This window comes from Rhizobium laguerreae, from assembly GCF_002008165.1.
Classification (GTDB): Bacteria; Pseudomonadota; Alphaproteobacteria; order Rhizobiales; family Rhizobiaceae; genus Rhizobium; species Rhizobium laguerreae.
On record NZ_MRDM01000015.1, the window covers coordinates 112,135 to 169,805 of the forward strand.

Genomic DNA, 57,671 nt, shown 5'->3' on the forward strand with positions numbered 1-57,671 from the left:
ACGCGAGAAATGCGATGCATTCTCGAACCCGACTTCAAGGGCAACTTCGATCAAGGATGCCTTGGTCTTGATGAGCAGTTGCTTGGCGCGTTCCATCCGCACCCGCCGGTAGACGAGGGCGGGGGAGCTTTTGGTTTCGCCCATGAACAGGCGCTCGAGCTGCCGCCTGGAGAGCCCGACCGATGCGGCGGGTTCCTCGATCGGCAGCCGTCCCTCGATATGCTGCTCCATCATGATCAGCACGGCCCTGATTCTCGGATCCTTGCATTCGATGGAGAGCGGTTTGCGGGTCTGGATGGCAAGCGCGGTTCGCGCTTTTTCGATGTGGAGAACCTCGAGCGCATTGCGCTCGGCTTCCTTGCTGATGTGACGCCGCACGATCAGCGCCGCCATGTCGGCGGCGCTGCTGCCGCCGGCGCAGGATCTGCGTGTCCGGTCGAGGTTGAAAATTCGGTCGGAGCGAACCTGGTGGTCGGGGAAGCGCTCGCGAAACGCGTTGTAATGTAACCAGCTGACGCAGGTCCGGTGTTCCTTCATCAGTGATCAGGTGCTGCGGCCCGGCTCCGTTCATGGCGGCGTCACGCACGATTTCCGCCGACCTCGGCGTGCCGCCCGAAAATTACATCGAAGAGAGTTTTGACGCCGCCGTGATCGACGACGCTCCGCCTCCGATGACGGCCGAGGCAGTGCTCGCACCCTTCAAGGTCGAGTTTGCCAAGCAGGGTCGTACGATTGACGTCACATCCGATCAGACCGTGCTGTCCTGCGCAAAGAAAGCCGGCATTAAAATCCCGTCATCCTGCTCGAACGGCCTCTGCGGCACCTGCAAATCGAAACTCGTCAGCGGCACCATCAACATGCACCACAACGGCGGCATCCGCCAACGCGAAATCGACGCCGGATTTTTCCTGCCCTGCTGTTCAAAACCGCTCACCGATCTGGTTATTGAGCGATAAGGCTTAAGCTAGATATTAGCTGGCCACGCGAAAATTGAGCATTTTATGTGGCTGTCGCGGCTGTATTTTAGTAGCTAAATGACGTTCTGGAGTTCGTGTCCCTTCAAGGCGCTCGCGCGACGTGGACGATTCCGAATCGGGCATGAGGCAAGCCAGAGCAGCAGTTTGCTTTAACAGCAGTTCGCTTTGTTTGCTGCGCAGAACATATAGACATTTTTGCGGATATGCGGCATAGAGGCTATATTTGCTGCGCAGGGAATATCGTGGAAGATTTCATCGCTATCGATATGTTGGGTGAATTGACGGCCAGCCTCACGGAGGCAGGCGGGGAAATCACGTCCGAGCCCATGTTTGAGCCGCAGACGGGAAACTCTCACGCAGATTTCCTTATAGATGCGCGTTTTTTTGATGCGCCCCTCAAACTTGTCGTCGAAGTCAAAAGATCGGCTTTTCCAAGAGACGTCAGGGAAGCAATCTGGCAGCTGAAGAAATTCATTGCCGCCATGCCGCCATGCAATTCCAGAGTTCTCCCCCTATTGATGGCCGATACCATTTCCCCAGGTGCACGTGCACTCCTGCGCGATGAGAAGATCGGTTATTTCGATCGTAGCGGCAGTCTCTATCTTTCGGCCGACAATCTCTTTGTTCTCGTCGAAAAGCCAGCCTCGAAGCAGCAGGCTCGATCGCTCAACAATCTGTTCGTTGGGAGTCGCGCGCAGGCCCTCCATGCCGTCTGGACATTTAAGGACCAATGGTTCGGTGTGCATGAACTGGCCGAGCGGGCATCCGTATCTCCGACAACTGCATCCCAGGTTCTTATCGAACTAGAGCGCCGCGAATGGGCGAGCTCCAAGGGTGCCGGTCCATCGAAGCAAAGGATACTCTCCAGTCCCCGCGCGCTGCTTGACGAGTGGTCTTCCTATGTCGCTTCGCTCAAGCCAAAGCCGCTCCGCTCGTTCTATATGCGGATGGCCAATATCGATGAGGCAATCCATGAGATTGACCGCACCTGCGATGAGAGGGGAATTCGCTACGAAATTTCCGGGCTCATGGCCGGCCAGATCCATGCACCGCACCTCTCGAAGATATCCCAGCTCCATTGCCGCATCGATCATGGCGGCGAAAGCCTTCTCCGAAAACTGGGAGCAAAGGCTGTCAAAGAGGGCTGGAATCTGGGAGTTATAGACTCTAATCCACGCCACGACTTTCTGTTTCGCCAACGGGTCGGTCATGTCTGGGTCACAGATCCACTTCAAACCTACCTCGATCTCCTGCAGCTTGACAGCGGTCGCTCAAAGGAACTGGCCGACCATCTTCGGCTGACAAAACTCGCGGTACCCGAATGACAAAGCCCCAGATACTGACTGAATACAGTGCCGATGTTACCCGCGACTGCGAGCGCGTCCTGGTTACGCTCTTCAGCGGCCTCGGCCCCTGGCGTGATTCCGTCTTTCTGGTCGGTGGGCTTGCACCGCGCTACATCGTCACCAAGAGGCCGCCTGACGTCCCGCCTCATGCAGGAACCGGTGATATCGATGTCGTCGTCGATCTGTCGATCCTCGCCGACACAGAGGCATACCGGACGCTCGAGCAGAACCTCAAAAAAATGGGTTTCGAGCGTGCGCAAAATGACAAGGGCAATAAGGTCAACTGGCGTTGGCAGACCATGACCGAGCACGGCATTCTCGTCATTCTGGAGTTCTTGGCAGACGATCCGAAGCTCCGGGGTGGCGCATTGCAGGAACTGCCGACGGAAGGAAATGTTTCTGCAGTGAATATCCCTCACGCGTCGCTCGTGTTCGGGCACCACGATCGGATGGAAGTCACCGCTGATCTGTTGGGGGAAAAAGGCCGCTCGACAGAATCCATCCCCCTACGCCGATATCGTGGCATTCACATGCCTCAAGGCGTTTGCCTTTGATCACCGGCGTGAGCGCAAAGATGCGCACGATCTCGTCTACTGCCTCGAACACGGAGAAGGCGGGCTCGCCGGCGCAATCGCCAAATTCCAAGAGGCTCTGAAAGGCAACGATCGGGAGGTCATCGAACGTGCCCTGACGCTTTTGCTCCAGACGAAGGCTACTTGCGCGAAGGCAACGTTGCCGTGGCGCAGTTCGAAATTGAAGGTGCTGCCAGACGACACGGAAATCAGAGAAGCCCGGATTTTGCGCCAGCGTGCCGTCAATGACATCATGCTCGAGTTTTTAAGCGCGCTTGGTATTGCGTTCAAGTGATGCTCGGAGCGCGGGCCGCAGGCGGTGAACTCGACGTCGAGCATCATCGCCCTCCGGCCAACGCGGCCAGAAAGCGCAGGATTTTTCCGCACCACAAATGGCCGAACACGGCCAAGACGACGAGGCAAGTGCCATTATATGTGCGGCTACCGCGCGACTCCATCAAGCAAGAAAGCATCAGTTGCCCGAGCTGCTTCCACTGGCGCAATGGTTTAACGCAATCTTGGATCGACCGCGTCAGGGTAGGCGCGTCTTTGAACGGAGGCACCGTAGTCGGTAGTCAATATGGTCGCTGCTCCGCTGGCCTATGCGAGTATTCCGACTGTTGCGACTTGCCACAAAGCATCGCGAAAGGCGCACCTAAACATACCACTTACTGGATCAGGCGCACGTCACTTGTAACCGGCAGCGTCCCCGGGGTAACGCTGAGCGCAATAAGCTGGGCGAGGATCGAAAAGACTTGATTGGTGTTTTCGGCGCCCCTCTCTGGGACGCAATAAGCCGAGCCACGGTAGACTGTGGCGGCAAAGCAGTTGTGCGATCGTCCCCGAGTAACTTTGATAATCGATGTGTCGGTCGCCCGCCGAAGGGCCTCCTCCGTCTGGAGCCTGAAGGCATTGGGGGTGGATCGCATCAATGCTCCAAGATAACGAAAGACAGCAAAAGGCGAGCGCAGGGAAATGGAGAAGGTGAAGGAAGCTTCACCTTCTATATCGTTGTGAAACCTTACTACGAGGTCCTTCGGCGTCGCGCCCGTACCCGACCAGTTCGCGCTGCAGATCTGGCCAGGGCCCTGACGGACTAGGTTGCGCTTGAAGGCGTCGTCGCTGTGTTCGGGTCGGTCCCTGATTTCATGATCACGATCGATGCCAACTTCTGGATGTCTGCAAGCGACGCTCAGGCCCGCGCCCTCATGGAGCATGAGCTATCGCACTGTGCGCAGGAGCTCGACGACTTCGGAGCCCCGAAGTTCCGCAAGCGTCGGATTCACCCGAAGCCGCGCACAACGCCAGGGTCGCAGAAGCCCAAAACAGCCTATTTTTGCGCCATCACGATGACCCGCTGGCAATAAATTTCATTTTTTTATGGACATCGAGCGTATATCCACCTACATAACGTTCAATGCCTCCGCCGAAGCGCTGGTTTCGAATGGAACATGAAGCGCCGAACGCAGACGTTACTATCGATGATTGCCATTATGGCAAAGCCATACTTGGATGGCCAGATACGTGATTAAATCAATAGCGCTTTTCTACATTGGAAACACACCCGACACTTGGAAATTCACAGTAAATACTGCCGTCTCGACAAGCATCGGCTAAAAAAGGAGAATGCCTAGCCTCTTGAGCTCGGCGCCCAAATTATATGAATTCTGCAACTGGAAAAGACGCGCCGACACAATCGGCAACGACCAAGATCAGCCTCAAGAACATCTACAAAGTCTTCGGCGAGCATCCGAAAAAAGCCTTCGCACTACTGCGGGCCGGAAAGACCAAGTCTGAAATTCATGCAGCAACGGGCTGCTCGATCGGCGTCAACGACGCCAGTTTCGATATTCGTGCCGGCGAGATATTCGTGATCATGGGCCTGTCGGGCTCCGGCAAATCAACGCTGCTGCGCCTTCTCAACCGACTGATCGAACCGAGTTCCGGATCGATCGAGATCGATGGCCGCGACATCACCGGCATGTCGCGCAGCGAGCTGATCGCGCTTCGCCGCCGCGACATCAGCATGGTCTTCCAATCCGTTGCACTGCTGCCGAACCGCACGGTCCTCAACAACGCCGCCTTCGGTCTCGAAGTCGCCGGTGTCGGCGAGGCCGGCCGCAAGCAGAAGGCACTGGCGGCGCTGAAGGCCGTTGGCCTAGATGGCTATGCCGACAGCCGCCCGGACCAGCTCTCCGGTGGCATGAAGCAGCGCGTCGGCCTTGCCCGCGCACTGGCCAGCGAGCCGACGATCCTGCTGATGGACGAAGCCTTCTCGGCCCTCGACCCGCTGATCCGCACGGAAATGCAGGACGAACTGGTTCGCCTGCAGTCGGAACACAGCCGCACCATCGTTTTCGTCAGCCACGATCTCGACGAGGCGATGCGCATCGGCGACCGGATCTGCATCATGCAGAACGGCAATGTCGTGCAGGTCGGCGCGCCCGATGAAATCGTCACCCAGCCGGCCAACGACTATGTTCGCTCGTTCTTCCGCAATGTCGATGTCGCCCATGTCTTCAAGGCCGGCGATGTTGCCCGCAAGTCGCAGGTGACGATCATCGAGCGCGAAGGCGTGTCCGCTGCCGCAGCGCTCGAGCGAATGAAGAACTACGATCGTGAATACGCGATCATCCTCGGCCGCGACAAGACCTATCACGGCATGATCAGCCAAACTTCGCTGATCGAGAAGATGCGGGCCAAGGCAGCCGACCCCTATCGCGGTGCTTTCCTGACCGAGATCCAGGCCATTCCGGCTTCCGAGCCTTTGTCGAACGTGCTCGGCAAGGTCGCCGCCAGCCCATGGCCGGTACCCGTCGTCTGCGATCGCAACCGCTATATCGGCTCCATCAGCAAGTCGGCGCTGCTCGAAACGCTCGATCGCGCCAGCTGACCCCAAACACATCGGATATACTATGAACTTCGATATCGGAAACGGCATCGACGCTGCCGTCAATTACGTCCTCGACAATTTCTCACCGCTGCTGGACGCCATCGCCGCGACCATCGGCTTCGTCACGGATGGTATCCAGAATGCCCTGCTGGCTATCCCCATGCCTGTCGGCATCGCGATCTTCGTGATCCTGTCGCTCTGGCGTGTCGGCATCGGCTTTGCGGTGTTCACCGCGCTCGGCCTGCTGCTCGTCAATCACATCGCCCTCTGGGGCCCGATGATGGAGACGCTATCGCTGGTGATCGCCTCGACGCTGATCGCCATGCTGGTCGGCCTGCCGCTCGGCATCTCCATGGCGCGCAAGGATTCCGTCGCCGCCTTCGTGCGCCCTGTTCTGGACCTGATGCAGACCATGCCGGCCTTCGTCTACCTGATCCCGGCCGCGATGTTCTTCGGCCTCGGTGCCGTACCCGGCGCGATCGCCACGGTGATCTTCTCAATGCCACCGGTGGCCCGCCTCACCAATCTCGGCATCCGCCAGGTGGATGGCGAATTCATCGAGGCCGGCAATGCCTTCGGCTGCACCGCTACGCAGTTGCTCTTCAAGGTGCAGTTGCCGAATGCCCTGCCCTCGATCATGGCCGGCATCAACCAGACGATCATGTTGTCGCTGTCGATGGTGGTGATCGCCTCGATGATCGGTGCCGGTGGCATCGGCAACACGGTACTGACGGGCATCCAGCGTCTCGATGTCGGCACCGGCTTCGAAGGCGGTATCGCCGTTGTCATCCTGGCCGTCATTCTCGACCGGATCACCCAGAGCCTCGGAAAACCCCGCGCCGCCTTCTGGCTGGGACTGTTCCGCAAGACCGAGCGCGAGGAACTGGCGACCGCTACTGCCTGACCCCCGCGTCAGACCAATGCGGGCAACGACCCGTCTAATGCGGACCTTCACAAAAGGAGCACATATGTTCAAAACACTCGCAACCCTCGGCCTCGCCGCCGCCCTTCTCGTTGGCACCGTCACAGCGACCATGGCTGCGGATGCCAAGCCGGTGAAGATCGGCTGGGCCGCATGGTCCGACGCCGAATTCGTCACTAAGCTCGCTGCCAGGCTGATCGAGACCAAGCTCAACCAGAAGGTCGAGCTTGTGCAGGCAGACGTGGCGCCGCTCTACCAGGGTGTCGGCCGCGGCGATCTCGATGCGATGATGATGGCCTGGCTGCCGCAGACCCATGCGGACTATTATGCCAAGGTCAAGGAGAAGGTCGAGACGCTCGGCACCGTCTATGACGGCGCCAAGCTCGGCTGGGTCGTCCCGGACTACATTCCCGCAGACCAGATCGGCTCGATCGAGGATCTCAAGAAGGAAGACGTCCAGAAGAAGCTCTCCGGCACCATCCAGGGCATCGACCCCGGCGCCGGCCTAACGCGCCTGTCGGAGAAGGCCGAGAAGGATTACGGGCTGGGCAGCTACAAGCTGCAGATCTCCAGCGAAGCCGGCATGCTGACCACCGTCGATCGCGCCGTGCGCGGCGAAAAGTGGTTCGTGGCCACCGCCTGGAGCCCGCACTGGATGTTCGGCAAGCACCAGCTGCGCTACCTCGACGACCCGAAAAAATCGTTGGGTGAAGCCGAGCACGTCGACATTCTGGCGCGCAAGGACTTCAAGTCGGAATATCCCAAGGTTGCCGACTTCCTGTCGCGCATGAAGCTGCCGATTCCCGATCTGGAAGCGGCGATGTTTACCGCGCAGCAGAGCTCCTATGATCAAGCAGTCGACAAGTACATTGCCGACCACCCCGACCAGGTGAAGAGCTGGATCGGCGAGGAAGGCTGATCTCCGACATCATGCTCCCCAGCACCATCGTGCTGGTGAGCATCTTCGCAAGATTGAGCAGGAGCGGCAGTTGTATATCGACAGCCCGGACACGTTCTACACGACTGACGACACCATCGGCGGCCGGATATCGCTGGCGCGCGACGCGAACGGCCTGTCGGTCGAAGCCGCCGCCCTCGCAATCGGCATCGCGGCAGGCACCTGGATCGACTGGGAAAACGATCGTGACGCTCCCTTCCCCGACCGCCTCGTGATGATTGCCGAAGCGCTCGGGGTCAGCCTGGCGTGGCTCGTCAGCGGACGTGGCGAAGGGCCAACCTGGATCACCAGTGACAACGCTTCTGCCTTTCGTCCGGACTGACGGCCAACGGCCGCGCCAAACGATTTCAGCAGGACAAGGAACGACATCGATGGATACCAGCACAATCACATCCGAACTGACGCAGAACATACCTGGGGCGCCGGCCCTGGAAGCAGGATCGACAACCGGCCAGCCGATCGATCTCTCTGCCATGCACGCCCTCTATTCGGATATGGGATGGCTGATCGCCGAGCGTTTTTCATCGCTTGAAGACCGCCAGAGGGTATTCGAGCTGATCGAACTCGGCATGCGAAGCGGTGACCCCAAACTGAAGCATGCGGTATCGACCGGCTTGATCGAAGCGATGATTTCCCGCACCGGCGCGCAGCCGGCGAGGTGGCGACAGATCTCGGCGGAGCTCGGGCCGTTGTCCGCTGCCTATATCCACGGATAGCTTTTTCCCCTGCCAAGTTCCGCCCATCTCGGCCGGCATCAGCGTGGATCGCAGATGCCGGCCTGTTCGTCTTCGGCCAGCCCCCTTCCTAGTGGCGTTGTTGCGTGGATCACCCGGCGACTGATATTGAGCGGTTGTTTTCAGTCTCCTGATCGGGATTTCGACGATGCCGCACACGTCCAAAGCCGATCGGCGGGACAAGATTGCCAAGCAGAAATATCAGGTGACGAATTGGCCGGCATATAATGAAAGCCTGCGTCAACGTGGTGATTTGACCATCTGGGTGAAGGATGAGGCCCTGTCTTTATGGACGGCGCGAAGGCGGACATCGCGGGGTGGTCAGCCGAAAACTCGGATCTGGCGATTACGTTGTGCTTGATCCTGCGCGTCGTCTACGGGCTGGCGCTACGCCAGACCCAAGGCTTGATGCGCAGTGTTGCGGCGCTGATGGGGTTCAATATTGCCGTGCCTGACGTCTCCACCCTGTCTCGCCGGAGCAAAGGGCTGGCGTTGCCGTCGACAAAGTCCCGAGCCACAACATCAGGTCCGGTCCATCTGGTTGTCGACAGCACCGGCTTGAAGGTCTTCGGCGAGGGCGAGTGGGTGGAAAACAAGCACAAAACCAAGGCCAAACGCAAAAGATGGCGCAAACTGCACCTTGGTCTCATCTTGTCATTGGTGAGATTGTTTGTTCCGATCTGACCGTGGATGATGTCGGCGATCCGACAGCGTTACCAGGACTTCTGGACCAGATCGGTGGCCCCTTCGAGAAGTTCATTGCCGCCGGCGCCTATGATGGAACGCCAAGCCGAGATCTTTTGGCGACACGCTCTGGTGAGATCGTAGAGGTCATTATCCCACCTCCCAAGACTGCCGTTGCCAGCCCTCAATCGGGGCTGGTTCCATCCGTCCGCGATCGCCATATTGCAGAAATCCAGACTAAAGGGCGGATGGCCATTGCAGAAATCCACCGACTACAACAAGCGCAGTCGCGCTGAGACCCAGATGGGTCGATGGAAGGCTGTGCCGGGCCCAAACTCAAAGCACGACATTTTGAAAATCAGAAGACTGAAGCGAAGATTGGCGTCCGTGTTCTTAACCGGACGACAGAACTTGGCCGGCCCAAGTTCGAGCGCGTTGCATGAAAAATGCAGTGGATAGGGTTGCCTTGTCCAAAGTCTGATCCATGCAACAGTGCTGTTGGTGGGAGCCCAGGCACGTGATATTGCGGCACGGTGACAAATGCCCGATGTCACCGCATTTATTCTTCCACCAACCGCAACACTGGCGGGGCTCCACATGCGCGGAACGCCTTTAGGTCGACTTGAACCATCGGGCCACGCGGCGTGTGCATGGTGAGGGTGCTGATATCGACATCAATACCGGATTTGTGTACGTCGCGGATGGCGTCGTTCATTTGTTGAAGGGCTGCGCCTAGTCTTTCCTCAGCATGCTTCTGTCTTGCGAGGTGAGATGTCATGGTTGTCCTGATCGTTTGCTGTTCGCTTTCCGCTTATGCGGGTAGCTTTTTGGTCCGCGCTGGGGTTATCTCATCCCTGGGGAAACGTGCGCGGATCCACGGAAGTTTTTCGTTATAACAGTCGAGAAGACAGCCTCATCCGACGCTATTCGTTTTCACTGTCGGATCGACTGGAGATCGACCTGCGGAGGCGTGATCATAATCGGCTCGACTTGCCATTCAGCTATGTTTAACGCGATACCCGGGCCGGTTAACCTGACGGTGCCAATCACCCGTCCTTGTAGTAATAGCTATAGCCGTTGAGCGCCGGGGCGCCGCCGAGATGGGCGTACAGCACCTTCGAGCCCTCGGAGAAGAAGCCCTTGCGTGCGAGATCGATCATCCCCTGCATCGACTTTCCCTCATAGACTGGGTCGGTAATCATCGCCTCGGTGCGCGCCGCGAGCCGGATCGCCTCGTTGGTCTCCTCCGAGGGCACTCCATAGGCGGGATAGGCGTAGTCAGGGTTGATGACGATCTCGTCTTCACGCACCGACCGACCAAGGTTCACGAGTTCCGAGGTCGCATCGACGATCTTCCGCACCTGATCCCGCGTCTGCTGGAGGGTGCCCGAGGCGTCGATGCCAATCACCCGGTCGGCCCTGTCTAGTGCGGCAAAGCCGACGATCATTCCGCCCTGGGTTGAACCGGTGACAACGCAGACGATGATATAGTCGAAGATGAAGCCGAGGTCCTTTTCCTGTGCCGCGACTTCCTCGGCGAAGCCGACATAGCCGAGGCCTCCGAACTTGTGTACCGAAGCGCCAGCCGGGATCGCGTAGGGCTTGCCGCCCGCATCCTCTACCGACTGAATCGCATCCTCCCAGCTCTTGCGGATGCCGATGTCGAACCCATCCTCGACCAGCCGGCTGTCGGCGCCCATCAGTTTCGTCATCAGGATATTGCCGACACGGTCATAGACCGCATCGTAGTGCGGCACCCATTTCTCCTGGATGACGACACATTTCATGCCGATCTTCGCCGCAGTCGCAGCCACCATGCGGGTATGATTCGACTGGACCCCACCGATCGACACCAGCGTATCCGCGCCGGAGGCGATCGCGTCGGGCACGATATATTCGAGCTTCCTGAGCTTATTGCCGCCCATGGCGAGGCCGGAATTGCAGTCGTCGCGCTTGGCATAGATGTCGACCTTGCCGCCCAGCGCCGCAGTCAGCCGCGGCAGGTGCTCGATCGGCGTCGGGCCGAAGGTGAGCTGGTAGCGTTCGAACTTTTCCAACAGTGACATCGATCAGGACCTCCGTGCCGAATTTGTGGTCGAAGGCTAGGGGCTGTTGAGGTTCAGGGTTTCTTCTGGGGCTTGTTTGTGATTCAAGCTGCAGATGGAACGATTTGTGCTGACGGACGCCCAATGGGCGAAAATGGAACCACATTGCCACGGCAAGCCGTCTGATCCCGGCCGAAGTGGCAGCAACAACCGGCGCTTCATCGAGGCAATTCTTTGGATTGTGCGTACAGGAAGCCCGTGGCGAGATCTCCCCACGGCTTTTGGGAACTGGAACACGATCTACAAACGGTATCGTGATTGGGTCAAAGCCGATGTTTTCACAAGGCTTTTTGAGGTCTGCTCAGATGAGCCTGACATGGAATATGCCATGGTTGACGCCACCATCGTCAAGGTCCACCGCCACGGACAGGGCTCAAAAGGGGACTCAGAGCCAGGCTATAGGGCGTTCGAAGGGCGGCTTGACGACCAAGATCCTTGCGTTGACTGACACACTTGGAAATCTCTTTGTTCTTCTGCCCGGTCATCGCTTCGACACGGTAGGCGTTGCTCCGCTCATCGATGGCATTGGTTTTGACGGGCTGATCGCTGACAAGGCCTTCGACAGCAACCAAATCGTCGCTGATTTAAACGAGCGTGGAGCTAAGGTCGTCATCTCCCAGCATCCACGACGAAAAGCAGCTCTTCCACTCGACAGCGAAATCTACAAATAGCGGCACCTCATCGAGAATTTCTTCTGCAAACTCAAAGAGTTCAAACGCATTGAATGCGAGCGGACAAAACCGACCAAAGTTTCAGCGCAATCATTCACCTCGCGGCAGCCGTTATAATCGGGTCGGCCAGTTGATGGCCGCCGCGCCGCGCGTTGAAAAATCGAAGACGGATAGCTGCGAGAATTCGTAGTTTTGGAGGTCTTCCCCTTGGTCCCTCGACGTAATTTTCGCTCTGGAGGGAGAGCGCCGCCATGCTGTCCGCTTGGGCATGCGCTTGGTGCGTGGACTAGCGGCGGTCGACGCAGCACGCATAGTCGCCGCCCGTGCCAATCACCCCTTCGACAGCATCGATGACATGTGGCGGCGCGCGAGCGTTTCGGCAGCATCGTTGGTCGATTTGGCGGAGGCCGATCCTTTCCTGCCATCGCTCGACGTTCAGCGACGGGATGCGCTGTGGGCGATAAAAGCTTTGCGCGACGAGCCACTGCCGCTCTTTGTTGCCGCGGCCGAGCGCGAGATGAAGACGATCGCCGAGCAGCAAGGAGCCTGATGTCAAACTCCGGCAGATGACAGATGGGCACAACGTCATCCAGGACTACAGCCATACCGGCTTGACTCGACGCGAGCACCCGATCGCGTTTTTGCGCAAGGACCTTGCCGCTCGAAGCATCGTCACCTGCGGAGAAGCCATGTCGGCTCGAGATGGCCGTTGGTTGATGACCGCTGGCCTTGTTCTGGTCTGTCAAATGCCGGGAACGGCAAAAGGCGTGATGTTTCTGACGATCGAGGATGAGGCAGGTCCGGCGAACGTCACCTGGCCGAAGCTCTTCGAGGGACGCCGGCGCGTTGTACTTGGATCGAGCATGATGGCTATCAATGGCCGAATCCAACGGGAAGGGGAGGTCGTGCACCTCATAGCCGAACAGCTCTTCGATCTGTCGGGCGACCTATCCGCCTTGGCGGATCGTGATGGGGAGTTCAAACTGCCGACGGGTCGCGGTGACGAGGCTTGTCATACCGCCAGATCCCACGTTTGATCGATGCCCGGTTACCGTGACGGTACCGCACCTCGACCTCTGCTACGAAATTGGCGATGGCCGCGGCTTCTATAAGCTGGAGGGTGTTCGGCGGCGGGACGATTCTGTCGCCGAAGTCTAAGCCGACGCACTTCACGTCCGAGGACATCGGGTCACAATCAAGCAGCTACGGCAAGAAGACGAGCATCAGCGACTGAATCGGTCATCCGCCCGCGGTAAGGATAACCAAGAGACCTGAAAAATACCTCACCTGGGCCGGTCGCCGTTACATGCCGATTGGCCTCGGTCCACGCCCAGCCGCTGCGCATTACGCCGACGTTCCCGTGATCAATTGGGCTCGATCGCAGCATGGCCTGATCGCGAATATAGCTGCATGCCTGCGCGCGCTGCTGAACGATGAGGATATCGCCGAGATGCCATCCGGTCTGTTCCGCAAGAAAACCGTCGCCCTCTGATTTTCCATCCGGCAGATGAACATCCACAAGCGGTCGCCATATGTGATTGCCAGGACTGGAACTGTTCTTTCGGTGGCAGGTTATGCGTCGAAAATCAAAGGGCACCAGCGCCGCCGCTCCAGGTGCGCCGGTCATTCCTGTCCCGCAGCGGGGTCATCTCCAGACTCCGTAGCCATCCAATTCCTCCAGCGCATAAGCCGATCCGGGCGGCTGACACTGAAGCAAACAATCGTTTTCGCGGCTGAACCTTGCAGCCATCCGACAAAAGCCGAATTGGCTAGAGCTTTACGTGCATAAGCTACTTATCATATTCCCTGGCGAGCAGAAATGGACGGACCGATAATTTTCAGGATGCGGCGATAACGACAATTGCGTCCTGTTCATATATCTAGATGAGTAGTGATTAATTCCGAAGGAAGTTCGGAAATCCAAAATACGCAGCTGCCGGTGCAATGTAGTTTCGGGGCGCCGGCAACATAAAACGATATTATTCAAAACAAAACATGCAAAAATAGGAGGATAGGTCGTGAACTATCGGAGAATTGTTCTTGCGCGCTTTGCGCAAGCGTTGGCTTGCAACAGGAATCATTCTGCGTGCACCCGCTCAGGCGCCGGGAAGAATTCCACCGCCTATTGTGCAGATTCATGCGAGACGCTCCTGATGCCGGACATCGGCAAATAATGGCGCGCGAGGGGTTGCGCGCAGCCGAGGCAATCTGTGTCGATGCGTAGTGGCTTGAGGCTTGCATGCAACCCCTCCCATATCCACCCATTGTCGAAATTGTTTACGCTGCCTTTCAGATGGCAGAGCGGAGGCTAAGATGACCACGGCATGTGATGAGAAATATATCGAATTGAAGCCGATTTCGAGCTGCAGACGAGAAGTCGAAGTCGCGATGGTGGAAATGCTCGTCAGTTTGCAGAAACGTGGATGGTCGGCTGCGGAATTGGCACTGGCGCTCGCAGATGCCTCCGAAGATCTCGTCATGCTGATTGCGACCAAAAGGCTTCGACCGAATTAGGTCGTGGTGACGATTTAACGGTTTGGGATTCCGCCGGAGGCGCAAATCAGATTCAAGGCTGACTTTTGGAGATCGGCCGTGGATTGTGATGCGCTTCGGGATGACCAGTGGGAACGGATCAAGGATTGTGTGCCGGGCGGCACGAAGGGCAAACGCCGCCCGCGCACGAACAACCGGCTGTTCCTGGACGCGCTGTTGTGGGTGGCCCGTTCCGGCGGTCGCTGGCGTGACCTGCCCGAACGGCTCGGCGGGCACTGTAAACTTAACGCTGCGAAGACAAGATCTGGGAGTGAGGCTTTGGTTCATTCGGCGTGGCGCGATTTGGCGCATGCTTGCATGTCAGTTGCTTGCAATTCTCGATGGTGGGTGGATGGAATACCGTGGCGGGGAACGTTAAAGAGGTTGGCGATCGGGTCGTGTACGGAAACGAAACGCTGAAGGTGTCGCGCTGACTTGAAGCGCTTCATGATCCTCTCCCGCCGTCGGACGGGTTGATGAGAGGGTACTGTCACATTGATTGAGCGGTATGGAATTGAGGTAGCAGCGCACCCATGACCGTGAGTGCACCGACATACAGGAACCGCGGCTATCGGATCGAAATCGTAGCCCGTGCTGTCTGGCTCTACTTTCGCTTTAATCTGAGCCTGCGCGATGTCGAGGAAATGCTGCTTGATTTCGGGATCGTCGTTTCCTACGAGACCATCCGCCGATGGTGCCGAAAGCATGGCCTTGATTATGCGCGCCGCATACGCCGCAAGGCGCCGATGAAAGGCGATGTCAGAGCTGGCTCGGGAAATCTGCACAGCGGGGATAAGTGGAATTTCTGCCTGACTTCGGCTTAGATGCCAGGAACAGGAGATACCATGACGAGACGACCGCGCCGGAACCATAGCCCGGCTTTCAAGGCAAAAGTGGCGCTCGCCGCCATTCGAGGCGAGCAGACGCTGGTGGAACTGTCCCAGCAGTTTGACGTGCACGCCAACCAGATCAAACAGTGGAAAGACCAGCTCCTTGAGGGGGCGACAGGCGTTTTCGGTGATGAAACCAAGGCGGAACCGGCGGGACCAACCGTCGATGTCAAAACCCTGCATGCCAAGATCGGCGAACTGACACTGGAGAACGATTTTTTATCCGGTGCGCTCGGCAAAGCGGGATTGCTGGGCGGAAAGAAATGATCGACCGCGAGCATAAACTGTCGGTCGTGCGCCAAGCGAAGCTTCTCGGCTTCAGCCGTGGCAGCGTCTATTATCTGCCTCGTCCGGTGTCTGACGGGGATTTGGCCCTGATGCGACGGATTGACGAATTGCATCTCGACTACCCCTTTGCCGGAAGTCGGATGTTGCAAGGGCTCTTGAGGGGAGAAGGGCTGGAGACTGGGCGGCTGCACGTCGCCACGCTGATGAAAAAGATGGGCATCGAAGCGATCTACCGTCGGCCGAACACCTCCAAACCAGCGCCTGGACACAAAATCTATCCCTACCTCCTGCGCAAGCTGGCGGTCACCCGACCCAACCAGGTGTGGGCAATGGACCTGACATATATTCCGATGGCACGGGGCTTTGTCTATCTCTGCGCCGTCGTCGACTGGTTCAGTCGAAGGGTTCTGTCGTGGCGGCTGTCGATCACGATGGAAGCAGCCTTCTGCATAGAAGCGGTCGAGGAGGCACTTGCCCGTTATGGCAAGCCGGAAATCTTCAATACCGACCAGGGATCGCAGTTCACCTCCATCGACTTCACGGCGGTCCTGAAGAAAGCATAGATTGCCATCTCGATGGATGGCAAGGGCGCGTGGCGGGACAACGTGTTCGTTGAACGGCTCTGGCGGTCGATCAAATACGAGGAGGTTTATCTCCACGCCTACAAGACCGTATCCGAGGCCCGCGTCGGCATTGGCCGATATCTGACCTTCTACAATGGCCGACGCCCACATTCATCCCTTGACCGGCAGACGCCGGATCAGGCCTACTTCAACGCGCTGACACCAATGATGGTGGCGGCATAATCGAGGCAGAAATCCACTTAGCGAAACGCCCGAAACTGTTCAGACAAACCGAACCAGCTCTGTTGTCGGAATTGTTGACCAGCCATTTTCGAGCGCATGGGTGACGAAGACTTCGGCCAGCGTCTTGAATCCCAGACATTATGAGTGCCTAACTTGAGTTGATGCGCCAGCTGGACGAGTTGATGCTGGGTGATGTTTGCGCTTTATGAATTTCAGTCGGTCGAGGGTGCACCCTTTCGACCGGAACAATCATCGGGTCTGAAGTTCGGTTGCGACGAAGCAGCTCGCGGGATGGGGCAACAGAGTGTAGACAAGTTCTTCGAAAACGCGCGTCCGCAATACTGAACGGTCGCTGCCTCATCATGTCGTCGCCATTTAATTTCGCTTCAAATCCAGCAATGCGCTACACGTCCAAGTCTCCGTAAATTGCTACAGGTTCGCTTTGATATTTGTGCCCCATCCCTCGAGTTCCAAGAGCATATGCACGCAACCTTAGCCGCCGACACGTCGGTCTAAATAGCCTCCTGGAAACGCGGTCAGAGCGGGCATTGGCGTACAGGGGTTCCAAAGTGGAAGCCCAACCAAGCGGGCGTCCAGCCGGACAATCAGCTTGCGAGCAATAAGGTCTGCAGTCGCCTCCTCAATCTCCATCAGGCTCGCCCCCTTCAGCTGTCCACCCAGGCGGGCCTCTGGCATGCCTTGATCAGCAGCCAGTAGGATTTCACGCGCCAGGCCCTTGACTCCCTGTTCACGCTCCGCTGCGACCTCACGTGTGTCCTCGACTATAATCTCGTCACCGGTGTCGCGCATCGATAACATGGGTGGCGTGAGGCCGCACCATGCGTCCCCCCAGGCATCCATACCTTGAATAACCGCCTGAACTCCGGGGCGGCGTTTTGCGTCAAGTGCGCGGAAATCGCGGCCGGCATCATCGTCTTCACTGTCTTCGAAGTAGTAAACCTGATCAGCAAGATCGCGCTCAGAGAGCGGATAGACATAGCGATAGGAAGCCGCCGGGCTGAGCGTCAGCCCATATTGGTCGGCTGCGCGATGATAGAGACTGAAGCGCTGGTAGCGCAATCTGACAGCGTGTCCCGGCTGCAGATGATGCAGCAGCGGCAACAAGCGGCCCATTTGAGCGTACCAGGCGTCGCTTTCGCGGGGGAAGCCCCACAGAATACTCCAAATGACCCGCATGCCGAATTGGCGACACCATTTCAGGAGTTGAACATTTTGCGCTGCCGTCGTTCCCTTGCCCATAAGCTTCAAAGCGCGGCTATCCAGGCTCTCGATACCTGGTTGGATGCAGCGGACACCGCCTGCGGCCAACTTCTCGACTTCATCGCGCTTCAAATTGGCTTTGACTTCAAAGAAGATGGCGAGCTTTTCGGGTAGGGCGACGAGGCGAGGCAATGCCTTTTCAACATAGTCATTCGCCAGAATGTTGTCCACGGCCTCGATGCGCGACGTGCCGTAGCGCTTGGACATCTCGATCATCTCCTCTGACGCTTGTGCGGCCGGCTTCTGGCGATACGTCATCAATGCGCCGTTCAAGCCGCAGAACGTGCAGGGGCTGCTGCGCTGCCACCAACAGCCGCGAGAGAACTCCATCGGCAGCCCGGGATGCACGCGGTCGGCATAGAGCGAACTCTGAAGCTCGGCAAAATAATCCGAAAAATCTGGCAGCGGCAGGGCATGCATATTCTCGACCACTGCGCGGTGCACCAAGTCGCCTGTCAGCGTGGCGGGATCGCCGGCCTGGCGATGAGCTGGGCCGAAAACGCCGAACGGCAGGTCGGCTGCTGGGATGTCGCGACCATGAGTGAGGATGTCGCGACAGAGCCCTCCGATCAGTGTGTCGGCCTCCCCCGACACGACGTAGTCGACCCACGGGAACCGCGCATGAGTAGTACGTCCCATCACGGATTCACAATTTGCACCTCCCATGAGGGTGATTAAGCCTGGTGCGAGCTCCCTCAAGCGTCGCAGCAACGCGAGCGAGGGAACATGCTGATTGAATGTTGAGGTACAGCCGACCATAGCCGGCCGTTCCTTCAGTATCTTGCCGCATGTCCAATCGATGAAGCCGCCGATGAGCGAACGCAGCTTGAGGAAATTAGCACGAAGCTCGGCCTCATTATTATGTGGGCACGGATTGCGCCGGAAGTACCGTTCGAGGAACAGGGCGTGGTTGGGTTCGAAGTCGGGAAATGCGACGCCTGCGAACAGCCAGTCAACAAGCGCTTCCTCCGGAGGGGAAGTTTCAAGTAAATTATAGTCGGCGAGGCCAGCGTATTCCAGAAACCAGATATTGGCATAAACTATCCTCGATCTCAGGCCGGCCCGCGTCAGCGCCGACTTCAGCAGGCCAAGCGCCAACGACGGTCGTTCAACTGCTGACATCGGCATGTTCACCAGGAAGATCTGCATATCGGGGCTCATGTCGTGCCCTCGCCACTACGCCAGGCCAAGCGTTCGTCGAGGTCCTCTTCGAGCAACCCTCTTAAGTGCAACTGGTCGAGCTCATCGGCAACTGCTATGGCGCTCGCTCCATCCGTTACGATCTGCGCAACCAACTCCGACGCAGTACAACGGCCACCTGCGATCAGGTCGCCAACGGAGGAGGCGGCGTTGTCGGGCACCTGATACTCAATGTGGCAAGATCGGAGGAGGAAGTGATGGCGCTTGGGCTCGTACTGCAAGTCCCCGCGGAAGCGGATCGGCCGGTTGGGAGGCGGGCTCTCGTGCATGTGGTCATCGATCATGCTCTGGACTTCGTCCCGGAACTCGTCTGACGTTCCGAAGAAACGTTCATCCACGATGCGATAACCGAGAGGCCAACGTCCGCTCGCCGGTACCGGCGTCACCAATTGCACACGCCGCCGCGGCATGTTTACGAGAAAGCCGGAAACGCAGGCGATCGTCGAGTGATCGCTCTCAGATTCCATGGTTGCATCGCCGTTTTTGACTGCGCTGAGTTTCTCCTTTCGCGCGCGGCCGGCGAAAGCTTTTGAACTTCGCATCTCCTTGCCCTGCAGCACGAGTTCAACGCCCATCAGCTCCTCGGGCGAAAATATCGCGTGGATCTGATTGAGTTGAGCAGTGCTCAGCACGGAAAAGCGATTGGTCACGCAGCGGTAGCGTTTGAACAGCTCGAGCACGCGCTTGGTGAGTGCCAGATCCTTGAGAGGCATTGCCGTCGTTGTTTGCGGCAATGTGCCGGTGATTTGATAATAGTCGAAGAGAAAGCGGTCGTAGTCGGGATTATCCATCGGATCTGTGGCGCAATAGCAGAAGCCAGTGCTTGCTGCCGAACCAAACATTTCCCTCGCGACGCCGACCACGCCGCGCCACAGGTGGGCATGGCCTTTGCTATATTCAAAAAAACCTTTGAACCGGCCCGCCGAGAGACCGCAAAACCAGCAGCCCCCGGTGCAGCCTTCGCTCAGCTCGAAAGCAATGACGGGGTGCGTGATCGACTTTGCCGATGAGCCCAAAACGTCATCGCAGCGGCGCATTTGGCGCTCGCGCCAGGCATGGAAACGGGGGGAGGCCACCGACATATTGCCTTGGTCGCGCAGGATGTCGCGATGGCGCACCATCTCGTCCATATACTCACGCCAAGTTACAGCCAATGGCCACGACTTACACTCCGGCGTGCGATAGAATTTCCGGTAGCTGGAATGCCAGAGCGGCAGCATCTCCATCGGGTCGACTTCAATCCCATAGCGTGCGGTTACGCTACGGGGGTTGTCGACGTTCTCCGAAAGCGCGCTCTTGAATGCCGCGTCGCCGGAGAGGCATTCCATGAAGCGCTTAATATTGGCCAGCGTGCGGACCTCTCCAGGTGTCCGCCGGTTAAAGATCTGTCGATAGTGTTCCTTGGCAGAATGCGCCACGAGGTTGACCTCCCATTTCCACTTTCTCATCGGTCCGGGGGTGAATGAGTACCCCCGGACCGTCTGATTAGACGAGGACCGCAGCGACCACGACAATCGCTTCGGCGGCTTCAAAGACCGTCGTTGCCGCTTCTGCCGCCTCAACAGCGGTGGTGGCGGCCACGATGGTCTGGACTGCTTTGATAGAGGTCACAACGTCGGAACGGAGCTTGCCGACAGCTGGATCGGTCTGCTTGTCAGTCATACCACCCGGGCTTCTGGCTTTTATGTAGCTCTTTGCCTCATCGATCGTGAAATCGTAGCCGTGCGCCTTTCCGCTTGCCACCAGTGATGCAAGACCGGTAGCATGCTTTTTCACGTATTCTAGCAGGTTGACGTCTTTCCCCAGATCGCCAACGAAACGCGCAATTTCAGCTTTGGACATCTTTAATCTCCTTCACGTATTCCAGCAGGCTGACGTCTTCCCCAGATCGCCAACGAAACGCTTAGGTTCAGTTTTGGACGTCTTTAATCTCCAGATCGCCTCGAGCTCAGAGAGCCTTGGCCGTGCGTGAAGCATGATACGTCTTCGGCGTCTCTCCAACATCGACATCCTCATCGCGGATGCCGGCGAGCACGGCCGTCGTTTATCAGATTGCGGCATAACAAACCTCCTGACGGTTTAATTACGATGTGACGGTACTAAGTCAACGGCCATTAAGCTGCCGCGCCAACAAAATTACCTGCTCCATCGGAGCAAGGCCTTTCGCGACGGCTTCGGCGGCGGAGACAATTTTGGTAGTGGACTTGCCAATTCCGCCCTTTCCATAGAATGCGATCTGACGCAGAGCTGCCATGCTTGGGGTTCCTTCATGTGTTCGAAGCAATGCGGTTATCCCGCACCGCGGATGCGGCGGCCCATCCGCTGCCTCGCAATAGCTCTCAAGATTCGTGCCAAGCCGGCCGATTTTGCTGACGAACAACTATTCGCTGCTATTTCAGCGATGTGGGCGGAAAATACGCGATTGGGCGAAGACGAATGCGTGTCGCGAAGCTGACAAAGGTGACGACGATGTGGTGGGTTGGCGTGGAGAATTTCGGTTAATCGGGTCATCTGGAACTGCATTTGTCGACTTACGACCCGCGCAGGAAAAAATTAAGCGGAGATCGCATTGTCCCGAATTTTGATAGAGGGGGAGGCTGATCGCCGATGTCTGTCGCAAAGTAGAAGCTTCTAACGCGACCTTCTAAATTAGCACAAAATATACCGGTCTGATGCCCTCGCAAGTGAAGCGTCAACGCCATTTTGGAAGGGCGAACGTCAAGCTGAAGCGAACTGTCGCCGAGCTATCGCTGAACAAGACCGTGCTGCAGGGGTGTCACCTTCGTTCATGCAAGCGTCATGATTATTCAGGTCGCAGGCGCACGGCGAGAGCCTCGCTGAGGTCACCCACACCAACGGGATCGTCCGCCTCCCTGCGCAAGGCCTTGGCATCATCAAGCAGGGAATCGCTGTGTTCGGACTTTTCCTGCATGCCGGACAATCGTCCTTCGGAGATCCTGCTTTCGCCTGACGCTCTTCGCTCAATTACAACGCTCTGGCATAGTGATGGACGAAACGATCGATCAACATGCCGTAAATCCTGTGAAAAAAGGCTTCGTGCCCGAACTCTTTATTCCGAACGGAGCGTGCGGACCTGTCATCATGACCAGCTGCAACAGCACTCCAGGCGCGCAGGGCCGGATACATTTATGAAACGGCAAGCGTCATTTGCTCGACGTCGTGGTCCCTTGAGTGGGGAGAGGCCGCTCAAACATTTTTGGCCGATGGCGGAGCAGGCGCGCGCGCCAGACGGCAACATTATGCAGGGTACCAGATGCGGGACGAGGTTACCTCGTCCTGGTGAATGGGATCGCTCGCCGCGGCGCTTGATCGATGATCCCACCGGAGACAGCGCTATTGGGTAAGTGGGATCGTATCCCAGGGAGTGGTTTAGCGCGATAGCACTGGCCTGCCAGTGTTTTCCGGTGGGGTCGGCTGTTGATGACAATCAACTTACGACATCGTCGTCGCCTTTGTCACCTTCGCGACACGCATTCGTCTTCGCCCAATCCCATATTTTCCGCCCACATCGCTGAAATAGCAGCGAATAATTGTTGGTCAGCTCAATCGGCCGACTTGGCACGAATCTTGAGAGCTATTGCGAGGCAGCGGATGGGCCGCCGCATCCGCGGTGCGGGATAACCGCATTGCTTCGAACACATGAAGGAACCCCAAGCATGGCAGCTCTGCGTCAGATCGCATTCTATGGAAAGGGCGGAATTGGCAAGTCCACTACCAAAATTGTCTCCGCCGCCGAAGCCGTCGCGAAAGGCCTTGCTCCAATGGAGCAGGTAATTTTGTTGGCGCGGCAGCTTAATGGCCGTTGACGTTCCTGCCGAAAAGATCATAATTCGGCAAATGACGGCTTGATTCCATCATATCGCAACTAAACCGTCAGAAGGCATACTATGCCGCAATCTGATAGACGTCGGAAGCGCAAGGTCAAGGGGTCCGACCTTCTTATTCGGGGGCTTGAGGACGAGGGGGTCAAATGCATCTTCGGCATCCCCGGCGAGGAAACCCTCGACATCATGCAATCCATTTGCAAGTCGAAGACGAAGATAAAGTTCGTGACGACCCGCTGCGAGTGGGGCGCGGCCCTCATGGCTGCGAGCTATGGCCGCCTGACTGGCAAGACCGGCGTCTGCCTCGTCACTTGCGGTCCGGGCGTGCTCAACTTGCCCAACGGGGCTGGCTATGCCTTTCTCGGCGGGGCGCCGCTGCTGATGATTGGCGGCCAGAAGCCGATCAAGAGCCGCCCCCAGGCAGGTTTTCAAAGAATCGACGCCGTCGCGGTGATGAAGCCAGTGACCAAGCTCGCAATACAAATCGCATCGGCGCAGTTGATCCCGTCGACGGTCAGGGAGTCCTTCCGCGTCACCCAGGAGGGAAAGCAGGGGCCAGTGTATCTTGAGCTTCCGGACGATATTGCGGCCGAAAAATGCGAGGAGGAGGAGGTCTGATGATTGCGCCGACGCCCCATCACCGCAGCCAAACGTCCGCTTCTGATGTTCGGGGCAGTCGCCTCGCGTCCCCGCTCTACACCGGATTCGCGCAGTTTACGATTCGCACAGGCAGCAATCGAAAGGAATTGACATGACAAGGCAACAAAAGAACACTCGCAGCCCTGAGGGCGAAAAGCGCATGGTCAAGGGGTCCGACCTCCTGCACCAGTTCGGACGGCCGATAGCAAGCGATGCGAAACTCAATCAAATCGCCGCCCGCATCACCGCAGCCAAACGTCCGCTTCTGATATTCGGAGCCGCCGCCTCGCGTGCCGCCGCCTCTCATCTCGGCTTGGCAGCGGATATGGCGCAGTTTGTGATCCGCACCGGCATTCCGTTCCTTGCCACCCAAATGGGCAAGGGCACCGTGTCCGAGAGCTCCCACCTCTATATGGGCACGCCGGCGCTATCCGAAGGCGAGGATGTGCATGAGGTCATCGACAAGGCCGACCTGATCCTCCCGATCGGCCACGACACGACCGAAAAGCCACCGTTCATCATGCGCAAGGGCGGCCAGGAGGTCATTCACATCGCAGAACAGGCGCCACCAGTCGAGCCGGTCTACTTCCCGCAATTCCAGCTCATCGGCGAGATCGGCCATTCGCTGAAGGCGCTGGCCGATCGCCTCGAGGGCAAGCTGCCAAACGCGCAGGCGCTTCTCTACCTACGCAAGCCCATTCTCGAGCGCACCGCCGCGCGGGCGACGGAGGACCGCTTCGCTCTACGTTTGGTCAACGATATAAGCGAGGTGATGACGCCGCATGACAGCATCCTGGTGCTGGACAACGGCCAGTACAAGATCTCGGTCGCTCGCAACTACCAGACCAATGCCCCCAATACGCTGCTGCTCGACAATGCTCTTGCAACGATGGGAGCAGGACTGCCGTCGGGGATTGCGGCCGCGATGCTCAATCCCTTGCACCGCGTCATGGCGCTCTGCGGCGACGGCGGCTTCTTGATGACCAGCCAGGAACTGGAGACGGCCGTCCGCCTCAAGCTCAACCTGGTCATCGTCATCCTGAATAACAAGGACTACGGCATGATCAGCTGTAAGCAGGCCTCCAAGGATTTCAAGAATTTCGGCACCAAATTCGACAATCCGGATTTCGTGAAATTGGCCGAATCCTATCACGCCAAGGGCACGCGCGTCGACCCACGGGACGATCTGGTGCCGGCGCTGGAAGCCGCTTTCGAAGGCGGCGGCGTCCATGTTGTCGAAGTGGCGACCGATTATTCGGATTACAAGCGAGGGCTCACCGACAAGCCGCGCTCGCGCAAAGCGAAACCAACTACGCGCCTGAGCGACCTAGGATAAACCGCCTCGGGCGGCAGGCCCTGCCGCCCGAGAGAGCCAAACAAATGGACCAAACACATGGCCATCACTTTCCAAACCCCGTCCAACATCCGTTTCGGGGCAGGCGCGTCCAGCAAGATCGGCGAGCTCCTCAAGGGCTACAAGGCCGCCCATGTGCTGCTCGTCACCGACGAGAAGGTGCGGGCGGCCGGGCTGACGCGCAATGCGGAAGCGGCGATTGCCGAAGCCGGCATCGCGCTCACCGTGTTCGACGGCGTGGTCGTCGACGCGCCGTCGCATGTCATCGAAGCGGCAGCAGAAATCTGCCGCGAGTGCGGCGTCGACGCTGTCGTGGCGATCGGCGGCGGCAGCGTACTGGATACGGCAAAGCTCGTCGCCTATCTCGCCAAAACCCCGGACAAGCTTGATGATATCTATGGTATCGGCCGTGCCACCGGCGATCGGCTGCCGCTGCTGCTGGTGCCGACCACGGCGGGCACTGGATCGGAAGTGACGCCGATCTCCATCGTTAAGACGCCCAACGACGAGAAGAAGGCGGTGATCTCGCCGCGCCTCATCCCGGACTGGGTGATCCTCGATCCCGTACTGACGCTCGGCCTGCCGCCGCACCTCACCGCCCAGACGGGCATCGACGCCATGGCGCACGCAATCGAGGCCTATACCGGCAAGATCAAGAAGAACCCGACCTCCGACCAGCTCGCGTTGAAGGCGCTGGCGCTGTTGTCGGCCAATCTCAGGAAAGTCTATACGGACGGCTCGGACCTCGAAGCGCGCTTGGACATGCTGTTCGGCTCCATGCTGGCCGGCATGGCGTTTGCCAACTCGCCGGTTGCCGCGGTGCACGCGCTCGCCTATCCGATCGGCGAGATCTTCGATGTCGGGCACGGCCTCTCCGTTGCGCTGGTCCTGCCCTACGTGTTGGAATTCAACCGGCCGGCGGCCGAAGCGCTCTATGCCGAGCTCTCCGACGTTATCCAGCCCGGCTATCGCCGGCAGTCCGATGCGGCGGACGCGGCGGCCTTCATCGCCGAGATCGAGGCGATCTGCCGAGACTGCGGGGTGCCCGGCTCGCTTTCGGCGGTTGGAATCGGCGAAGGCGATCTTTCCAAGCTGGCGAAGGGTGCGATGAAGCACGCGGAGCGCCTACTGGTCAACAATCCGCGCGAGCTCGACGACGATCAGGCCCGGGCGATCTATGCCAAAGCACTTGCGGGAGTGAGCAGGCCATGACCCCGAGCTCGGACGACCAACCGGAATTCTCGCAGATGCTGCTGCGCATGTCGGAAATGTGGCGCAGCAACATCGAGCAGGCAGGGGAGGTTGAAAAATTGTGGTTCAAATCGATGATGCCCTTCATCGCCCCGCGCGCGGCTGACAGCAGCCTGTTTGCCGCCGCGCAGGGCGGCGAGATCTCAAAAACCATCAAGCGCATGGTGGAAGGCCCGCGCCTTGCCGACATGTGGAACCTCGACCAGGTCTACGCTCTGATGGCGGCCTGGATGGACGTGGGCGAGCGCATGGCGGCCTATCACGCCATAGCCTCCGTGCCGTGGAGCAAGGCCTATGAACGCTACAGCGCAACGCTCGCCGACACGAAGGAAGAAGACGCCAAGGATTTCGGCTGGCGCAAGGCCTTCAACAAGTGGAGATACATTGCGAACGAGGAAATGATCAGCAACCTGCGCTCTAAGGATTTCCTCACCGCGCAGCGCGAATTGCTGCTCGCCGCGCTGGACCTGCGCACCTGCCAGCAGCAAATGACCGACAGCGTCGCCAAGCTGTTAGGCGTTCCGAGCCAGCACGACTTCGACGAGCTGACGCGGCAGTTCACGGAACTCAGGCGGGAGCTGCGCGCCAGCATCAGGGCACAGCGCGATGAAGTCGAAGGTGCACGCGGTTTCGCCACACAACCAGGAAAGGGATGAGCGATGACCGAACCCCGCGAAACCGCCTTCACCAGCTTCCTGAAGGATTTCGCCGAGAATGTCGGCAAGTTTCACAAAGGGGCGGACGTGCTCGCCGGCATCCGCGACGAGGATGTCGATGTCGGAGCAACCCCGAAGACGCTCGTCATGCGCCGCGACAAGGTGGAGCTGTTTCGCTACGAGCCGACGGCCAAGCGCACCGTCGAGACGCCGGTCCTCATCGTCTATAGCCTGGTCGGCCGCTACACTATCGCGGACCTCCAGTCCGACCGCTCGCTGGTGCGTAGCCTGCTCGCCGAGGGCACCGACCTTTGGCTGATCGACTGGGGCAAGCCCGGCCGCACCGAGCGCTGGCTGACGATGGACGACTATGTCGACGACTATATCCATGAGGCGGTGCACCGGATCTGCCGCGAGACGGGCCATGACAAGGTAACGCTGCTCGGCATCTGCGAGGGTGGCGTCTTCACCACCTGCTATGCGGCGCTCCACCCGGAGAAGGTCAAGAACCTGGTCCTGACCATCACGCCGATCGACTTCCACGCCGATATCGATGACCCGGCGGCGATTCAAGGCCTCCTCAACATCTGGATGCGCTCGCTTGCGCCCGAGGATATCGACCGCATGGTCGATGCGTTGGGCGTCATCCCCGGCGAATTCATGAGCTCGATATTCTCGCTCATGAGGCCGATGCACTCGCTGATCAAGTACAATGTCGACCTCTTCGACATCGTCGACGACAAGGACCGGCTGATGAACTTCCTGCGCATGGAGAAATGGCTGGCCGACCGGCCGGATCACCCGGGCGCAGCCGGCCGGCAATGGCTGAAGGAGCTCTATCAGGAGAACCGCCTGGTCGAGGGCAGGTTCGAGCTGTCGGGCCGCATCGTCGACCTCCGCGCGATCGACATGCCCGTGCTCAATATCTACGCGCGGGACGACCATATCATTCCGCCCAGCTGTTCCAAGGCGCTCGGCGGCAAGATCGGCAGCGCCGACTATAAGGAGGTTCCGCTTCCGTGCGGGCATGTCGGCCTGTTCGTTTCGAGCAAGACGCAGGACAAGCTCATCAAAATCATACCCGAATGGCTCCGGGCACGGGACGGGTAGCGATGCTCAACAAGATTGTCTCCCCCGCCGATGCCGTCACGATCATCCATCCGGGCGATACAGTCGCCTTTTCCGCTTCGAGGCCGGGATGTCTCCAATATAATACAAAATCCCCTCCGAAAAAGCTCGGAGACTGATGAAACTGCTTGGAGAACAAGATGCACTGGATTTCCAGATTATTTGCAACGGGTGCCGTTTTTACGTTGGCGTCCATACCTCTCGACGGCTCCACTGAGTCTGTCGATGCCAACCTCGCAATCAACAGGCCGGACGAGGCGTCTTGGCGTTTCCTCGCTTATGTCGCTGGTCCCGTCGCGGCGACGCCTGGCAAGGTTTTGTTCGAAACATGGGCTTCGAACGAAGATACATTCACTCCGCACCCGGTTTTTCCGGGCGCCAAAGGTGACCCGTCCTGTGGACAGTCGGGTGCAGCGGCGGAAATCGCCGCTCCCGTGGCCAGCCCGAAAATACTGAGTATTCCAGCCCTCCAGCAGTTGGCTCCGATGGGCCTCGTCCCGCATGGGTCGCCCGACGGGAGCGAAGAAAGTTCGCCGCAACCAGGCGACTTTCGATTACATCGTTTGCAAGCAGCTCTTTACCAAGGCCGGTCTGCGATCCTTCTATAATGCCGGCGGGCCGATCTCAGCTCCTGTCGGCGCCATGGAAGTCAAGGCAAATTGGGTGCCCGCCGATGAGGTCGATAGCGCCGATTATTATGTCAGCGAGGCACCTGACGGGAAGAAATACGCGCTAACCGCCATGCATATCATCAGAAAGGTGCTGCCCGACTGGACCTGGGCAACGTTCGAGCACCAGAACAATCCAGGCCGTTGCGATTATACCGGATGCCGTGATGCCTATGGTGCGCTTGTCACCGACGTGGACGCGAGTGACGTCCGTGATCGGCCCTACAGCGCCTGTGCAAAGAACGACGCACTGAAAGCCATGCTGAGCGCTGCAGGCCTTTCGCCTGTGTGGGAACATTACTGCCTGAAGGGCAGCCAGACCGACTTCGTCTCGGCGACCGGCTTGCCGACGCATCTTGGCAATTCGGTAACGGAGGCTGGATTCGCCGACACTTCGTCCTGCATCACCTGCCATGCGCGTGCCGCCGTCAACGCAAAGGGAATAATGACGACGCCAGCAGGATTTGTCGATCCGCCGATCCCGGCGCTCTGCCCTAATCCATCCGGTTCCTGTAGTCCCAACGGCGCGCCGGATCCGAATTGGTTCTGGACCAATCCCGGCAAGTTCGACCAGGCAGCCGTTGCCATGCAGACGGATTTCATCTGGTCAATTGCTCGCTTTGCAATCGGGGACTAACACCGGCCCCGCCACGACGCTGCCCGAGAAAGCGAACCGCCGAAAGTTGCCCGGCGATGAAGTTATGACCGTCTATCTTCGTGATCGGCGCCCGGTCCGGCATCGCCCCGGCAGCGGAAGGGACCTATAGCCGCGCTGGTTTCGCGGAGGACGACTCTGATCTTGCGCGCGAGCGGCGCAATGTTCTGCGCCAGACCTCTTCTGAATTCAGGCGGCTGGCGCGGATATCGAAGGCCCGGGTTGTGCGCTTCGAGATCATCCTCCGCACCGCAACGATCGTCATGTTGTGACAAGAATCTGGATCGATTCAATTCGCTAGTCCACGTCTTAGGCTAATTGGGACAAGCGGGCCGCACGATCCGCGGCAGGCCATATGGGGTAACGGCGAAGGTCGTGGCACGCTGGGTCGAGTGGTTCATGTGCAGAGGCCCCGGCGGCATGGAGGATTGTTCGTCCCGCCGAACACGAGCCCAAGCCGGTCCCCGGAGCAGATCGCCCAAAAAATCTCGTTCCGCCCTAAGAGGAATAGAGAATAAGAATTCCATGACGAAAGTATGCAGCCGTAAGCTTCCTGGCGCGGAAAACTGCTTGTTGACGGGGACAGATAATGTGGTAAATCGTGACAGAATAAACACGTCATGTACATGAAATGCCGTCACGAGGTCACTGATGCCACGCTCTGAGAATCCACCTCAAATGGAAATCACTTCGGAGCGCATTCAGCGCCTTACCAAAGAACTCTGGGATCGCCTAATCGAGCGGGGGGCAGCTCCTAAATTTCGAGACGACAGGACCCTTCGCTCGTTCTCCTTGGGCGAGGTTGCCGAGATTCTCGGCGTGTCGGGCAGTTATTTACGCCAGTTGTCAATTGATGGGCTGGGGCCAACACCGGAGCTAGGGACCGCAGGACGGCGCTCCTATACGCTTCGACAGATTAACGAACTCCGTGCCTATCTCGCTTCGGCCCGTCAGAAAGAGGCTTTGAAGTTTTGCCCGCGCAGGCGCGAGGGTGAGAAACTACAGATCATCTCAGTAGCCGCCGGCTCCGCAAGCACCACCACATCGCTCTATCTGGCTCAGGGCCTTGCACTTCAAGGATACCGCGTCCTCGCTATAGATCTCGATGCGAATGGCTCATTGTCGAAAATGTTCGGTTATTATTTTCCGGATATCATTTTTTCCGACCACCCTGCGAGCATGTATGCGGCTTTACGCTATGATGACGATCGGGTCAGTGTGCGTTCTGTAATTCAATCAACCCATTTTGATGGTCTTGATTTCGTGCCGGGTACTATCGAGCTCTTCCGGTTCGAACGGCAAAGTAGGCAACGCTACCATAGTGAAAAATTGAGGTATCCAGATGCTAGCATCAGAATGGTGGATGCGCTCAAGGAAGTCGAGGAGGATTACGACGTCGTCGTTATCCACTGTGGAGGTGAAAGCTTTCTGACCGCGGGTGCCTATGAAGCAGCGACCGGCGTGCTGATGACCGTCCGCCCGCAAATGGCTGACATCGCGTCAATGGCCATGTCCGTCGACTATTACTCGCATTCCGTCTCCTTGATCGAAAAAGCTGGGAGGCCCGTAAATCACGATTTCACCAAATATTTGGTGACAAGGCACAATCCGCGTGACGTCTCACAGCAGGAGGCAGTCGCACTACTGCGGGACTCCCTGGGGGATGATCTGTTGACTGCGGCCGTCTGGGAATCGGGCGCGATCCGGCAAGCTTCGATGAAAAACCAATCGTTGTATGAGCTGTCAGCGGGAGAGGTAGGCCGGTCGGCGTACGAGCAAGCGATGGAAACGCTGAATTCCACCAATGCGGAGGTAATGGACATACTATCCAAGATTTGGGGCCGTCCCCCGATGTATGTGGCGAGGGCTTCCCGGACTGCAGGTAAGGCGAGCTCCTAATCCAGGGACTTAGCAAGTGAGCCCACGTACGCAGCGCCTACGCTTGATGTTGTACGGAACCGGCTGAGCTCTTGAAGGCGGCCAACGCCATGGCGGAGGCGGAGGCTCCGAAGCAGACATTCTTTGAGGAAACGGTTATATCATCGACGCCCGCCACGCCGCTTGGTGATTGCCACCGGTCTCGAGGAAATCGAGAGCCGGGTCGCAGATTCCACCGACGAGAATGGCGCCAGACGTCCCAAGGTCGAAAACAGCGTCCGCGAGCCGCTCGGCCCGGTTATGACCGACATGATTGGGATACGATAACCAGGAGCGTGCAACGAGCTAAAAGCTCGTAATTTGTTTAGACCTAATCCGCGTATCGCTATACCGGCCCCGCAGTTCATGTAATGCCGCAATGATGAGGCCTGACACATGACCGCACCCGATGACATGCTCAAAAAAGCTCGATGCCTACTTGCATAGCCGGGAGCATCCCGGCCCAAACACCGCTACAGCCGAACCAATCTTATTTCCGACCTATTCGATCGCGTGGATCGGGTGACTGGCCTAACCCGACCGCGACTGTGACGATCTCAACTCCGCCGGCCATATATTTCTTTTGCAGCTGTATCAGGTCGGGCATCGCCGATGGTCCGCGACATATGGCTTAAAATTCGACGGCGCGCATTTTCCCCGCTGGAATTCGCGGGGGGCACGCCACGCCGCCAATTCTGCACTTTAATTGCAGGAAGCCTGTGACACCATGGACATGGACTAGACCATATTGCTCTCCAAATTATCTACTTAATCGTACGATAAGACCCCAACAAAAAAGGAAACGCTTCGAGCAGCGGCCCCAAGCAAGTATTGTGGGCCGCGAACGCGATGGAACAAAGACAGGTTGTCTAACTCCTTGCACTATCTAGGCGAAGCATGTCTTTTCTCTTTCATAACATTAGCGACATTGCGAATAATATCTATATTTGCCTGATATTTCTGTATTTTGTAATATCCTTCATTTAGACAATTGAAATAAAGAGTCTCAAGATATCGGTAGCTTCTGAATCTCAGGAAATCGTTGTACAGTTCATCTGGATCTGCCGAGAGGATATATTTTATTGTCCGAGCGGTCATGTGATGATTAGGCTCCACCACGATCCGGTTTAGATCCTTGATTGACTTAACGGCGGCAAAATTTAGCTCGGATTCTATGTTAGGACGATCGCCCGTGTATCGGGCAAAATACAGGAAAAATGTTTTGTTCTCTAACTGCTGCTTGCGCATGAGGTGGACCAACTTGTTTTGGTGGGTGCCAGTAATCTTCACGTCGTCGATAAACAAAAGACAACGACCTTCGAAATGTTGCGAGTTGAAGTAGAATTTGTCACCAGCGATCAATGATTTGCGATCCTCTCCTGAAAGAAATCCATAATCGTCCATGTAACTGATCTTTCGCGGGACAGTCGCATATTCCACATGGTTGCCTTTCTCATCAACGATGTGGTTGTTGAGGCGGTCTAGCAAATGCATCGTCATTACATTTGCTGCATTCGGAACGAAATTGAATGGCGACGGAATCATCAGGCAGCGACTGTTCAGTATTGTGGATGCGTGTTTTTCGAAGAACGCGTCTGCAATCTGGTGGCCCATCTCGCGAGCGGCCTCGTCGCAACCAAACTTCAGACGCGAATATTGCTCCGGTCGAAAGGGTGCATCCTCGATTGATTGAAATTCATGAAGCGCAAACTCCTCAAACTGCGTCATAAACAGCCTCTTGAATGTCCTCAGATCTTCCCACCAGGGCGCCGCGCATTCCAGCGCTGCGCGCACCTTGCAGATCGCCGATGGCGTCATCGCCCACATGCAGGATGTTGTCGGCCGCAACGCCGCACGACTTGATGATTTTGTTGAAAAATGCCTCGTTTGGCTTTGCATATCCAAGCAGGTCGGAATAAATTCCGAACCGAAATACACATCCAAAGGTGCTCTCAAGAAAGTTGTGCATCGTAGTGCCGCTAATAAAACTCGAGTTGCTACCAATTGATAGCGTGTACCCGTCTTCTGCCAGCGAATGGACGAACCTCACAGTGGTGTCCAAAACAACTGGTTTGCAATTCTCAAAAACGTGCTCAAACGCCTTTGCGATTAAGCCTGGATCTTTTTGAACATTACAACGCATCATAAGCAGACGAATATTTTCGGACAGGGATGGGGCGTACCCCGTCTCGATCGCGTGTTGGTTAACCCACTTCTTGACCTCCGCGTATGCATTCCTCACAACTGCTTCTTCTCTATCAAAACAGGTGGCGAGAAACTTGGTCCTCATCGGCGCATGACCTGGGTTCGCTGTTACGAGAGTGTTCCAGACGTCAAAAGAAATGTGACTGATCAACGTGGCTCCCCGGGATCTTCGATCTCTCAAACGATGTGTAACTGTGGTTGGTCCCGCAGCCGTTTCGGCTGCGGCGTGTGGGCGGTCCGAAACGATCGGGATGTGCTACTTCCAACTGGCCGGGCTGCCCAATCCGATCCGCCGTACAAGCCGTTCCCCGGATCGGCAACATGGCGGCGAATGCACTCCGCCACTGACCTCTTTCCAAGGGGAGTGTTATCATGGTGTGGCATGGATGGCTCCGTGACGCTATTTTCAGCGTATGACGAGATTAAACCGTCTGAGTCTTAAATCTGTCGCCTTCTTTAGTCAACAATCTGCGTATTTGCCGCGCAACAACTCAACTCGCCACTAGCGGCTGGGGTGAACCGAGCATAGACGTACGGACGTACAGAGCTTCGATCCCGATGTTCAAAAAGCAATTAAACGAAATCCAAGCGAGGAGCTGACGGCGACTGTGGTCAATCAACTGCCCCGCCACGGGATAAGCCTCAATCAATTTTGACTTGATCTACGGTCGTCCAAATCAGACGGTGCAGTCCTGCGTCAACTCCGCAGGAGCTGCTCCCAATGCACCAGTCGATTTGCCGTGTTCGGCTCGCACTGGTCCATCCTTAGGAAAAACCAACGTCTGACGAGGAGGAGGCGCTTGGCTGCCGGGCCTGTCAGCTCGCGGCCGTGGCCAACACCCTGATTGCGGAAGGCTACCTCCCGATCGGCCTCAATTATTTCGCTTTACCGGATGATGAGCTTGCGTTGGCGCAGTAGGCCGCTCCGCCTCTGCGTAACTGGGGGTATTCGGCAGACACCTGCACAACGGTGATCGGCTTCGGCGCGTCAGCTATTCACGGCGTAGGCGACGGCAATGTTGTCGATCTCTCCGGTCAAGGCCGGGAGCGAGTTAACTTGCGGCAGGCAAGTTAACGGGCTTGTCACAGATTCCGCCAGCCGCAGTTATGCGTCGAACGGCCCGCGTTTCATGCTTTGCTAACCTTTTGCAGTCCGAAAGGCGTTGTCGGTGTTCATCCCGGTCGGAGGCTAGTCCGCGCCGGACCGCGGAGCCGAGGAAGTTTGCCTCGATGCGCTCCGACTACAATCCACGAAAACTCAATGAGGTGACGACGGCCGCTTCGTCCATGGAGCGGGCTAAGTTTGTTGGCGGCATTTTTCTGTTGGCTCGTCTAAGCGGTCTATCTATGACATGACGAATTATCGACGGTATGTGGAAGAAAAACCGTCATGGTTTACTGTTTTACGCGCAACAGAAGAGATATGCTCCGAACATTGAGCGGTCGGTCTCGCCAATCCGACCGCAGTGCCTCGCCACCTGCCACCATGTCGGCGAAGGCGAGAAGGCGAACGCCATCCGCAACGCGGTCGAAAAGGTGCTGAACATCGACAATGTCAGGACCGGCGGCCTCGGCGGCAGCGCGACGACCAAGGAATTCACAGCAGCAACTGAAAGGCGGCTGGCATGACAAAAAAGCAGGAAAAGAACCCACCCAGCTCTAAGGGGGGCAACGCATGATTAAGGGTTCCGACCGAGTTGTCGCGGTCCTTGAGAAAATGGGCGCCGAGCGCATCTACGGCGTCCCCGGCGAGGAAATCCTCGACATCATGGAGTCGCTGCGCAAGTCGAAGAAGATCAAGTTCGTGCCGACCCGTACCGAGTGGGGTGCGGCCCTCATGGCCGCCACCGAGGGCCGGCTCACCGGCCGCCCAGGCGTCAGCCTCGCCACCTGCGGCCCGGGCGCACTTAACTTCCCCAACGGCGCTGAGTATGCGCATCTCGGCGGATTTCCGCTGGTGATGATCGCCGGCCAGAAGCCGATCAACAGCAGCCTCCATGGGCACTTTCAGGTCAGCCCCCTCGTCTCCGTGATGGAGGGGCTCACCAAGTACGCAGTGCAGATCGGGTCGGTGCAAATGATCCGGCCAGTCTTCAGTGAGGCGTTCCGCATCGCTCAAGAGGAAAAGCAAGGCCCAGTGTCTGTTGTAATACCGGAAGACATTGCGGCCGAAGATGGTGAGGAGGATGCACTATGACTACGAAGACCCTCGATCGCGCGGTTGAAATGATCCTTGCGGCCAAGCGTCCGCTGATCATGGTGGGCGGGGCGGCAAGCCGCCTCGACCAGCACCCGAACGCCCAAATCCGCGACTTAGTGCAACGCACGCGCATTCCCTTCTTCACCACGCAAATGGGCAAGGGCGTCGTGGCGGAGGACTCCGACCTCTATATGGGCACGGCGGCGCTATCCGAAGGCGACCATGTCCACGAGGCCGTCGACAAGGCCGACTGGATCATCGCGGTCGGCCACGACACGTGCGAAAAGCCTCCGTTCATCATGTCTGAGGGCGGCCCGAAGGTCATTCACATCGCACATCAGCCTGCGACCTTCACACAGGCCTATTGGCCGCAGCTCGAGGTCATCGGCGAGATCGGCGCTTCAGTCGCGGCGCTGGCGGATCGCCTCGAGGGCAAGCTGCTCAATGCCGGCGCGCTACTGCCGCTGCGCGAGGAGATCCTCGCCCTGATTGGCGAGGGTGCCGATGATAAAAGTTGGCCGGTCACCCTGGATCACGTGGTGCACGTTGTAGGCAAGGTCATGCCGGAAGGCAGCATTGTTACGCTCGACAATGGCCTTTACAAGATCCCGTTCGCCCGGAAGTATCGGACCAATCACCCCAATACGCTGCTGCTCGACAACACGCTCGCGACCATGGGCGCCGGCGTGCCCTCAGCGATCGTGGCGGCGATGCTGAATCCCGGGCACCGCGTGATGGCGGTCTGCGGCGACGGCGGCTTTCAGATGACCGGCCAGGAACTGATGACGGCCGTCGAACAAAAGCTCAACCTCGTCGTCCTGATCTTGGACAACGGCGGCTGGGGCATGATCGAAGCGAAGCAAACCGCCAAAGGTTTCCCGAATTACGGTGTCAACTTCCTCAATCCGGATTTCGTGAAACTGGCCGAAGCCTGTGGCGCCAAGGGCACGCGGGTCGAAACGCTGGACGATCCGGTGCCGGCGCTGAAAGCCGCTCTCAAAGGCGGCGGGGTGCATGTGGTCGCAGTGCCGGTCGATGATTCAAAGTACAAGCGACTGCTCGGCGGACTTCGCTCGCCCAAGGCGAAACCGCCGAGCGCCTGAGCAGGCCCGAAATGAACCGCCTCGGGGAGTGCCGGGGCGGTCCACAGCAAGGATCGGCTTTTCAGAGGGGGCGGGCGGCAGGCCCTGCCGCCCGAGAGAGCCAAACAAATGGACCAAACACATGGCCATCACTTTCCAAACCCCGTCCAACATCCGTTTCGGGGAAGGCGCGTCCAGCAAGATCGGCGAGCTCCTCAAGGGCTACAAGGCCGCCCATGTGCTGCTCGTCACCGACGAGAAGGTGCGGGCGGCCGGGCTGACGCGCAATGCGGAAGCGGCGATTGCCGAAGCCGGCATCGCGCGCACCGTGTTCGACGGCGTGGTCGTCGACGCGCCATCGCATGTTATCGAAGCGGCAGCAGAAATCTGCCGCGAGCGCGGCGTCGACGCTGTCGTGGCGATCGGCGGCGGCAGCGCGCTGGATACGGCAAAGCTCGTCGCCTATCTCGCCAAAACCCCGGACAAGCTTGATGATATCTATGGTGTCGACCTTGCCACCGGCGATCGGCTGCCGCTGCTGCTGGTTCCGACCACGGCGGGCACCGGATCGGAAGTGACGCCGATCTCCATCGTTAAGACGCCGAACAACGAGAAGAAGGCGGTGATCTCGCCGCTCCTCATCCCGGACTGGGTGATCCTCGATCCCCAACTGACGCTCGGCCTGCCGCCGCACCTCACCGCTCAGACGGGCATCGACGCCATGGCGCACGCGATCGAGGCCTATACCGGCAAGATCAAGAAGAACCCGACCTCCGACCAGTTCGCGCTGAAGGCGCTGGCGCTGTTGTCGGCCAATCTCAGGAAAGTCTACACGGACGGGCTCGGACCTCGAAGCGCGCTCGGAAATGCTGCTCGGCTCCATGCTGGCCGGCATGGCGTTTGCCAACTCGCCGGTTGCCGCGGTGCACGCGCTCGCCTATCCGATCGGCGAGATCTTCGATGTCGGGTACGGCCTCTCCATTGCGCTGGTCCTGCCCTACGTGTTGGAATTCAACCGGCCGGCGGCCGAAGCGCTCTATGCCGAGCTCTCCGACGTTATCCAGCCCGGCTATCGCCGGCAGTCCGATGCGGCGGACGCGGCGGCCTTCATCGCCGAGATCGAGGCGATCTGCCGAGACTGCGGGGTGCCCGGCTCGCTTTCGGCGGTTGGAATCGGCGAAGGCGATCTTTCCAAGCTGGCGAAGGGTGCGATGAAGCACGCGGAGCGCCTACTGGTCAACAATCCGCGCGAGCTCGACGACGATCAGGCCCGGGCGATCTATGCCAAAGCACTTGCGGGAGCGAGCAGGCCATGACCGAGCTCGGACGACCAACCGGAATCTCCACATTCAACTTACGACATCGTCGTGACCTTTGTCGGCTTCGCAACACCCATTCCACTTCGCCCGATCCCGTATTTTCCGCCCACGTAGCTGAAACAGCAGCAAATAATTGTTCGTCAGCTCAATCGGCCTGATTGGCACGAATCTTGAAATCTATTGAGAGGCGGCGGGAGGGACCGGCGCCATCCACATTGCGGTTTAACCGCATTGGTTCGAACACGTGAAGGAAACAAAATATGCCAGAACGGCATCAGATTGCATTCTATGGAAAGGGCGGAATTGACAAATCCGCTACCAAGATTGTCTCCGGCGCCGAAGCCGTCGCGATGATCCGCTCGGGCGATACAGTCGCCTTTTCCGGCTTCGTCGGAATCGGTACGCCGGAGGCGGTGATCTGCGCCCTTGAGAAGCGTTTCCTCGAAACGGGCGAGCCGAGCAATCTCACCCTCGTCTTTGCCGCCGCCCCGGGCGACGGCAAAGACAAGGGCCTCAACCGACTGGCGCATGACGGGCTGGTGAAACGCCTCATCGGCGGGCATTTCAAGCCGGTGCCAAAGCTGGCGAAACTGGCAGCCAGCGGCAAGTGCGAGATCTACAATCTGCCGCTCGGGGTCATTTCCCATCTCTACCGCGAGATCGCTGGGCGCAAGCCCTGGCTGATCTCGAAAGTCGGGCTTGGAACCTTCGTGGACCCGCGCAACAGCGGTGGCAAGATGAATTCCAACACGACGGAAGACCTCGTGGAGATGGTGGAAACCCACGGCGAGGAGCGGCTCCTTTACAATGCGTTCCCCATCGATGTCGTCATCTTGCGCGGCACGACGGCCGATCCATCCGGCAACGTCACGATGGAGAAGGAGGCCGCGACGCTCGACAACCTGTCGCTCGCCATGGCCGCCAAGGCGGGTGGGGGTATCGTCATCCTGCAGGTCGAGGGCATCGCCCCCGCCGGCTCGCTGCACTCGCGTGACATCGCAATCCCCGGCCACTTAGTCGACCGCGTCGTTGTGGCCCAGCCGGAAGATCACATGCAGACCTATGCGACCCATTACAGCGGTGCCTTCTCCGGCGAATTCCGTGCGCCGCCGGACAGCGCCGCCTCCATGAAACTGGACGAACGCAAGATCATCGCGCGGCGCTGCGCTTTCGAACTGCGGATGGGCGGTGTCGTCAATCTCGGCATCGGGATGCCGGAAGGGATTGCTGCGGTAGCGGCGGAAGAGGGGATCATCGACAAGATCACGCTCACTACCGAATCCGGTACCATCGGCGGCACCCCACAGACCGGGATGGATTTCGGCGCGGCCAAAAACCTCGAGTCGATCATCGACCAGAACCAGATGTTCGATCTCATCGACGGCGGCGGGCTGAGCTTCGCCTGTCTCAGCTTCGCGCAGGTCGATGCTCAATGCAATGTCAATGCCAGCCGGTTCGGTGGCATCCTCGCCGGCGCCGGCGGCTTCATCAACATCTCGCAAAACACCCGCCACGTCGCCTTCTGCGGCAAGTTCACGGACGGGGGCCTGCGCATCGAGATCCGGGACGGCAAGCTTGCCATCCTGCAGGAAGGCCGGCAGGCGAAATTCATCAAAGAGGTCGAGCAGATCACTTTCTCGGGCGAAATTGCCCGCGAGACGCACCAGTCTGTGCTCTACGTAACCGAGCGCTGCGTCTTCTCGCTAATCCCCGAGGGGCTGGAACTAATCGAAGTCGCGCCGGGGATCGATATCGAGCGCGACATCCTCGCCCATATGGAGTTCCGGCCGATCATCCGCCAGCCGCGCGAAATGGCGGCTGTGATCTTCGCCGACGGTCCGATGAATCTCGACCAGCTGCTGCTCGAACGCCTGCTTTCAGAGGGCATAGAGTTCGATGCAGAGCGCAGCACGAGGCCGCCAGCTATGGGCTAGACGCCCGCAACCTTGTAACCCCATCGTTTGAGGAGAAGCCCACCATGCCTACATCGCAGACCCCGGATATCCAAACGTTGACCAACCAGATCAACGAGATGCTCGCCAAGTTCAACATGCCGGGCGTCGATCCGGCAGCACTTGTTAGGGAGCAGGCCAGGAATATCGAGGCCGTCGCGCAGGCCACGCAGGTTGCCAACAAAGGCGCCTACGGCGTCGTCGAAAAGCAGCTGGAATTGTTCCGCGCGGCTTCCTCACAGCTCCTGATGATGTTTGAGGATGCGGCCCTTGCCCCCAAGGAGCGCGGCGAACTGGCGAAACAGGCTTACGAGGTGGCGCTGATCGGCTCGCGCGAGATCACCAGCATGGCGGTCAAGGCCAGCGAGAACGCTTTCGCCATCACCCGCAAGCGGATGACCGAGATTTTCGAGCAGTTCCGCAAGGCCGCGACAATCGGAAAGGATACGTGAGGCCGGACCTGCCGAACGGAAAGCATAATTCGTGCGTGACAATCCTCCACCCGTCGAGGTGATGGGGAGCTGCGAATAACCTCCTAGGAGGGACAACGACAATGAACGGAAACAAGCAGGCGGCGGGCGTCTATTCAGTTCCGAAGCAATGGGCCGAGCGCGCGTTCATCGATGCGCAGCGCTACGAGGCGATGTACGCGGCCTCGATCGCCAACCCGGAAGAGTTCTGGGGCGAACACGGCAAGCGCATCCACTGGATCAAGCCTTACAGCACCGTCAAGAACACTTCGTTCGAATCGGGCAAGGTCTCGATCAGGTGGTTCGAGGACGGCACCACCAACGTCTCCTACAATTGCATCGACCGGCATCTGACCGAGCGGGGCGACAAGTTCGCCATCATCTCGGTGGGGGACGACCCGAAGGATGACGCCCGCATTACCTATCGCGAACTGTACGCCCATGTCATGAAATGGGCGAATGTTTTGCGGTCGCAGGGCATCGGGAAGGGCGACAAGGTCACCGTATACCTGCCGATGATCCCCGAGCTCACCTATGCGATGCTCGCCTGCACGCGCATCGGCGCGATCCATTCGACGCTCTCCACCAATTGCCCGCCCAAAGTCCTGGCAAGCTGCATCGCCGATGCGGCGAGCACCGTCGTGGTCACCGCCGACTCGGGCACGCGCGGTGGGCGCAAGTTGGAGCTGAAGGTCAAATTGGACGCTGCGCTGGACAAGCTTCCCGAGGTGGTGACAAGCGTCATCGTGGTCAAGCACACCGGCGCGCCGGTCAGCATGCTGAAAGGTCGCGACCACTATTATGACGAACTCGCCGAGACCGTCCCCGATCAATGCCCGCCAGAGGAGATGAAGGCGGAAGACCCGCTGTTCGTCCTCTATACGTCAGGTTCCACCGGCAAACCGAAGGGGGTGGTGCATACCACAGGCGGCTATCTCGTCTATACCGCCATGACGCACCAATATGTCTTCGACTACCGCGACGGCGACATCCACTGGTGCACTGCCGAAATTAGTTGGATCACCGGCCACAGCTACACTGTCTACGGGCCGCTCGCCAACGGTGCGACGACCCTCATCTTCGAGGGCACCCCAACCTACCCGAGCATGTCGCGATACTGGGACATCATCGACAAGCACAAGGTCAGCCTGTTCTACACCGCCCCCACGGCGATCCGCTCCTTGATGGGATCGGGCGAGGATGCGGTGAAATCGAATTCGCTCGCCTCGCTCCGCCTCCTCGGTTCAGTCGGCGAGCCGATCGACCCGAAAACCTGGGACTGGTATCACCGCGTCGTCGGCGGCGGGCGCTGCCCGATCGTCGACACCTGGTTTCAGACCGAGACCGGCGGCATCCTGATGACGCCGCTTCCCGGCGCCACCGAGCTGAAGCCAGGCTCCGTCGGCACCCCCTTCTTCGGCGTCAGGCCTGAGCTGGTCGATGCGGCGGGCAACGTGCTCGATGGCGTTGCAAACGGAAACCTGGTTATCGCTGACAGCTGGCCGGGCCAGATGCGCACGCTTTACCGCGACCACGAGCGCTTCGAGCAGGAATATTTCTCCATCTATCCAGACAAATATTTTACCGGCGACGGCGCCCGGCGCGATGCAGGCGGCCATTACTCGATCACGGGCCGCATCGACGACGTCATCAACGTCTCCGGCCACCGCATCGGCACGGCGGAAGTCGAATCCGCCCTGGTCGCCCACGCTAGCGTTTCGGAAGCCGCGGTGGTCGGCTATCCGCACGAGATCAAGGGGCAGGGCATCTACGCTTACGTAACCCTTATCGACGGCGAGGCTGCCTCTGACGAGCTGCGCAAGGAACTCGTTTCCTGGGTGCGCAAGGAGATAGGCCCGATCTTCACGATCGACAAGGTCCAGTTCGCGCAGGGCCTGCCGAAAACAACCTCGGGGAAAATCATTCGCCGCATCCTGCGCAAGATCGCTGAGGACAAATGCACCGAGTTCGGTGACACCTCGACGCTCTCTAACCCCGCCGTGGTCGATCACCTGATAGACAACCGGCTGAACCGGAAGGCTGCCTGACGACACGACAAGATGAAGACGTGGGTTCCGGCGCGTTACCGCACCGGAGCCGACGGGACGATCAAGGGAAGGACAATTTGTGGCCAGACGTACGAGGGAGGGAACGATGAGATTGATCATCCTTGGACCGCCGGGGGCGGGCAAGGGAACACAGGCAGCGCGCCTCGCCGAGCGGCTGGGCGTGCCACAACTGTCGACGGGAGATATGCTGCGCGCCGCGGTCACCAAGGGCTCGCCGGTTGGCCTTGCTGCGCGCGACCTCATAGCGCGGGGCGAATTGGTTGGCGACGACATCGTCGTCAATTGCGTCCTGGAACGCATCGCCGAGCCGGGCGCTGCGTCCGGCTTCATCCTCGACGGCTTTCCCCGCACGCTGGGACAGGCGCGGGCCCTCGACGAAGCGCTCGAAAAGGCACACCTCGGTCTGGATGCGGTGCTCGAACTGAAGGTCGACGAATCCGTGCTGCTAGACCGCATCATCTATCGGGCGCGCGAGGCCAAGGCCGCAGGCCTGCCGGTGCGCGCCGACGACAATCCGGAAGCGCTGAAAGTCAGGCTCGAGTCCTACCGGACGCAGACGCAGCCGCTCGCGGATCACTACCGCACCGCCGGGCTCCTACGCACCGTTAATGGGCTGAGGCCCGTCGATGAGGTTACGTCCAGCCTTTTTGCGGAATTGCGGCTCCAACCGAGAACGGCCGACCCGGGCTCTCTTGGGTGACTTTCGATGAGCGACGCAAATCGTCTTTAAAAACCTACGGCTGGCGTTTTAGCCTCCCTGCATTTCTTGTCAGAAGCCCGAGCCAAGTAAAGTTGTCTGTCATTTATAACACCCACCAGGAAACCCAGCAGGCGACATTGAACTGGTAACTGGGTTATCTGTCCGATACCCGGAAACTGAAATGCACCGGGGCGGCACGACGGACAGCGTGGCGCCGGGCCAGGGCTCTGGCCCACCCGGGATGCCCGGCCGACGGCATGAGAGGCGTTGTCGCGCCCGCGGCGCCATCTAACCGCACGCCGAGCCAGCAGGAAGTTGCTTAGATGGCCCAGGATGAGGCGATCCGGCAGGGAGTTGATCTGCGCGCTCATAGCTCCCAACGTTCTCTTTCTCCGTGGGGAGTGTCGAATTGGTTTCTCTTTCCCTGTGGCCACAACGCCTCAGTAGTAAGATTGACAGAGCGGCACCCGCCAAGCCGCCCGCTTTCCTCAGTCCGCAATGAATAGCTAACCCGCTGTTTAGGAGTTTAAATTCGAGGTGTGCACCTATGCGGGCGTCTTTCGATTTCATCCTTAGCAATGTCGGGAGTAAGCGATGCAGATAGTCTAACTACCATGGCGAGTACCGCCTCTCATCAGACGTAGAACACGGACGAGACGCCTCCGACTGCATCGGTGGGCGCACTCATGCGACACCTGAACGGGAAGCGGAGCCGATGCTCAGAAGACTCGTTGCAGCATGCCGGATTGTTTCTCTTTGCGTCGCCGTGGCGTTTGCCGCCAAAAGCGGCGTCGGCAACCTCGATCGCGGGGACACCAGACTTCTAATTTCGGAATGCAAGTTGCATGCATTACTGCGCACCCAATGCGCCTACGTGTTGGCTACAGCATTTCATGAGACTGGAGGCCTTATGATGCCGGTGCGAGAGACTTTCGCGACATCTGACGATCAGGCGATTGCCTGTCTTGACAGTGCATGGGCAAAGGGCAAACTGCCTTGGGTCACCTCCCCATATTGGCGTCAAGGCTGGTTTGGAAGAGGATACTCCCAACTCACGCACGAGAACAACTACCGCACGGTCAGCATCAAGCTCGGCATCGATCTCGTGTCCTTTCCAGCAAAAGCACTGATACCAGAAATTGCGGCGAAGGTGCTTGTCATGGGCTTGAAGGAAGGCTGGTTTACCGTAAGCGCGATTTTCCATGCACATTGACGTAGGCGGTATCTCTGAACCAGCCGCTTTCGCGAAGCGATATCCGGGTCTGTCAGGCAGCGGAGGCTTTGGAGAAGTTGAACGGCAGCAGGTCGCCGATGTCGGCGGCTTCTTCGCGCTGAGGCAACTCAGCAAGCACGTGGCGTAGCCAGGTGAGTGGGTCGACGCCACAGGCGCGGCAGGTCAGCATCAGACTGTAGATCACGGCGCTGGCCCTGGCTCCGTCAGCGGTATCGCTGAACAGCCACGATTTTCTTCCGGTCGCAAAAACTCTGATGTCGCGTTCCAGAATGTTGTTATCGATCGGCATCCTGCCGTCGCTGATGTAGCGCGTCAGGTAATCCCATTGGTTCAGGGTGTAGGACACGGCATCGCCTAGCTTGGTATCCGGCACGACCTTCGGCGCGATATTGTCGAGCCACGTCTTTAGGGCGATGAGGACAGGCAAGCTGTGCTGTTGCCGGAAACGACGAATGCAATCGGCCTGCGTTTCACCGGCGTCGGGCGTTTGGTCTCTTGCCTGCTTTTCGATACGGTAGAGCTGCTCGAAGAACCGGAGCGCCTGTTCCGGCGGTCCGCCTCCATTCTTCCGGGTTTTGAGAGCCTCGACGAAGCGCCGCCGGGAATGGGCCATGCATCCGACATGGGTTGCGCCATGCAATGTGCGCCATGCGGTGTATCCATCGGTCACCAATATGCCGCTATAGTTACCGAGAAAGGTCTGCGGGTGGACCTGGCCGCGGCCCTGTTGATAGTCGAGAAGCACGATTGGCTCCTCACTATCGTCGCTGCTGCGATACGCCCACATGTAAGATGTGCTGGTGGCTTCCTTGTCTTTTTCCTTCAAGACCTGAACTGTTGTCTCGTCACCATGAATGAGAGGCTGCGACTGAAGCCGCAATCTCAGCGCATCGTAGATGCGATGCAAATGCCTCTCGCTCGAACCGATCACCCAGTGCGCGAGAGCACCTCGGCTGATCGGTACGCCGGCCCGTTCGAACGTTTGCGCCACGCGGTAGAGCGGCGTGCCGTCGACATATTTGTGGACGAGTGCGAAGGCCAGCGTGGAGGCGGTGGCGATGCTGCCCGGCAATGGTTGCGGCGGCATCGGTGCGATCACGACAGGTGTGTTGATGCCGGTGCGGTCGCAATGGCGGCAGGCGTATTTGAACCGCACATTCTGCAGAACCTTAGCCTTGACCTCGATATTAAGCTGCTCGGTAATGGCCTCGCCCATGCGATGCATTTGACTGTCGCAGCAAGGGCAAACTTTCTGATCGTCGGGAAGGTCGTATTCGACACGCTCGCGGGGCAGGTCTTCTGGCAGAGGTCTGCGGCCCCGCTTTTTACCCGCGGCACTTTCGACTGCAGGCAGGCCTGTATCCGGGAGATCGGCGACGTCGTCGCCATGATCAGGATCATCCTCGTCTGCGGCCTCTTCGGCTTCGTTGAAGAGGCGATCGACGTGCTTTTCGCTGCGGGGTGCAAACCGATGCAGCCTTGCGAGTGCCAGTTCCTCTTCCAGCTTGACGACCTGCCGTGACAGCGCTTCCTTCTCGGCTTTGAGCGCAGCGATTTCAGCAGCAACTGCGCCATCAGCTCTGCAACGCTCGGTTCGCCGGTTCGGGTCATCCCAGTTTTGAATCTGAACCGCGTCGCCGCGTCAACAGATCAACACGCCACCTCAGCCAGCGATCTGATATTGCCGAACCGGATGGCGGATCATCGCATCGATATCAATGCCGTCGAGTATCCAGTGGAGCTGCTCGCTCGAGAGCGTTACCACCGCAGTCTCTCGGCGGGGCCAACGGAACCTGTCCTCCGTCAATTTCTTCAGGACCATGACAAAGCCCGACCGGTCAAAGAACAGCAGCTTCACCCTATCCCGACGGCGGTTGCAGAAGGCAAACACCGCCGGAGCAAACGGGTCCAGCGCCATCGTCTCCTGGACCAGGACCGCAAGGCTATTGATGCCTGCCCGAAAGTCGATCGGTTCGCGATGCAGGTAGACCTTGAGATCAGCGCCCAGTCTGAACATGACCCAACGCTCCGATTATCGCCGTCAATCCGCTGAGATCATTGCACTCCAGCGTCAGTCTCACACCATTGGGCAGGGACGCGCTCACCTTTGCTGGAGAGGAAAGCGGGCCGTTCCTGTCCATTCTCGGCAATCGCTCTTCGCGATCCGCGGCAGGCATCTCAATGTCGAACTCCCTGCTCGGGGCGGCGACCTGAACGGGGATAAACGCAGATGTCGAAGACGGCGATAATGGATGGGCTTGGGTGTGCTTCCTGATCCATTTCCAAACGAGGTTCGCATTGACCCCGTGTTCTCGCGCTAGTTTCGATACCGATGCGCCGGGCTCAAGGCAGGCAGCAACAAGGCGATCCTTCGACCCTTGATCGAAGCGGCGTCTTCCATTCAGACCGACCAGCCGTACCGCGAGTTTTTGACCTTCATCCATAACTTGGTGTCCACCTCTTTTAAGTGGACACCACATGCCAAAGCTCACTCAAATACAGAAGGTGCGGAGAAATTCGCGCTTACGGTTTACCGGCAAGAAACTCTCTGATTACATTAACCTTGGCACAACCAACTTCATCGGCGCTCGCCATGTTATCAATGGAACGGATCATGCGGGTAAGATCGCGAAATATGCCGTCGCGTACGACGCGACACTTGAGCAAGGCGGCTATAGTGTGATGTAAACTACAGCAAAGGTCGCCGCTCCATAGCAGGAACTAACTACGGAAAGGAAATCGCTGGTCCCATTCCAGCGTAGTCGGGGCCAGGGCAATGACCTCGTTGATATGATCAGCTTCAGGCGGCAATGATGAAGAACAAAGAATGACCAGTATTTAGACCCGTGCTCCCAAGCCCGCGCGAATGTCTCAACGCAGCCTTGATAGAGCAGCCGTCGAAACCGCGGCTTACCGAAGTGGTTCACAATTTCGTATGCGGCGGTTGGGAGCATTAATCGACAGGACCAAAACCGTTCAGGTGTTCCATAAGTACCTAAGTGTTGTAGCCGCAAAGTTGAAGTGTCCTGTTTCTGCAAAGTTGGAATGTCACTCTCCCCGGGTTTTGATGACGTGGGAGATTGCGGATGGGACTGATAGCGATGAGCGCGCGCGACCTGCAACGGATCGAGCGCCGGCCGGGCGACGATGGTGTCGGCGGCGCATGCGCAGCAGAGATGCACAGGCGCTGCCAATGACGGTCAAATAGAAGTGATCTGGCCACGATCCATGCGATAAACCATATCGAGGCCCTTACCGGCGTGCCGAAGATCGGCGCCGGAAAGGAGGATGGAAAGACCAAGCGGCCGCAGGGATGCGACGACCTCGGAAATGCGCTTGGAAAGCGCGGGGGCGACGCCTTCGAATGGCTCGTCTAGCATTAACAGCTGGGTGCCAGTCATGCGTGCGCGACCGATGGCCACGAGTTTCTGCTGGCCGCCTGAAAGCTGGAGGGCGCGGCGATGGCGGAAGTCCGCTGCCTCCGGAATGAGCGCATAGACATCGTCGAGCCGCTTCTGCGCATCTGTGACGCCAGCTGCCCATGCCGGAATAAGCAGGTTTTCCTCAACAGTCAGTTCGGGAATAAGGCGCCTGTCTTCCGGCGCGAAGCCCATCTGGTGGTGCACGCGCAGATGCGGCGCCTCACGAGAAATGTCCTTCTTCTCATAATGTATCGAACCTGCCCGGAGTGGCAAGAGCCCCATTATCGCACGCATCAACGTGGTCTTACCGGCACCATTGCGTCCGACGATTCCGACCATCGAGTGGGCTTCGACCTTCATGGAAACGTCACGCAGAATAGGAACCCCGCCGATGGAGACGTTGATTGACTTCACCTCAAGCATGGTTGTCCTCCTTGGGAACGCGATGTTCTTCACCAATGATGAGTTCGCGCACTTGTCGGTCGCTGAGGACCGTTTCAGGAGGTCCATCAATCAGTACCCGGCCTTCGAAGAAAGCGAGCACGCGGTCGGAGTAGCGGCGAACGATCTCCATGTCGTGCTCGACGAAGAGCACGCTGACGCCTGCGACACGGGTCGCGTCAATAATGCGGTCCATGACCGAGAACTTTTCTTCGCTGGCGACGCCGCTCGTCGGCTCGTCCAGGAAAAGAACCTTCGGCTTGCCAACCATGGCAATTGCAATGTCGAGAAGCTTGCGGATGCCTTCGGGCATCGTGCCGGCAATCGAGTTGCGGAACGCTCCAAGTCCGAACACCTCGAGCGTCTCGTCAGCATGGATCGCGAGCTCATCGTCGGAAAGAATCGAAAAGCCCTTGGCGCCAACGCTACCCGTTGCGCTGTAAGCAAACATCAGGTTCTCAATCGCTGTCAGCGAGTTGAACAATTGCGGAATCTGAAAGGACCGGGCAACGCCGCGCCGAGTGATCTGACGAGGTGAAAGCCCTACGATTTCCTGTCCCTCGAGCAGGATCGAACCGGAGTCCGGGCCCAGATAGCCCGTAATCATATTGATGAACGTCGTCTTGCCGGCGCCGTTTGTGCCGATCAGACCCGAAATCGTTCCAGACATGATGTCGACATTCACGTCGTTTGCGGCAGTTACCGCGCCGAACCGCTTGACGAGGCTCTTTGCTTCAATAATCGGCTTCATGCTTTTTCTCCTGCCTCGACGGTTGCCTTGCGCTTACCAAAACGGACCCCACCAAGGCCTGTCGGCAGAAACAGGATCATCGAGAGGATTATGACTCCAAGTACCAGTTGCCAAGTGTTGGGCGCATGCTGGTAGGCGAACGTCCTGACAAATTCGAGTGCGAGCGCGGCGATGAAGGGCGTGAAGATGTTCCCGGTACCGGCAAGGACCGCGATCACCACGAATTCGCCCGAGGTTGCCCAGAAGGCCATTTCCGGATCCACATGCGCGACGAGAATGCCGCTCATGGAGCCACCTACGGCGGCTAGAATTGCCGCAAGGATGTAGGAGAGATAGATCGTCTTGCTTGCAGACGCGCCGAGATACTCGACGCGAATCTCGTTATCCTTGATGCCAGGCAGCAGGCGACCGAGCGCCGTCTTGCCGAAGCACCAGACAGTTATCACCGCTGTGAAACAGATCAGGACGAGGATAACCAGGCCGTTGAAACGCGCAGTACCGCTCAGCGGCAGGCCGAACAAGGTCACGCCTCGGATGTTGAAGCCGTCCGTGCCGCCAAGTTCCACCGACTTCACCAGAAGACCGTAGAGAAGCATGGACAGGGCGAGCGTCAGCATCGCGAAGAAGATGTCGCGGTAACGCGACAGAAGGAGACCGGCGACTGCAGCAGTCGCCGCGGCGATGATGACCGGGGCGATGAGCAAGAGAACCGCTTCGTTGATTTTCCAGAGATTGACCATCAGGCCGACGCAATAGCCGCCGATCGCGTAGTAAAGTCCTTGGCCGAACGAGACCAGCCCGGCGCGCATCATCAGCACAAGGCCGAGTACCGCGAGCCCCTTGGCAAGGCCGATCGAGATGACGAAGTTCCAGGTGGGTAGCGCCCAGGCTGCGACGATAAGGATAAGTGCCGCGCCGACGGCGACCGGCACAAAGGTTTGGGCTTTGTTCATCATATCTTGCGCAACTCCACACCGGAAAACAGCCCCTGCGGACGCATGGCGAGAACGATAGCCATCACTGCATAGATGCTGAACACTTCGACTTCGGGCCAGTAGTGGACCGCAAGTGAGCGGACGAAGCCGACGATCAGGGCACCGACAATGGTGCCAGGAATCGATCCAAGCCCCCCGATCACCACCGCGGCGAACATCATGACGACCACTTCGACGCCCATGCCCGGCGCCACGGAGATGGTCGGCGCTGTGAAGGCGCCGCCGAGTGCGGCGAGGATCGAGCCGGCCACAAAGGCCGACACTTTCCAACGGCTGACATTGATGCCCATCGCCTGCGATACTTCCGGATCATGAATGACGGCGCGCAGCATCTTCCCCTTGGCAGTGAATTGCAGAAACCACGTGAGGAAACCACCACTGACGATCGCCACGACGACGATAATGAGGTTGTAGGTCGGATACACAAGGGGGCCGAGATAGACGTTGCCGAAAGTCCACACCGGGTCGGAGGCTATCCATGGATCGACACCCCAGATGAGCTTCACCACGTCTTCCAGAATGAGGAAGAGCGCGTAGGTTACCAGCAGCAGCACGATGGGATCGCGCCCCGTGAAGAAGCGCAGGACGCCCCGTTCGACGACGAGGCCGACAATCGTACCGGCGATCAGCGCCGCGACAATCATGACCGGAATGCTTCCAGCGGGCGGCAGGCCCTGGGCGAACCACCAACCCAGCAAAGTCACCGACATGTAGGCGCCGATGGCATAGAACGTGCCATGGGCCATGTTTAGGATCTTCATCACGCCGTAGATCAGCGTCAGGCCGACTGCGATGATGAAGAGCCATGCGGAATACAGAATGCCGTCAATAATAGCGCCTAGAAACGCGTTCATGTCACACACCATTTCGAAACAAGGGGCGGGATTCATCTTTCGGTGCCAGCGTGGCGCGCGACGGGTGAAAACCGCTTAAAAGGGATTGCGACGCCAAACGCGCCGGGAAACCCCCGCGTGCGATGCCGCGGTGAATAGATCACTTGAGCTTATTCTTGATCCACTCATGGCTGGTCATGCCTTCCGGTGGGTTCACCCTTTCCGGGGCGTAACGGATCACATCGACGAAGGTGAGCTTGCCATCGACGGTTTTGGTGCGGCCATAGACCATTTCCTGCACAGCCTGGTTGCCCTTGCCCAAAGACATCTTCACTTCGCCCGAGGGACCCTGGAAGGTGGCGCCCTTGAGAGCAGCGGCGATCTCCTCGGTAGTCGGCGTCTTGGCGGTGTCGCCGCCCTGTGCCTTCTCATAAGCGAACTTCGCCGCAAAAAGCGTCTGCACCATGTGGTAGGACGGATAGCTGGGTGGCGTGGCGGACTTGGCGTTGTAAGCGGCCTTGAACCAGTCGTTATAAGCGTTCTCCGGTGCAAAGATACCGTTTGGACCGCGGGCGCCGATGATGGTGCCATCTGGGATTTGTTTGGCCTGGCGATGGATCGCCGTTTCGCCTGCCGTCAGAACGACAGTGGCGTTTTTGAATAGGTCGCGCGGCGCTCCCTGAAGCACGAGACCTTCAAGGTCGCCACCCCAGAAGCTCGAATGAATGATATCGGGTTTGCTGCCGAGAATTGCGGAAATTTCGGTATTGTACTGACCGGCACCGAGCTTCGGCATCTGCGAGGTCGTCAGCGTCACTTCGGGGCGAAGGCTCTTCAGTGTGCCCTCGAAGTCGTTCCAGGCGTCCTGACCCCAGGCGTAGTTCTGGTTGATGCCGGCGTAGGTGTTGAATTTCTTGACTGTCTCGTTGACGTAGAGTGCGGCACCGGCGTTGTCCATCGTCGCGGTTGCAACGGGGCGGAATACATATTCGTAGTCAGCTTCCTCGAAGATGCGCGGCGTGCCGCAATCGAAGAGAAGTGTCATGGTCTTCAGTTCTTCGGCAACAGGCGCGACCGCAAGACAATCGCCCGAGGACGTGTAGCCTACGATCATGTCTACGCCCTGCTGTTCGACGAGGTTGCGTAGTTCGGAAACCTGCTTGGTGGTGCCACCGGCCTCGTCGATGACGACGAGTTCGATCGGACGGCCGCCGAAGCCGACCTTGTCATACGGCGCCGGGAGCTTGCCACCGGCATTGACCTGCTCGGCGAAGACTTCGGCGGCAATCTTTGCGGGTATGCCGAAGGGACCGGCCGGTGCGCCGGACAGGAACGTCACGACACCAATCGTGAAGGGCTTTGACTCCTGAGCCAAGAGGCCAGCGGGGGCGGACAGAAAGATCGCTGCAATGGTCAGAGACCACGACTTTTTCATAGATTTCCTCCTCTACGGCAATTGCCGGATCTGATGCAAAGACACATGCCCTTGCGGTGTAGGCCGAAGCGTCCTCTCACGCTGCGGTGGCGCAACATAGTTCAATATATTGAACGTAGTTCAATACTGTGTATAGTAAAAACTGCAACCAGCGTCAAGATGCTGGAACAACTGTCCAGCCAACAAGCGAGTACAAGCCGCGGCGCAAACTGTTCCGAAAGGGAAAAAGAACCGTAAGGCGCACGAAGAATCACTGAATATGAGGACGGCTTCTCGTGAATTCCCCAAGAGCTCGGTTCTGGCAAAGCTTTCATCAACAAGTCGACGTGGAGAAGATTTTCGTTAGCCTGCTTATGCAGCTATTCTCGACTGAAGCGGGAAACCGCGACATCGATCACCCGACGGTCACACGTCGATATCGCATCGGATTGATTGTGAGCCCAGATGAAAGATTTTTGCAGCCCTTCGGTTCGAGGCTGGGACTGCGTTGGGGTCAAGGAACAGACGCGCTGCCCAAACGGAGCCAACCCCACCAGGTCTCCCTCGGTCGGCAATGAATTTCCGCCCTCGCCAAATGCTACGCTATCCTTCGTCACGGAAGAGTGATGAGCTGTTATGCCCCAATTGCTCAGAAAGAATGGCGGCTGATCTGCGCATCGTCTCTCCGAGTGACTCGATAAGCACCGGAGTTGTTTCGCTTTCCAGAAGGCTGATGGCAATGCCGGCAACCGCGCATCTCGTATGATCTCGCACAGCGGTGCCGATGCAAATCATCCCTTCGCGAACCTGACCGTTATCGATCGAAAAACCGCGCGTACGGATGTCAGCCAGCTCCTGCCTTAGCAAGCCAAGATTTTTGACGCTTCTGGAGGTGATGGGCGGAGGAAAGTTTGCGCTGAACAGCGCCTCGAGTTTATCTTCCGGCATTTCGGAAAGCAGCATTTTGCCGGTCGCGGTAAAGGTGGCAGGAAGACGCATTCCAATCCGGAAAGTATGCCCCAGGGGCTGGTCGGAATTTCGGCAATCAATATAGACGACCTCGTCACGGTCAAGAGTTGTCAATGTGACGGTGTAAGGCGACAATGTGGTATCGGAAGCGAAATAATTTCGGAAAATCGAGACGATGTCCATCTCGGACAGAAAGCCGTGCGCCCAGCGCATAGGATGCGGGCCGAGGCGGTACGTGCCGTCCTGTTTGCGAACGAGCAGGCCGAGCTCTACCATGACACCAAGTAGCCCGTGCGCCGTACTCTTCGGCAACGACATCGCCCGTGTGATGTCGGCGGCCGACATTGCGCCGCCAGAATTGGTGACAAGATCGAGGATCGAAACCGCGCGCCTGAGAGCCGGAACAGAATCGACGGATTTGCCGATCGCAGTGTCTTCCACTGCGGCGCGTCTTGTACTTGACACTTCCAATACCTCCTGTCAGGCTAGTTCAATATAACGATAGTGGTTCAATTAAATGAACTGTATGCTTGGAGGAGATCATGGTCAATCTAAAAAAAACGGAACTCCTGCGCGATCGATGCCTGATAGATGGCAAATGGGTTGCCGGCTCTCAGAACAACATCGCCGTCAAGAACCCAGCGACGGGGGAGATTGTCGGCACCGTTCCTTCACTGGAGGCGGGAGATGTTGAGCAGGCGGTCGTAGCGGCCGAAGTTGCCTTCCGTTCGTGGAGCGCGCTTGCAGCGAAGGAAAGAGCGGCCGTCCTGCTCCGCTGGTTCTATCTGATAATAGAAAACGCGGACGATCTGGCCGCGCTGATGACGGCTGAACAGGGCAAGCCGCTGTCCGAAGCCAGGGGGGAAATGCTTTACGCCGCCTCCTTTATCGAATGGTTTGCCGAGGAGGCAAAGAGGGTCTATGGGGACATCATACCCGCACCAACCACCGACAAGCGCATCCTGGTTTTCAAGCAGCCGATCGGTGTCTGCGCCGCAATCACGCCGTGGAACTTCCCGGCAGCAATGATCACACGCAAGGCGGCGCCTGCGCTGGCTGCCGGTTGCACCATGGTGGTTAAGCCGGCCGAGCAGACACCCCTCACGGCGCTGGCTCTCGGCGTACTAGCCGAACAGGCGGGTATTCCCGCCGGCGTTTTCCAGATTGTGACAGGAAAATCACGCGAGATCGGCAAGGTGCTGACGGAAAGCGACATAGTCAAAAAACTGTCTTTCACCGGGTCGACCGAGGTGGGGCGAATTCTCATGGCGCAGTCTGCGCCGACGATAAAGAAACTGTCCATGGAGCTCGGCGGCAACGCACCCTTCATCGTTTTCGACGACGCCGACCTCGATGCCGCCGTCGACGGTGCCGTCGCGTCGAAATACCGTAATGCTGGTCAGACCTGTGTCTGCACAAACCGTATCTACGTGCAGTCGGGTGTTTACGATGTCTTCGCTGAAAAGCTTGCGGCGAAGGTTTCTGCGCTGAAAGTCGGTGAAGGCACGCAGGTGGATGTAACAATTGGACCGCTGATTGATGCTGAGGCCATCGCCAAGATCGAGGACCATATTAGCGATGCGATCGGGAAGGGCGCGAAAGTGGTCGTAGGTGGCAAGCGACACAGCCTCGGCGGGAGATTCTTCGAACCGACTGTCCTGACAGGAGCGACACAAGCGATGAAGATCGCCCGCGAGGAGACCTTCGGGCCAGTCGCGCCTCTCTTCCGCTTTGAGACAGAGGAAGAGGCGCTCGCTATGGCCAACGACACGGAATTCGGATTGGCTGCCTATTTTTATACTGAAAACATCCGCCGGACATGGCGAGTGGCCGAAGCGCTGGAATACGGCATGGTGGGTCATAACACCGGTCAGATCTCGAACGAGGTGGCGCCATTTGGCGGCGTCAAGCAGTCCGGCCTCGGACGGGAAGGCTCCCGTTACGGAATCGATGACTATCTGGAAATCAAATATCTGTGCTCGGCCATCGCGTAAACGGCTGACAATGAGGGAGGAGTTAATGACGATCAATCCATTCGAATTTCGAACTGTCCCATCCATGGAGATGGCTTGGGGCGGAGCTAAACGAATAGGTCAAATCATCGCTGCGCGTTTCGCTGCGCGCAAGGTGCTTTTGGTCACCGACGCGGGCCTGGTGAAGGCTGGGATGATTGCACCCATTGCCGCCAGTCTGGAGGCGGCTGGTTTCAGTGTGGCGATTTTCGACAAGGTTGTGGCCGATCCACCGGAAAGCGTTTTGTATGGTTGTGTCGAGGAGGCGCGGCAAGTCGCAGCCGATATTGTCATTGGTCTCGGTGGTGGCTCGTCCTTGGACATAGCCAAGCTAGCGGCGGTGCTGCTATCATCAGAACAATCACTCGCCGATATGTATGGTGTCGGCAAAGTTCAGGGCGCGCGCTTCCCACTCGTTCTCGTTCCGACGACGGCAGGCACAGGTTCCGAAGTTACCAATATTTCCATCATCACCACAGGCGAGACGACCAAGATGGGGGTCGTGTCGCCGGAGCTATACGCGGATTTCGTGCTGCTGGATGCAGAACTTACCGTCGGTTTGCCGCAGGTTCACACCGCCGCAACTGGTATCGATGCGATGGTGCACGCCATTGAAGCCTATACCAGCAAGCACAAGAAAAACCCGCTTTCGGATGCGTTGGCACGCGAAGCCCTGCGGCTGCTCGGCCGCAATCTTATTGCTGCCTGCAAGGAGCCTTCCAATCGGGATGCTCGTGAAGGCATGCTTCTCGGTGCAACTCTTGCGGGCCAGGCCTTCTCCAACTCCCCGGTGGCTGCCGTCCACGCATTGGCCTATCCGTTGGGTGGACATTATCACATTCCGCATGGTCTTTCGAACGCTCTGATGCTCGGTCCAGTCCTTCGCTACAATGCGCAGGCAGCTGCCCCGCTTTACGCCGAGCTTGCCGATGTGCTTGGCGTCACGGGAAGCGGCGACGCCACGGCCCGTTCGGAGTACTTTGTTGCCCATATGCAGGTGCTGATGGATGAAAGCGGCGCGCCGCGACGGCTTCGCGATGTCGGTGTAACCGACAACAGTCTCGCCATGCTCGCCGCAGACGCGATGAAACAAACCCGCCTTCTCGTCAACAATCCGGTCGAAGTCCGGGAAGAAGACGCGCTTGCCCTTTATCGGGAAGCCTTCTGAAGCTTTCCGCAGAAATTCACCGTTCAAATCACCGCGGGAGGATCCAACGTGACGGATATCAGACTTTACATGCTTCAGTCCGGCACCCTGAAATGCAAGGTGCACAACATCAAAATGAATCAGGGAAATGGCGCTGATTACGAAATCCCGGTTCCCTTTTACCTCATCACCCATCCCGACGGTCACACGATCATCGACGGTGGCAACGCCATTGAAGTGGCAACGGACCCCCGCGGCCATTGGGGCGGTATTTGCGACGTGTACTGGCCCGTTCTTGACAAGGACAAAGGCTGCGTCGATCAGGTCAAAGCTCTCGGCTTCGATCCGGCCGAGGTTAGATATGTCGTGCAGTCCCACCTGCATCTCGACCATACCGGCGCGATCGGCCGCTTTCCGAATGCCACGCATATCGTGCAGAGGGCCGAATATGAATATGCCTTCACGCCCGACTGGTTTGCCGGTGGCGGCTATATCCGCAAAGATTTCGATCGCCCGGGTCTGAAATGGCAGTTTTTGAACGGCACTCAAGACGATTTTTATGATGTTTATGGCGACGGAACGCTGACGACGATCTTCAGTCCTGGCCATGCGATGGGCCATCAATCCTTTCTCGTCCGCCTTCCCAGCAGCGAACCGCTGCTTCTGACGATCGATGCCGCCTACACACTCGACCATTGGGAAGAAAAGGCGCTGCCGGGCTTCCTCGCATCGACGGTGGATACTGTTCGCTCTGTACAGAAGCTGCGCACAATCGCGGAAAGGACGGGGGCAAACGTCGTCACCGGTCACGACCCAGCTGCGTGGTCGACCTTCAAGAAGGCACCAGAGTATTACTCTTGAGAAGTCGCCGCGGTCTGGCGGCGACATGATCCCACAGGGGCGAATAAGCCCCTTAGAAGCTGAGAAGTTTTGACCTGGATCAATGTGAAATCCAGTGACTAGGATACGGCTTTGGAAGGCTGAGGCCACCGCTTTGTTTCGTTGGTAATCCGACCAAGGAGAAGTAAATGCGTCTGAAAATACTCATCACTATTGCCATGATGGCCGGCCCTGCATTGGCGTACGAGCCATTGGTTGAAAAGCGGGAATTTACCCTGAAAAACTTCGTAACACGTGGAGGCAGGACGGTTCCCGAAATGCGGCTGGGGTATGAAACTTATGGCACGCTGAACGACGCCAAGGATAATGCCATCCTGATTCCGCATTATTTCAGCGGAAACAGTCACGCGGCGGGAAAATATAAGGAGGCGGATGTAAGCGCTGGCTATTGGGATGCGATCATAGGGTCCGGCAAGCCCGTTGATACGGATAAATACTTTGTTGTGTCGGTCGACACACCCGTCAATCTCGGTGCCAACGATCCGAATGTCATCACCACCGGCCCGGCGACGACCAATCCCAAAACAGGAAAGCCTTGGGGTATGGATTTCCCGATCATGACAATCGGCGATTTCGTTGATACG

Annotated in this window: 43 protein-coding genes and 19 pseudogenes (2 of these 62 only partly in view); 42 read left to right on the plus strand and 20 right to left on the minus strand. The window is 58.2% G+C overall.

Annotated features, from left to right (window positions below; genetic code table 11):
* Positions 1-540: pseudogene (locus BS630_RS23705) on the minus strand (GlxA family transcriptional regulator) (its annotated part extends 72 nt beyond the left edge of the window); the annotation flags it as partial.
* A 2-nt stretch (positions 541-542) separates the two neighbouring features.
* Here BS630_RS23705 and BS630_RS23710 point away from each other — a divergent pair.
* The 13 genes and pseudogenes from BS630_RS23710 to BS630_RS38125 all read left to right on the plus strand — a co-directional run.
* Positions 543-956, plus strand: a pseudogene (locus tag BS630_RS23710) (2Fe-2S iron-sulfur cluster-binding protein); the annotation flags it as partial.
* A gap of 263 nt (positions 957-1,219) precedes the next feature.
* Entirely contained in the window at positions 1,220-2,302 is a 1,083-nt protein-coding gene (locus BS630_RS23715) for a hypothetical protein (protein ID WP_077979372.1), read from the plus strand.
* A complete protein-coding gene (locus BS630_RS38115) occupies positions 2,299-2,877 on the plus strand; it encodes a nucleotidyltransferase family protein (RefSeq protein ID WP_011654137.1) in 579 nt (192 codons plus the stop codon). The genes BS630_RS23715 and BS630_RS38115 overlap by 4 nt, the downstream gene beginning before the upstream one ends.
* Positions 2,843-3,190 carry a hypothetical protein gene (locus BS630_RS38120; protein WP_245276903.1) on the plus strand — a complete coding sequence of 116 codons (348 nt, stop codon included), beginning with the start codon at positions 2,843-2,845 and terminating at the stop codon, positions 3,188-3,190. Before BS630_RS38115 ends, BS630_RS38120 begins: the two co-directional genes overlap by 35 nt.
* A 97-nt stretch (positions 3,191-3,287) precedes the next feature.
* The gene (locus BS630_RS38710; protein WP_077979373.1) at positions 3,288-3,470 is read left to right on the plus strand and encodes an aminoglycoside phosphotransferase family protein; all 183 of its coding nucleotides are present in this window, start codon (positions 3,288-3,290) and stop codon (positions 3,468-3,470) included.
* Between the two features lie 573 nt (positions 3,471-4,043).
* Entirely contained in the window at positions 4,044-4,262 is a 219-nt protein-coding gene (locus BS630_RS37090; protein WP_131604168.1) for a putative metallopeptidase, read from the plus strand.
* Between the two features lie 293 nt (positions 4,263-4,555).
* Positions 4,556-5,788, plus strand: a complete 1,233-nt coding sequence (gene proV / locus BS630_RS23740; RefSeq protein ID WP_011654139.1) for a glycine betaine/L-proline ABC transporter ATP-binding protein ProV — start codon at positions 4,556-4,558, stop codon at positions 5,786-5,788.
* A gap of 22 nt (positions 5,789-5,810) precedes the next feature.
* The gene (locus tag BS630_RS23745; RefSeq protein WP_011654140.1) at positions 5,811-6,692 is read left to right on the plus strand and encodes an ABC transporter permease; all 882 of its coding nucleotides are present in this window, start codon (positions 5,811-5,813) and stop codon (positions 6,690-6,692) included.
* A 64-nt stretch (positions 6,693-6,756) separates the two neighbouring features.
* A complete protein-coding gene (locus BS630_RS23750; protein ID WP_011654141.1) occupies positions 6,757-7,629 on the plus strand; it encodes a glycine betaine ABC transporter substrate-binding protein in 873 nt (290 codons plus the stop codon).
* 70 nt (positions 7,630-7,699) lie between these two features.
* On the plus strand, positions 7,700-7,990 hold the full coding sequence (locus tag BS630_RS23755; protein ID WP_011654142.1) for a helix-turn-helix domain-containing protein: 291 nt from the start codon (positions 7,700-7,702) through the stop codon (positions 7,988-7,990).
* A 49-nt stretch (positions 7,991-8,039) separates the two neighbouring features.
* Positions 8,040-8,384 carry a hypothetical protein gene (locus BS630_RS23760; protein WP_011654143.1) on the plus strand — a complete coding sequence of 115 codons (345 nt, stop codon included), beginning with the start codon at positions 8,040-8,042 and terminating at the stop codon, positions 8,382-8,384.
* A gap of 166 nt (positions 8,385-8,550) precedes the next feature.
* Positions 8,551-9,529 (plus strand): annotated as a pseudogene (locus BS630_RS23765) (IS5 family transposase).
* Positions 9,530-9,936: 407 nt separating this feature from the next.
* Positions 9,937-10,117, plus strand: a pseudogene (locus tag BS630_RS38125) (DUF4158 domain-containing protein); the annotation flags it as partial.
* Between the two features lie 15 nt (positions 10,118-10,132).
* On the opposite strand, the gene BS630_RS23775 reads toward BS630_RS38125, so the two are convergent.
* On the minus strand, positions 10,133-11,152 hold the full coding sequence (locus BS630_RS23775) for a 1-aminocyclopropane-1-carboxylate deaminase (protein ID WP_077979376.1): 1,020 nt from the start codon (positions 11,150-11,152) through the stop codon (positions 10,133-10,135).
* A 94-nt stretch (positions 11,153-11,246) separates the two neighbouring features.
* Here BS630_RS23775 and BS630_RS23780 point away from each other — a divergent pair.
* Both BS630_RS23780 and BS630_RS36685 read left to right on the plus strand, forming a co-directional pair.
* A pseudogene (locus tag BS630_RS23780) lies at positions 11,247-11,996 on the plus strand (IS5 family transposase).
* Positions 11,997-12,100: 104 nt separating this feature from the next.
* A pseudogene (locus BS630_RS36685) lies at positions 12,101-12,878 on the plus strand (helix-hairpin-helix domain-containing protein); the annotation flags it as partial.
* 190 nt (positions 12,879-13,068) lie between these two features.
* On the opposite strand, the pseudogene BS630_RS23795 reads toward BS630_RS36685, so the two are convergent.
* A pseudogene (locus tag BS630_RS23795) lies at positions 13,069-13,476 on the minus strand (AraC family transcriptional regulator); the annotation flags it as partial.
* A 699-nt stretch (positions 13,477-14,175) separates the two neighbouring features.
* Here BS630_RS23795 and BS630_RS23800 point away from each other — a divergent pair.
* Positions 14,176-14,376 (plus strand): hypothetical protein, encoded by a 201-nt coding sequence (locus BS630_RS23800; RefSeq protein ID WP_028744322.1) that lies wholly within the window; start codon positions 14,176-14,178, stop codon positions 14,374-14,376.
* Positions 14,377-14,454: 78 nt separating this feature from the next.
* Positions 14,455-14,625 (plus strand): annotated as a pseudogene (locus BS630_RS23805) (transposase); the annotation flags it as partial.
* Positions 14,626-14,678: 53 nt separating this feature from the next.
* Here BS630_RS23805 and BS630_RS23810 read toward each other — a convergent pair.
* Positions 14,679-14,876, minus strand: a pseudogene (locus BS630_RS23810) (IS6 family transposase); the annotation flags it as partial.
* 51 nt (positions 14,877-14,927) lie between these two features.
* Between BS630_RS23810 and BS630_RS37450 the strand changes: the two are divergent.
* Positions 14,928-15,155 (plus strand): annotated as a pseudogene (locus tag BS630_RS37450) (IS6 family transposase); the annotation flags it as partial.
* 84 nt (positions 15,156-15,239) lie between these two features.
* Positions 15,240-16,378: pseudogene (locus BS630_RS36690) on the plus strand (IS3 family transposase).
* 492 nt (positions 16,379-16,870) lie between these two features.
* Here the strand turns inward: BS630_RS36690 and BS630_RS23835 are convergent.
* The 5 genes and pseudogenes from BS630_RS23835 to BS630_RS38445 all read right to left on the minus strand — a co-directional run bounded on the left by BS630_RS23835 (position 16,871) and on the right by BS630_RS38445 (position 21,791).
* Positions 16,871-18,820 carry a RiPP maturation radical SAM C-methyltransferase gene (locus BS630_RS23835; RefSeq protein WP_011654150.1) on the minus strand — a complete coding sequence of 650 codons (1,950 nt, stop codon included), beginning with the start codon at positions 18,818-18,820 and terminating at the stop codon, positions 16,871-16,873.
* Positions 18,817-20,307 (minus strand): radical SAM family RiPP maturation amino acid epimerase, encoded by a 1,491-nt coding sequence (locus BS630_RS23840; RefSeq protein WP_011654151.1) that lies wholly within the window; start codon positions 20,305-20,307, stop codon positions 18,817-18,819. Before BS630_RS23840 ends, BS630_RS23835 begins: the two co-directional genes overlap by 4 nt.
* Before the next feature lie 37 nt (positions 20,308-20,344).
* Positions 20,345-20,701 (minus strand): Nif11 family protein, encoded by a 357-nt coding sequence (locus BS630_RS23845; RefSeq protein WP_028744287.1) that lies wholly within the window; start codon positions 20,699-20,701, stop codon positions 20,345-20,347.
* A 348-nt stretch (positions 20,702-21,049) separates the two neighbouring features.
* A pseudogene (locus BS630_RS38715) lies at positions 21,050-21,113 on the minus strand (AAA family ATPase); the annotation flags it as partial.
* Positions 21,114-21,662: 549 nt separating this feature from the next.
* Complete coding sequence (locus BS630_RS38445; protein WP_259671699.1) at positions 21,663-21,791, minus strand: hypothetical protein; 129 nt, start codon at positions 21,789-21,791, stop codon at positions 21,663-21,665.
* Positions 21,792-22,536: 745 nt separating this feature from the next.
* On the opposite strand from BS630_RS38445, the pseudogene BS630_RS38720 reads away from it, so the two are divergent.
* From BS630_RS38720 to repA, 9 genes and pseudogenes are all read left to right on the plus strand, one after another.
* Positions 22,537-22,600 (plus strand): annotated as a pseudogene (locus BS630_RS38720) (AAA family ATPase); the annotation flags it as partial.
* Positions 22,601-22,767: 167 nt separating this feature from the next.
* A pseudogene (locus BS630_RS23855) lies at positions 22,768-23,432 on the plus strand (thiamine pyrophosphate-binding protein); the annotation flags it as partial.
* Between the two features lie 95 nt (positions 23,433-23,527).
* Positions 23,528-24,679 (plus strand): annotated as a pseudogene (locus BS630_RS23860) (thiamine pyrophosphate-dependent enzyme); the annotation flags it as partial.
* Between the two features lie 57 nt (positions 24,680-24,736).
* Complete coding sequence (locus BS630_RS23865; protein ID WP_011654153.1) at positions 24,737-25,909, plus strand: iron-containing alcohol dehydrogenase; 1,173 nt, start codon at positions 24,737-24,739, stop codon at positions 25,907-25,909.
* Positions 25,910-25,944: 35 nt separating this feature from the next.
* A complete protein-coding gene (locus BS630_RS23870) occupies positions 25,945-26,604 on the plus strand; it encodes a poly(R)-hydroxyalkanoic acid synthase subunit PhaE (protein ID WP_244432405.1) in 660 nt (219 codons plus the stop codon).
* A gap of 3 nt (positions 26,605-26,607) precedes the next feature.
* Complete coding sequence (phaC, locus tag BS630_RS23875) at positions 26,608-27,714, plus strand: class III poly(R)-hydroxyalkanoic acid synthase subunit PhaC (RefSeq protein WP_011654155.1); 1,107 nt, start codon at positions 26,608-26,610, stop codon at positions 27,712-27,714.
* Positions 27,715-28,233: 519 nt separating this feature from the next.
* The gene (locus tag BS630_RS23885) at positions 28,234-29,037 is read left to right on the plus strand and encodes a hypothetical protein (protein WP_032993738.1); all 804 of its coding nucleotides are present in this window, start codon (positions 28,234-28,236) and stop codon (positions 29,035-29,037) included.
* 80 nt (positions 29,038-29,117) lie between these two features.
* A complete protein-coding gene (locus tag BS630_RS23890; protein WP_011654158.1) occupies positions 29,118-29,327 on the plus strand; it encodes a hypothetical protein in 210 nt (69 codons plus the stop codon).
* A 379-nt stretch (positions 29,328-29,706) separates the two neighbouring features.
* Positions 29,707-30,954: a plasmid partitioning protein RepA gene (repA, locus tag BS630_RS23895; protein WP_011654159.1), complete on the plus strand. Its 1,248-nt coding sequence runs from the start codon at positions 29,707-29,709 to the stop codon at positions 30,952-30,954.
* A gap of 900 nt (positions 30,955-31,854) precedes the next feature.
* Here the strand turns inward: repA and BS630_RS23905 are convergent.
* Together BS630_RS23905 and BS630_RS23910 are read right to left on the minus strand one after the other, a co-directional pair.
* Positions 31,855-32,700 (minus strand): phosphoribosyltransferase family protein, encoded by an 846-nt coding sequence (locus tag BS630_RS23905; RefSeq protein WP_028744274.1) that lies wholly within the window; start codon positions 32,698-32,700, stop codon positions 31,855-31,857.
* Entirely contained in the window at positions 32,687-33,328 is a 642-nt protein-coding gene (locus tag BS630_RS23910; RefSeq protein ID WP_011654162.1) for an HAD family hydrolase, read from the minus strand. The genes BS630_RS23905 and BS630_RS23910 overlap by 14 nt, the downstream gene beginning before the upstream one ends.
* A gap of 388 nt (positions 33,329-33,716) precedes the next feature.
* Between BS630_RS23910 and BS630_RS38725 the strand changes: the two are divergent.
* The 9 genes and pseudogenes from BS630_RS38725 to BS630_RS23955 all read left to right on the plus strand — a co-directional run.
* A pseudogene (locus BS630_RS38725) lies at positions 33,717-34,198 on the plus strand (oxygen-independent coproporphyrinogen III oxidase); the annotation flags it as partial.
* Between the two features lie 350 nt (positions 34,199-34,548).
* On the plus strand, positions 34,549-34,806 hold the full coding sequence (locus BS630_RS23920; protein ID WP_011654164.1) for a hypothetical protein: 258 nt from the start codon (positions 34,549-34,551) through the stop codon (positions 34,804-34,806).
* A 46-nt stretch (positions 34,807-34,852) separates the two neighbouring features.
* Positions 34,853-36,480: pseudogene (locus BS630_RS23925) on the plus strand (acetolactate synthase large subunit).
* A gap of 121 nt (positions 36,481-36,601) precedes the next feature.
* Positions 36,602-37,775, plus strand: a pseudogene (locus BS630_RS23930) (iron-containing alcohol dehydrogenase).
* A 263-nt stretch (positions 37,776-38,038) separates the two neighbouring features.
* Complete coding sequence (locus BS630_RS23935; RefSeq protein WP_011654165.1) at positions 38,039-39,712, plus strand: acyl CoA:acetate/3-ketoacid CoA transferase; 1,674 nt, start codon at positions 38,039-38,041, stop codon at positions 39,710-39,712.
* 44 nt (positions 39,713-39,756) lie between these two features.
* The gene (locus BS630_RS23940; protein ID WP_011654166.1) at positions 39,757-40,182 is read left to right on the plus strand and encodes a hypothetical protein; all 426 of its coding nucleotides are present in this window, start codon (positions 39,757-39,759) and stop codon (positions 40,180-40,182) included.
* Between the two features lie 101 nt (positions 40,183-40,283).
* Positions 40,284-42,248, plus strand: coding sequence for an acetate--CoA ligase (gene acs / locus BS630_RS23945; RefSeq protein ID WP_011654167.1), 1,965 nt, complete (start codon positions 40,284-40,286; stop codon positions 42,246-42,248).
* A 106-nt stretch (positions 42,249-42,354) separates the two neighbouring features.
* Positions 42,355-42,969 carry an adenylate kinase gene (locus tag BS630_RS23950; protein ID WP_011654168.1) on the plus strand — a complete coding sequence of 205 codons (615 nt, stop codon included), beginning with the start codon at positions 42,355-42,357 and terminating at the stop codon, positions 42,967-42,969.
* Between the two features lie 715 nt (positions 42,970-43,684).
* Complete coding sequence (locus BS630_RS23955; RefSeq protein WP_011654169.1) at positions 43,685-44,182, plus strand: hypothetical protein; 498 nt, start codon at positions 43,685-43,687, stop codon at positions 44,180-44,182.
* A 52-nt stretch (positions 44,183-44,234) separates the two neighbouring features.
* Here BS630_RS23955 and tnpC read toward each other — a convergent pair.
* From tnpC to tnpA, 3 genes and pseudogenes are all read right to left on the minus strand, one after another.
* A pseudogene (gene tnpC, locus BS630_RS23960) lies at positions 44,235-45,814 on the minus strand (IS66 family transposase).
* A gap of 52 nt (positions 45,815-45,866) precedes the next feature.
* Positions 45,867-46,220 (minus strand): IS66 family insertion sequence element accessory protein TnpB, encoded by a 354-nt coding sequence (gene tnpB / locus BS630_RS23965; RefSeq protein WP_011654171.1) that lies wholly within the window; start codon positions 46,218-46,220, stop codon positions 45,867-45,869.
* Positions 46,201-46,647: an IS66-like element accessory protein TnpA gene (gene tnpA / locus BS630_RS23970; RefSeq protein WP_162039391.1), complete on the minus strand. Its 447-nt coding sequence runs from the start codon at positions 46,645-46,647 to the stop codon at positions 46,201-46,203. Before tnpA ends, tnpB begins: the two co-directional genes overlap by 20 nt.
* A 34-nt stretch (positions 46,648-46,681) precedes the next feature.
* Between tnpA and BS630_RS23975 the strand changes: the two genes are divergently transcribed.
* On the plus strand, positions 46,682-46,891 hold the full coding sequence (locus tag BS630_RS23975; RefSeq protein WP_028744160.1) for a hypothetical protein: 210 nt from the start codon (positions 46,682-46,684) through the stop codon (positions 46,889-46,891).
* Between the two features lie 512 nt (positions 46,892-47,403).
* Here BS630_RS23975 and BS630_RS23985 read toward each other — a convergent pair.
* The 6 genes from BS630_RS23985 to BS630_RS24015 all read right to left on the minus strand — a co-directional run bounded on the left by BS630_RS23985 (position 47,404) and on the right by BS630_RS24015 (position 53,493).
* Positions 47,404-48,048, minus strand: coding sequence for an ATP-binding cassette domain-containing protein (locus BS630_RS23985; RefSeq protein WP_028744161.1), 645 nt, complete (start codon positions 48,046-48,048; stop codon positions 47,404-47,406).
* Positions 48,041-48,817, minus strand: a complete 777-nt coding sequence (locus BS630_RS23990; protein ID WP_011654175.1) for an ABC transporter ATP-binding protein — start codon at positions 48,815-48,817, stop codon at positions 48,041-48,043. The genes BS630_RS23985 and BS630_RS23990 overlap by 8 nt, the downstream gene beginning before the upstream one ends.
* A complete protein-coding gene (locus BS630_RS23995; RefSeq protein ID WP_032993640.1) occupies positions 48,814-49,770 on the minus strand; it encodes a branched-chain amino acid ABC transporter permease in 957 nt (318 codons plus the stop codon). The genes BS630_RS23990 and BS630_RS23995 overlap by 4 nt, the downstream gene beginning before the upstream one ends.
* Complete coding sequence (locus BS630_RS24000; RefSeq protein ID WP_028744162.1) at positions 49,770-50,666, minus strand: branched-chain amino acid ABC transporter permease; 897 nt, start codon at positions 50,664-50,666, stop codon at positions 49,770-49,772. Before BS630_RS24000 ends, BS630_RS23995 begins: the two co-directional genes overlap by 1 nt.
* 139 nt (positions 50,667-50,805) lie before the next feature.
* Positions 50,806-52,080: an ABC transporter substrate-binding protein gene (locus BS630_RS24005; protein ID WP_011654178.1), complete on the minus strand. Its 1,275-nt coding sequence runs from the start codon at positions 52,078-52,080 to the stop codon at positions 50,806-50,808.
* A 582-nt stretch (positions 52,081-52,662) separates the two neighbouring features.
* Positions 52,663-53,493: an IclR family transcriptional regulator gene (locus BS630_RS24015; RefSeq protein WP_122330914.1), complete on the minus strand. Its 831-nt coding sequence runs from the start codon at positions 53,491-53,493 to the stop codon at positions 52,663-52,665.
* A 77-nt stretch (positions 53,494-53,570) separates the two neighbouring features.
* On the opposite strand from BS630_RS24015, the gene BS630_RS24020 reads away from it, so the two are divergent.
* From BS630_RS24020 to BS630_RS24035, 4 genes are all read left to right on the plus strand, one after another.
* A complete protein-coding gene (locus BS630_RS24020; protein WP_011654181.1) occupies positions 53,571-55,022 on the plus strand; it encodes an NAD-dependent succinate-semialdehyde dehydrogenase in 1,452 nt (483 codons plus the stop codon).
* Positions 55,023-55,047: 25 nt separating this feature from the next.
* Entirely contained in the window at positions 55,048-56,208 is a 1,161-nt protein-coding gene (locus BS630_RS24025; RefSeq protein ID WP_028744164.1) for an iron-containing alcohol dehydrogenase, read from the plus strand.
* Positions 56,209-56,256: 48 nt separating this feature from the next.
* A complete protein-coding gene (gene attM / locus BS630_RS24030) occupies positions 56,257-57,048 on the plus strand; it encodes an AttM family quorum-quenching N-acyl homoserine lactonase (RefSeq protein ID WP_011654183.1) in 792 nt (263 codons plus the stop codon).
* A gap of 167 nt (positions 57,049-57,215) precedes the next feature.
* On the plus strand, positions 57,216-57,671 hold the 5' end (the start) of the coding sequence (locus BS630_RS24035; protein WP_011654184.1) for an E22 family MetX-like putative esterase. It continues 720 nt past the right edge of the window; 456 of the gene's 1,176 nt are visible here — the first part of the coding sequence; its start codon is at positions 57,216-57,218; its stop codon lies off the right edge, out of view.

Bases quoted from the DNA above. Each gene is read 5' to 3' on its own strand.
- BS630_RS38115 (WP_011654137.1), top strand. From the start codon at position 2,299: ATGACAAAGCCCCAGATACTGACTGAATACAGTGCCGATGTTACCCGC.
- BS630_RS38710 (WP_077979373.1), top strand. From the start codon at position 3,288: ATGGCCGAACACGGCCAAGACGACGAGGCAAGTGCCATTATATGTGCG.
- BS630_RS37090 (WP_131604168.1), top strand. From the start codon at position 4,044: ATGATCACGATCGATGCCAACTTCTGGATGTCTGCAAGCGACGCTCAG.
- proV (WP_011654139.1), top strand. From the start codon at position 4,556: ATGAATTCTGCAACTGGAAAAGACGCGCCGACACAATCGGCAACGACC.
- BS630_RS23745 (WP_011654140.1), top strand. From the start codon at position 5,811: ATGAACTTCGATATCGGAAACGGCATCGACGCTGCCGTCAATTACGTC.
- BS630_RS23750 (WP_011654141.1), top strand. From the start codon at position 6,757: ATGTTCAAAACACTCGCAACCCTCGGCCTCGCCGCCGCCCTTCTCGTT.
- BS630_RS23760 (WP_011654143.1), top strand. From the start codon at position 8,040: ATGGATACCAGCACAATCACATCCGAACTGACGCAGAACATACCTGGG.
- BS630_RS23775 (WP_077979376.1), bottom strand. From the start codon at position 11,152: ATGTCACTGTTGGAAAAGTTCGAACGCTACCAGCTCACCTTCGGCCCG.
- BS630_RS23800 (WP_028744322.1), top strand. From the start codon at position 14,176: ATGACCACGGCATGTGATGAGAAATATATCGAATTGAAGCCGATTTCG.
- BS630_RS23835 (WP_011654150.1), bottom strand. From the start codon at position 18,820: ATGAGCCCCGATATGCAGATCTTCCTGGTGAACATGCCGATGTCAGCA.
- BS630_RS23840 (WP_011654151.1), bottom strand. From the start codon at position 20,307: ATGAGAAAGTGGAAATGGGAGGTCAACCTCGTGGCGCATTCTGCCAAG.
- BS630_RS23845 (WP_028744287.1), bottom strand. From the start codon at position 20,701: ATGTCCAAAGCTGAAATTGCGCGTTTCGTTGGCGATCTGGGGAAAGAC.
- BS630_RS38445 (WP_259671699.1), bottom strand. From the start codon at position 21,791: ATGCAGGAAAAGTCCGAACACAGCGATTCCCTGCTTGATGATGCCAAG.
- BS630_RS23865 (WP_011654153.1), top strand. From the start codon at position 24,737: ATGGCCATCACTTTCCAAACCCCGTCCAACATCCGTTTCGGGGCAGGC.
- BS630_RS23870 (WP_244432405.1), top strand. From the start codon at position 25,945: ATGCTGCTGCGCATGTCGGAAATGTGGCGCAGCAACATCGAGCAGGCA.
- phaC (WP_011654155.1), top strand. From the start codon at position 26,608: ATGACCGAACCCCGCGAAACCGCCTTCACCAGCTTCCTGAAGGATTTC.
- BS630_RS23885 (WP_032993738.1), top strand. From the start codon at position 28,234: ATGGGTCGCCCGACGGGAGCGAAGAAAGTTCGCCGCAACCAGGCGACT.
- repA (WP_011654159.1), top strand. From the start codon at position 29,707: ATGCCACGCTCTGAGAATCCACCTCAAATGGAAATCACTTCGGAGCGC.
- BS630_RS23905 (WP_028744274.1), bottom strand. From the start codon at position 32,700: ATGACGCAGTTTGAGGAGTTTGCGCTTCATGAATTTCAATCAATCGAG.
- BS630_RS23920 (WP_011654164.1), top strand. From the start codon at position 34,549: ATGTGGAAGAAAAACCGTCATGGTTTACTGTTTTACGCGCAACAGAAG.
- BS630_RS23935 (WP_011654165.1), top strand. From the start codon at position 38,039: ATGCCAGAACGGCATCAGATTGCATTCTATGGAAAGGGCGGAATTGAC.
- BS630_RS23940 (WP_011654166.1), top strand. From the start codon at position 39,757: ATGCCTACATCGCAGACCCCGGATATCCAAACGTTGACCAACCAGATC.
- acs (WP_011654167.1), top strand. From the start codon at position 40,284: ATGAACGGAAACAAGCAGGCGGCGGGCGTCTATTCAGTTCCGAAGCAA.
- BS630_RS23950 (WP_011654168.1), top strand. From the start codon at position 42,355: ATGAGATTGATCATCCTTGGACCGCCGGGGGCGGGCAAGGGAACACAG.
- BS630_RS23955 (WP_011654169.1), top strand. From the start codon at position 43,685: ATGCTCAGAAGACTCGTTGCAGCATGCCGGATTGTTTCTCTTTGCGTC.
- tnpB (WP_011654171.1), bottom strand. From the start codon at position 46,220: ATGTTCAGACTGGGCGCTGATCTCAAGGTCTACCTGCATCGCGAACCG.
- tnpA (WP_162039391.1), bottom strand. From the start codon at position 46,647: ATGGATGAAGGTCAAAAACTCGCGGTACGGCTGGTCGGTCTGAATGGA.
- BS630_RS23975 (WP_028744160.1), top strand. From the start codon at position 46,682: ATGCCAAAGCTCACTCAAATACAGAAGGTGCGGAGAAATTCGCGCTTA.
- BS630_RS23985 (WP_028744161.1), bottom strand. From the start codon at position 48,048: ATGCTTGAGGTGAAGTCAATCAACGTCTCCATCGGCGGGGTTCCTATT.
- BS630_RS23990 (WP_011654175.1), bottom strand. From the start codon at position 48,817: ATGAAGCCGATTATTGAAGCAAAGAGCCTCGTCAAGCGGTTCGGCGCG.
- BS630_RS23995 (WP_032993640.1), bottom strand. From the start codon at position 49,770: ATGAACAAAGCCCAAACCTTTGTGCCGGTCGCCGTCGGCGCGGCACTT.
- BS630_RS24000 (WP_028744162.1), bottom strand. From the start codon at position 50,666: ATGAACGCGTTTCTAGGCGCTATTATTGACGGCATTCTGTATTCCGCA.
- BS630_RS24005 (WP_011654178.1), bottom strand. From the start codon at position 52,080: ATGAAAAAGTCGTGGTCTCTGACCATTGCAGCGATCTTTCTGTCCGCC.
- BS630_RS24020 (WP_011654181.1), top strand. From the start codon at position 53,571: ATGGTCAATCTAAAAAAAACGGAACTCCTGCGCGATCGATGCCTGATA.
- BS630_RS24025 (WP_028744164.1), top strand. From the start codon at position 55,048: ATGACGATCAATCCATTCGAATTTCGAACTGTCCCATCCATGGAGATG.